This is a genomic window from Ramlibacter sp. MAHUQ-53, assembly GCF_052600055.1.
Genome location: NZ_JBQWTS010000002.1, coordinates 334,224 through 389,387 on the forward strand (window position 1 = coordinate 334,224; position 55,164 = coordinate 389,387).

The 55,164-nt window shown below is 71.9% G+C and carries 52 protein-coding genes and 6 tRNA genes (2 of these 58 running past the window's edge); 43 read left to right on the top strand and 15 right to left on the bottom strand.

Going from position 1 to position 55,164, the window contains the following annotated elements:
* The 13 genes from gltX to ACT80S_RS05040 form a co-directional block, all read left to right on the top strand.
* On the top strand, window positions 1-494 hold the 3' portion of the coding sequence (gene gltX, locus ACT80S_RS04980) for a glutamate--tRNA ligase (protein WP_377413383.1). 952 nt of this gene lie to the left of the window's left edge; the window shows 494 of its 1,446 coding nt (coding positions 953-1,446); the start codon falls outside the window, past its left edge; it ends in the stop codon at window positions 492-494.
* A gap of 22 nt (window positions 495-516) precedes the next feature.
* A tRNA-Ala gene (locus ACT80S_RS04985) sits at window positions 517-592 on the top strand.
* Window positions 593-626: 34 nt separating this feature from the next.
* Window positions 627-702 (top strand) — tRNA-Glu (locus ACT80S_RS04990).
* Between the two features lie 52 nt (window positions 703-754).
* Window positions 755-831: transfer RNA gene (locus ACT80S_RS04995), tRNA-Asp, on the top strand.
* Between the two features lie 54 nt (window positions 832-885).
* Window positions 886-961, top strand: a tRNA-Ala gene (locus ACT80S_RS05000).
* Window positions 962-992: 31 nt separating this feature from the next.
* Window positions 993-1,068: transfer RNA gene (locus ACT80S_RS05005), tRNA-Glu, on the top strand.
* A 52-nt stretch (window positions 1,069-1,120) separates the two neighbouring features.
* A tRNA-Asp gene (locus tag ACT80S_RS05010) sits at window positions 1,121-1,197 on the top strand.
* 191 nt (window positions 1,198-1,388) lie between these two features.
* A complete protein-coding gene (locus ACT80S_RS05015; protein WP_377413385.1) occupies window positions 1,389-1,775 on the top strand; it encodes a hypothetical protein in 387 nt (128 codons plus the stop codon).
* A gap of 164 nt (window positions 1,776-1,939) precedes the next feature.
* Window positions 1,940-2,284 (top strand): hypothetical protein, encoded by a 345-nt coding sequence (locus ACT80S_RS05020; RefSeq protein WP_377413387.1) that lies wholly within the window; start codon window positions 1,940-1,942, stop codon window positions 2,282-2,284.
* An 85-nt stretch (window positions 2,285-2,369) separates the two neighbouring features.
* Window positions 2,370-3,590 carry an acetylornithine deacetylase gene (gene argE / locus ACT80S_RS05025; protein ID WP_377413389.1) on the top strand — a complete coding sequence of 407 codons (1,221 nt, stop codon included), beginning with the start codon at window positions 2,370-2,372 and terminating at the stop codon, window positions 3,588-3,590.
* Between the two features lie 23 nt (window positions 3,591-3,613).
* Complete coding sequence (locus ACT80S_RS05030) at window positions 3,614-4,579, top strand: tripartite tricarboxylate transporter substrate-binding protein (RefSeq protein ID WP_377413391.1); 966 nt, start codon at window positions 3,614-3,616, stop codon at window positions 4,577-4,579.
* A gap of 134 nt (window positions 4,580-4,713) precedes the next feature.
* Complete coding sequence (locus tag ACT80S_RS05035; protein WP_377413393.1) at window positions 4,714-6,441, top strand: thiamine pyrophosphate-requiring protein; 1,728 nt, start codon at window positions 4,714-4,716, stop codon at window positions 6,439-6,441.
* Window positions 6,442-6,466: 25 nt separating this feature from the next.
* Entirely contained in the window at window positions 6,467-7,441 is a 975-nt protein-coding gene (locus ACT80S_RS05040; protein WP_377413395.1) for a Bug family tripartite tricarboxylate transporter substrate binding protein, read from the top strand.
* Window positions 7,442-7,463: 22 nt separating this feature from the next.
* Here ACT80S_RS05040 and ACT80S_RS05045 read toward each other — a convergent pair whose 3' ends face one another.
* A complete protein-coding gene (locus ACT80S_RS05045) occupies window positions 7,464-8,513 on the bottom strand; it encodes an alcohol dehydrogenase (protein WP_377413397.1) in 1,050 nt (349 codons plus the stop codon).
* Window positions 8,514-8,613: 100 nt separating this feature from the next.
* On the opposite strand from ACT80S_RS05045, the gene ACT80S_RS05050 reads away from it, so the two are divergent.
* Complete coding sequence (locus tag ACT80S_RS05050) at window positions 8,614-9,825, top strand: CaiB/BaiF CoA transferase family protein (RefSeq protein WP_377413400.1); 1,212 nt, start codon at window positions 8,614-8,616, stop codon at window positions 9,823-9,825.
* On the opposite strand, the gene ACT80S_RS05055 is transcribed toward ACT80S_RS05050, so the two are convergent.
* Genes ACT80S_RS05055 through ACT80S_RS05065 form a run of 3 tightly spaced genes read right to left on the bottom strand, consistent with a single transcriptional unit; the run spans window position 9,808 to window position 13,586 of the window.
* The gene (locus tag ACT80S_RS05055; RefSeq protein WP_377413402.1) at window positions 9,808-10,974 is read right to left on the bottom strand and encodes an acyl-CoA dehydrogenase family protein; all 1,167 of its coding nucleotides are present in this window, start codon (window positions 10,972-10,974) and stop codon (window positions 9,808-9,810) included. The genes ACT80S_RS05050 and ACT80S_RS05055 overlap by 18 nt on opposite strands.
* 28 nt (window positions 10,975-11,002) lie before the next feature.
* Window positions 11,003-12,625 carry a flavin-containing monooxygenase gene (locus ACT80S_RS05060; protein WP_377413404.1) on the bottom strand — a complete coding sequence of 541 codons (1,623 nt, stop codon included), beginning with the start codon at window positions 12,623-12,625 and terminating at the stop codon, window positions 11,003-11,005.
* A 34-nt stretch (window positions 12,626-12,659) separates the two neighbouring features.
* Entirely contained in the window at window positions 12,660-13,586 is a 927-nt protein-coding gene (locus tag ACT80S_RS05065) for an alpha/beta hydrolase (RefSeq protein WP_377413406.1), read from the bottom strand.
* A gap of 187 nt (window positions 13,587-13,773) precedes the next feature.
* On the opposite strand from ACT80S_RS05065, the gene ACT80S_RS05070 reads away from it, so the two are divergent.
* The 7 genes from ACT80S_RS05070 (at window position 13,774) to ACT80S_RS05100 (ending at window position 20,651) form a co-directional block, all read left to right on the top strand.
* Entirely contained in the window at window positions 13,774-15,222 is a 1,449-nt protein-coding gene (locus tag ACT80S_RS05070; RefSeq protein WP_377413408.1) for an NAD-dependent succinate-semialdehyde dehydrogenase, read from the top strand.
* A gap of 67 nt (window positions 15,223-15,289) precedes the next feature.
* The gene (locus ACT80S_RS05075) at window positions 15,290-16,528 is read left to right on the top strand and encodes an ABC transporter substrate-binding protein (protein WP_377413410.1); all 1,239 of its coding nucleotides are present in this window, start codon (window positions 15,290-15,292) and stop codon (window positions 16,526-16,528) included.
* 7 nt (window positions 16,529-16,535) lie between these two features.
* Window positions 16,536-17,309, top strand: a complete 774-nt coding sequence (locus ACT80S_RS05080; protein ID WP_377413412.1) for an ABC transporter ATP-binding protein — start codon at window positions 16,536-16,538, stop codon at window positions 17,307-17,309.
* Window positions 17,306-18,034, top strand: a complete 729-nt coding sequence (locus ACT80S_RS05085) for an ABC transporter ATP-binding protein (RefSeq protein ID WP_377413415.1) — start codon at window positions 17,306-17,308, stop codon at window positions 18,032-18,034. Before ACT80S_RS05080 ends, ACT80S_RS05085 begins: the two co-directional genes overlap by 4 nt.
* Window positions 18,034-18,915 carry a branched-chain amino acid ABC transporter permease gene (locus ACT80S_RS05090; RefSeq protein WP_377413417.1) on the top strand — a complete coding sequence of 294 codons (882 nt, stop codon included), beginning with the start codon at window positions 18,034-18,036 and terminating at the stop codon, window positions 18,913-18,915. The genes ACT80S_RS05085 and ACT80S_RS05090 overlap by 1 nt, the downstream gene beginning before the upstream one ends.
* Window positions 18,916-18,943: 28 nt before the next feature.
* On the top strand, window positions 18,944-19,882 hold the full coding sequence (locus tag ACT80S_RS05095) for a branched-chain amino acid ABC transporter permease (protein WP_377413419.1): 939 nt from the start codon (window positions 18,944-18,946) through the stop codon (window positions 19,880-19,882).
* Window positions 19,883-19,889: 7 nt separating this feature from the next.
* On the top strand, window positions 19,890-20,651 hold the full coding sequence (locus tag ACT80S_RS05100) for an SDR family NAD(P)-dependent oxidoreductase (protein WP_377413421.1): 762 nt from the start codon (window positions 19,890-19,892) through the stop codon (window positions 20,649-20,651).
* A gap of 3 nt (window positions 20,652-20,654) precedes the next feature.
* Here the strand turns inward: ACT80S_RS05100 and ACT80S_RS05105 are convergent, their stop codons facing one another.
* Window positions 20,655-22,697 (bottom strand): acetoacetate--CoA ligase, encoded by a 2,043-nt coding sequence (locus ACT80S_RS05105; protein ID WP_377413423.1) that lies wholly within the window; start codon window positions 22,695-22,697, stop codon window positions 20,655-20,657.
* Window positions 22,698-22,760: 63 nt separating this feature from the next.
* Between ACT80S_RS05105 and ACT80S_RS05110 the strand changes: the two genes are divergently transcribed.
* The 3 genes from ACT80S_RS05110 to ACT80S_RS05120 all read left to right on the top strand — a co-directional run bounded on the left by ACT80S_RS05110 (window position 22,761) and on the right by ACT80S_RS05120 (window position 25,887).
* On the top strand, window positions 22,761-23,792 hold the full coding sequence (locus ACT80S_RS05110) for an NADP-dependent oxidoreductase (protein WP_377413426.1): 1,032 nt from the start codon (window positions 22,761-22,763) through the stop codon (window positions 23,790-23,792).
* Window positions 23,789-24,808, top strand: coding sequence for an NADPH:quinone oxidoreductase family protein (locus ACT80S_RS05115; protein ID WP_377413429.1), 1,020 nt, complete (start codon window positions 23,789-23,791; stop codon window positions 24,806-24,808). Before ACT80S_RS05110 ends, ACT80S_RS05115 begins: the two co-directional genes overlap by 4 nt.
* A 104-nt stretch (window positions 24,809-24,912) precedes the next feature.
* On the top strand, window positions 24,913-25,887 hold the full coding sequence (locus tag ACT80S_RS05120) for a Bug family tripartite tricarboxylate transporter substrate binding protein (protein ID WP_377413431.1): 975 nt from the start codon (window positions 24,913-24,915) through the stop codon (window positions 25,885-25,887).
* Between the two features lie 39 nt (window positions 25,888-25,926).
* Here the strand turns inward: ACT80S_RS05120 and ACT80S_RS05125 are convergent, their stop codons facing one another.
* Window positions 25,927-26,451 (bottom strand): MarR family winged helix-turn-helix transcriptional regulator, encoded by a 525-nt coding sequence (locus ACT80S_RS05125; RefSeq protein ID WP_377413434.1) that lies wholly within the window; start codon window positions 26,449-26,451, stop codon window positions 25,927-25,929.
* 129 nt (window positions 26,452-26,580) lie between these two features.
* Here ACT80S_RS05125 and ACT80S_RS05130 point away from each other — a divergent pair, with 129 nt between their 5' ends.
* From ACT80S_RS05130 to ACT80S_RS05170, 9 genes are all read left to right on the top strand, one after another.
* Window positions 26,581-27,462, top strand: a complete 882-nt coding sequence (locus ACT80S_RS05130; RefSeq protein ID WP_377413436.1) for an HpcH/HpaI aldolase/citrate lyase family protein — start codon at window positions 26,581-26,583, stop codon at window positions 27,460-27,462.
* Between the two features lies 1 nt (window position 27,463).
* Window positions 27,464-27,919, top strand: a complete 456-nt coding sequence (locus ACT80S_RS05135) for a MaoC family dehydratase (protein ID WP_377413438.1) — start codon at window positions 27,464-27,466, stop codon at window positions 27,917-27,919.
* A 615-nt stretch (window positions 27,920-28,534) separates the two neighbouring features.
* Window positions 28,535-29,704 carry an ABC transporter substrate-binding protein gene (locus tag ACT80S_RS05140; protein ID WP_377413440.1) on the top strand — a complete coding sequence of 390 codons (1,170 nt, stop codon included), beginning with the start codon at window positions 28,535-28,537 and terminating at the stop codon, window positions 29,702-29,704.
* A 21-nt stretch (window positions 29,705-29,725) separates the two neighbouring features.
* Entirely contained in the window at window positions 29,726-30,229 is a 504-nt protein-coding gene (locus ACT80S_RS05145) for a MarR family winged helix-turn-helix transcriptional regulator (protein ID WP_377413442.1), read from the top strand.
* Window positions 30,226-31,290 (top strand): Rieske 2Fe-2S domain-containing protein, encoded by a 1,065-nt coding sequence (locus tag ACT80S_RS05150; RefSeq protein WP_377413445.1) that lies wholly within the window; start codon window positions 30,226-30,228, stop codon window positions 31,288-31,290. The genes ACT80S_RS05145 and ACT80S_RS05150 overlap by 4 nt, the downstream gene beginning before the upstream one ends.
* A gap of 35 nt (window positions 31,291-31,325) precedes the next feature.
* Window positions 31,326-32,294 carry a tripartite tricarboxylate transporter substrate binding protein gene (locus ACT80S_RS05155; RefSeq protein ID WP_377413447.1) on the top strand — a complete coding sequence of 323 codons (969 nt, stop codon included), beginning with the start codon at window positions 31,326-31,328 and terminating at the stop codon, window positions 32,292-32,294.
* Between the two features lies 1 nt (window position 32,295).
* Entirely contained in the window at window positions 32,296-33,303 is a 1,008-nt protein-coding gene (locus ACT80S_RS05160; protein ID WP_377413449.1) for an aromatic ring-hydroxylating dioxygenase subunit alpha, read from the top strand.
* Window positions 33,300-34,289, top strand: coding sequence for an ABC transporter substrate-binding protein (locus ACT80S_RS05165; RefSeq protein ID WP_377413451.1), 990 nt, complete (start codon window positions 33,300-33,302; stop codon window positions 34,287-34,289). The genes ACT80S_RS05160 and ACT80S_RS05165 overlap by 4 nt, the downstream gene beginning before the upstream one ends.
* A 72-nt stretch (window positions 34,290-34,361) precedes the next feature.
* On the top strand, window positions 34,362-36,470 hold the full coding sequence (locus ACT80S_RS05170) for a hypothetical protein (protein ID WP_377413453.1): 2,109 nt from the start codon (window positions 34,362-34,364) through the stop codon (window positions 36,468-36,470).
* A gap of 11 nt (window positions 36,471-36,481) precedes the next feature.
* Here ACT80S_RS05170 and ACT80S_RS05175 read toward each other — a convergent pair whose 3' ends face one another.
* Together ACT80S_RS05175 and ACT80S_RS05180 are read right to left on the bottom strand one after the other, a co-directional pair.
* Entirely contained in the window at window positions 36,482-37,453 is a 972-nt protein-coding gene (locus ACT80S_RS05175) for a Bug family tripartite tricarboxylate transporter substrate binding protein (RefSeq protein WP_377413455.1), read from the bottom strand.
* A gap of 22 nt (window positions 37,454-37,475) precedes the next feature.
* The gene (locus ACT80S_RS05180) at window positions 37,476-38,198 is read right to left on the bottom strand and encodes a class II aldolase/adducin family protein (protein WP_377413457.1); all 723 of its coding nucleotides are present in this window, start codon (window positions 38,196-38,198) and stop codon (window positions 37,476-37,478) included.
* Between the two features lie 199 nt (window positions 38,199-38,397).
* Here ACT80S_RS05180 and ACT80S_RS05185 point away from each other — a divergent pair, with 199 nt between their 5' ends.
* Genes ACT80S_RS05185 through ACT80S_RS05195 form a run of 3 tightly spaced genes read left to right on the top strand, consistent with a single transcriptional unit; the run spans window position 38,398 to window position 39,335 of the window.
* Complete coding sequence (locus ACT80S_RS05185) at window positions 38,398-38,694, top strand: hypothetical protein (protein WP_377413459.1); 297 nt, start codon at window positions 38,398-38,400, stop codon at window positions 38,692-38,694.
* Window positions 38,695-38,715: 21 nt separating this feature from the next.
* Complete coding sequence (locus ACT80S_RS05190; protein WP_377413460.1) at window positions 38,716-38,979, top strand: hypothetical protein; 264 nt, start codon at window positions 38,716-38,718, stop codon at window positions 38,977-38,979.
* Entirely contained in the window at window positions 38,976-39,335 is a 360-nt protein-coding gene (locus ACT80S_RS05195; RefSeq protein ID WP_377413462.1) for a hypothetical protein, read from the top strand. The genes ACT80S_RS05190 and ACT80S_RS05195 overlap by 4 nt, the downstream gene beginning before the upstream one ends.
* On the opposite strand, the gene ACT80S_RS05200 is transcribed toward ACT80S_RS05195, so the two are convergent.
* Entirely contained in the window at window positions 39,299-40,054 is a 756-nt protein-coding gene (locus tag ACT80S_RS05200) for a hypothetical protein (RefSeq protein WP_377413464.1), read from the bottom strand. The two genes, ACT80S_RS05195 and ACT80S_RS05200, sit on opposite strands and share 37 nt — an antisense overlap.
* A gap of 42 nt (window positions 40,055-40,096) precedes the next feature.
* Between ACT80S_RS05200 and epsA the strand changes: the two genes are divergently transcribed.
* The 7 genes from epsA to ACT80S_RS05235 all read left to right on the top strand — a co-directional run bounded on the left by epsA (window position 40,097) and on the right by ACT80S_RS05235 (window position 47,644).
* Window positions 40,097-41,026, top strand: coding sequence for an XrtB/PEP-CTERM-associated transcriptional regulator EpsA (gene epsA, locus ACT80S_RS05205; RefSeq protein WP_377413467.1), 930 nt, complete (start codon window positions 40,097-40,099; stop codon window positions 41,024-41,026).
* Window positions 41,019-42,425, top strand: coding sequence for an undecaprenyl-phosphate glucose phosphotransferase (locus ACT80S_RS05210; protein ID WP_377413470.1), 1,407 nt, complete (start codon window positions 41,019-41,021; stop codon window positions 42,423-42,425). The genes epsA and ACT80S_RS05210 overlap by 8 nt, the downstream gene beginning before the upstream one ends.
* A gap of 122 nt (window positions 42,426-42,547) precedes the next feature.
* Window positions 42,548-43,735, top strand: a complete 1,188-nt coding sequence (locus ACT80S_RS05215) for an outer membrane beta-barrel protein (protein ID WP_377413473.1) — start codon at window positions 42,548-42,550, stop codon at window positions 43,733-43,735.
* 20 nt (window positions 43,736-43,755) lie between these two features.
* Entirely contained in the window at window positions 43,756-44,568 is an 813-nt protein-coding gene (epsE, locus tag ACT80S_RS05220) for a polysaccharide export protein EpsE (protein WP_377413476.1), read from the top strand.
* Between the two features lie 30 nt (window positions 44,569-44,598).
* Window positions 44,599-45,972, top strand: coding sequence for a chain length determinant protein EpsF (locus tag ACT80S_RS05225; RefSeq protein WP_377413478.1), 1,374 nt, complete (start codon window positions 44,599-44,601; stop codon window positions 45,970-45,972).
* Entirely contained in the window at window positions 45,969-46,874 is a 906-nt protein-coding gene (gene epsG, locus ACT80S_RS05230) for a chain length determinant protein tyrosine kinase EpsG (protein WP_377413481.1), read from the top strand. Before ACT80S_RS05225 ends, epsG begins: the two co-directional genes overlap by 4 nt.
* The gene (locus tag ACT80S_RS05235) at window positions 46,871-47,644 is read left to right on the top strand and encodes a WecB/TagA/CpsF family glycosyltransferase (RefSeq protein WP_377413483.1); all 774 of its coding nucleotides are present in this window, start codon (window positions 46,871-46,873) and stop codon (window positions 47,642-47,644) included. The genes epsG and ACT80S_RS05235 overlap by 4 nt, the downstream gene beginning before the upstream one ends.
* A 426-nt stretch (window positions 47,645-48,070) precedes the next feature.
* On the opposite strand, the gene ACT80S_RS05240 is transcribed toward ACT80S_RS05235, so the two are convergent.
* The 6 genes in view from ACT80S_RS05240 to ACT80S_RS05265 are tightly spaced (at most 14 nt apart) and all read right to left on the bottom strand, a layout consistent with a single transcriptional unit that may run on beyond the window.
* A complete protein-coding gene (locus tag ACT80S_RS05240; RefSeq protein ID WP_377413485.1) occupies window positions 48,071-49,069 on the bottom strand; it encodes an NAD-dependent epimerase/dehydratase family protein in 999 nt (332 codons plus the stop codon).
* Window positions 49,066-50,748, bottom strand: a complete 1,683-nt coding sequence (locus ACT80S_RS05245; protein ID WP_377413488.1) for an FAD-dependent oxidoreductase — start codon at window positions 50,746-50,748, stop codon at window positions 49,066-49,068. The genes ACT80S_RS05240 and ACT80S_RS05245 overlap by 4 nt, the downstream gene beginning before the upstream one ends.
* Complete coding sequence (locus ACT80S_RS05250) at window positions 50,745-51,932, bottom strand: glycosyltransferase family 4 protein (protein WP_377413491.1); 1,188 nt, start codon at window positions 51,930-51,932, stop codon at window positions 50,745-50,747. The genes ACT80S_RS05245 and ACT80S_RS05250 overlap by 4 nt, the downstream gene beginning before the upstream one ends.
* Before the next feature lie 14 nt (window positions 51,933-51,946).
* Window positions 51,947-53,053 (bottom strand): glycosyltransferase family 2 protein, encoded by a 1,107-nt coding sequence (locus tag ACT80S_RS05255; RefSeq protein WP_377413493.1) that lies wholly within the window; start codon window positions 53,051-53,053, stop codon window positions 51,947-51,949.
* Window positions 53,050-54,033: a glycosyltransferase family 2 protein gene (locus ACT80S_RS05260; RefSeq protein WP_377413495.1), complete on the bottom strand. Its 984-nt coding sequence runs from the start codon at window positions 54,031-54,033 to the stop codon at window positions 53,050-53,052. Before ACT80S_RS05260 ends, ACT80S_RS05255 begins: the two co-directional genes overlap by 4 nt.
* Window positions 54,030-55,164: the 3' portion of an O-antigen ligase family protein gene (locus tag ACT80S_RS05265; RefSeq protein ID WP_377413497.1), read on the bottom strand. Its footprint extends 209 nt past the window's final position; the window shows 1,135 of its 1,344 coding nt (coding positions 210-1,344); its start codon lies beyond the right edge, outside the window; its stop codon occupies window positions 54,030-54,032. The genes ACT80S_RS05260 and ACT80S_RS05265 overlap by 4 nt, the downstream gene beginning before the upstream one ends.

Genomic DNA, 55,164 nt, shown 5'->3' on the forward strand with positions numbered 1-55,164 from the left:
AGTTCGACGAGGCCAAGCTGCGCTGGGTGAACGCCCAGCACATGAAGGCCGCGAGCGACGGGTCGCTCGCGCAGCTGGTGGAGGCGCAACTCGCCGCGCGCGGCATCGCCGCCGACGCGCGCCTGCCCGCCATCTGCGGCCTGTTCAAGGATCGCTGTGACACCACCGTGATCCTGGCCGACTGGGCCGCGAAGTTCTACCGCGAGGTCCGGCCCGACGCCGATGAACTGGCCAAGCATGTGACCGAGGGCGTGCGTCCCGCGATCTCCATGCTTGCGAAGATGCTCGAGACCTGCGAGTGGGACAAGGCGGCGATCAGCGAGGCCATCAAGGAGACGCTGCGCGCCACCGGCCTGAAGATGCCGCAGCTGGCCATGCCGGTGCGGGTGCTGGTCATGGGCACCGCGCAGACGCCGTCGCTCGATGCGGTGCTCGCACTCGTCCCGCGAAAAGAAGTTTTGGATCGGTTGTCGAGCAGCCAAAAAACGTTGTAGAATCTCGTTCTCGACACCGGACGGGGGTATAGCTCAGCTGGGAGAGCGCTTGCATGGCATGCAAGAGGTCATCGGTTCGATCCCGTTTACCTCCACCATCCACTGTGTCGACGGATGAAAATCCAAGGTTTTGACCCTATCGTCTAGAGGCCTAGGACATTACCCTTTCACGGTAAGTACCGGGGTTCGAATCCCCGTAGGGTCGCCAGAGTTTGGTTGCACTTGATTCCTGCATCTGCAGGGCGAAGCAACCCCGACGCGGAGTGGTAGTTCAGTCGGTTAGAATACCGGCCTGTCACGCCGGGGGTCGCGGGTTCGAGTCCCGTCCACTCCGCCAAGAGTTTGACAAAGGTTTGCTTCAGGGCAGGCCTTCGTTGAAGCAGAACACCCGGGGGGTATAGCTCAGCTGGGAGAGCGCTTGCATGGCATGCAAGAGGTCATCGGTTCGATCCCGTTTACCTCCACCACGTGTTCTGGTTCAACAGTCCGTCCAGGTTTGACCCTATCGTCTAGAGGCCTAGGACATTACCCTTTCACGGTAAGTACCGGGGTTCGAATCCCCGTAGGGTCGCCAGAGTTTGGTTGCACTCGATTCCTGCATCTGCAGGGCGAAGCAACTCCGACGCGGAGTGGTAGTTCAGTCGGTTAGAATACCGGCCTGTCACGCCGGGGGTCGCGGGTTCGAGTCCCGTCCACTCCGCCAACGAATTTCAAAGGCCTCCTTCGGGAGGCCTTGTCGTTTTCCCCTGTTCCCTTCTTTGCTAAGACGGCTAAGATCGCCCATCTTTTTTTGAACGTATGTGCAGGAAGGTGGCAGCGGTGATGGCAGTAACGACCGGGTGCGGGCTTTGCTTGGCCCTTCAGGTAGCGGATCTTTGAGCCGCTGGATGCACCATGTCGAAACGTCTTGCACAGACTTCTCCTTCCGTTGCCTACCTGCGATTCCTGAGCCAGCTCAGCGCGGCGAAAGGTGGTGATCGCCTGCCGGACCTCGTGCCGGACGAGCGGGAAATCATCGAGGTGCTGGCCACCTACTGGCTCAACCAGCAGAACATCACCGTGGTCGGCCTGATGCGCCACCCGGCCCTGTCCCGCTCCGCGAGCACGGTACACCGCCGGGTCAAGGGCTTGATCGAGCGCGAGATGATCGCGCTGCAGACCTCCACCGCCGATTCCCGGGTGAAGTTCGTCATGCCGACCAAGAAGGCCTTGCGCTACCTCGACCAGCTGGGCCGCTGCCTGCTTGCGAGCGTCGGCGCCAGCGAGCTCGAGGCGTCCTGACGGGGCGGAGCGGGCATCCCCGAGGTGCCCGCGTGTCGCGCATGCGACACTTCGGCGATTCCACGGGGCTTGTCGCCCGTCGGTGATCCGAAGACAATGGTCAAATCGCTTAACATTTCCATTAAGCGATAAGCGTCAACGCCGACCTGGACGGACCACCTCCCATGCAGACCCGCTGCAGCCCTGGCTCTCTTGCCCTGGTGATCGCCGAGCATCCTGGATGCGAGGGCAACATCGGCCGGGTCGTCGAGGTTCTCGGGCCGCTGGAGTCCGATGACGGCCGGCCCTGCTGGCACATCCAGCCGTCGCAATCCGCCCCCTGGCTGATCCTCGAACGCGATGGCACCGTTTCCTGCGAGCGGGTGACCTGGGCCTCGGGGGTGATCCATCCGGATGCCTGGCTCACGCCGCTGGGCGAGGCCGATGAAGCCGTCGAGGCGGCGGCCGCCGGCGCGGCGCGCCCGGCCCGCGCGGACGCCCAGGCCTCGGGCGCCACCGCTCCGCGCTGACCCGCTCGCTTCCCCAACGAATTCACTACCCGCCGCGGTGCCCTCGTGACAGCGGGTGGCACGCGGATTGCGATATGGTTGCGCCATGAACGCACCGATCCCTTCCTCCGCCCTGCGAAGCGCGCGCGCCGCCGACCTCGCGGCGCTTCCCCTGATCGAGCAATGGGTGGCCTTCGCCTCCGTCTCGCGTGACAGCAACCTGCCCCTGATCGACTGGACCGAGGCACGCCTGCGCGCCCTCGGCCTCGAGTGCCGCCGCACCTACGATGACAGCGGCAAGAAGTGCAACCTCTGGTGCACCATCCCCGCCGCCGACGGCGAGACGAAGGTGGGCGGCATCGTCCTGTCCGGCCACACCGACGTGGTGCCGGTCGACGGCCAGCCCTGGGACACCGACCCGTTCAAGGCCCAGGTGATTGGCAACAAGCTGGTCGGCCGTGGCGTCACCGACATGAAGGGCTTCGGCGCCACCGCCCTGTGGCTGGTCCCCGAACTGGTGCGCCGCCGGCTCAAGCGCCCGGTGCACCTGGCCTTCAGCTACGACGAGGAGGTGGGCTGCATCGGCGTGCGCCGCCTCATTGCCGACATGGTGGAACAGGGCTACCAGCCCGCCGGCTGCATCGTGGGCGAGCCCACCGGCATGCAGGTCGTGATCGCCCACAAGGGCAAGCACGCCTTCAAGACCACGGTCCAGGGCTTCGAGGCGCACTCCTCGCTCACGCCGCTGGGCGTGAACGCGGTGGAGATCGCCTGCGAGTTCGTCGCCAAGCTCAAGTCGATGCACCGCCGGCTCGCGGCCGACGGCCCGTTCGATCCGGTGTACGACGTGCCCCACACCAGCGTGCACACCGGCGTGATCCAGGGGGGCACTGCGCTGAACATCATCCCGCGCCTGTGCGAGGTGACCTGGGAGATCCGCCACCACCACCTGGACGACCCGCAGGTGTTGTTCGCCGAGGCCCGGGCCTTCGCCGACAGCCTGGTCCCCGCGATGCGGGCCGTCGCGCCCGACACCGGCATCACGCATGAAGTGAAGTCGGTCCTGCCCGGCTTCGCCACCGCCCCCGACAGCGAGATCGCGCAGCTGTGCTTCCACTGCGCCGAGCTCGACCCGGCCAGCGGCGCGGGCAAGGTGTCCTTCGGCACCGAGGCGGCGCTGTTCCACCAGGCCGGCGTGCCCACCATCGTCTGCGGCCCCGGCCACATCGCGCAGGCCCACCAGCCCAATGAATGGGTGGCCCTGGAGCAGCTCGCCTGGTGCGAGCGCTTCATGCGCCGCCTCGCCGACCAGATCTGCATCGACTGACTCCAGGAAGGAAGCAAGCTCCCATGATCCAACGCCGACAGCTCCTGGCCACCGGCCTCGCCGCCGCCGTCCTCCCCGCCGTGGCGCAGGTGCCCTCGGGCAAACCCATTCGCATCATCGTGCCCTTCGCCGCAGGGGGCGTGCAGGACATCCTGGCGCGCTCGCTGTCCACCGAACTCGGGCAGGCCCTGGGCCAGACGGTGATCGTCGAGAACCGCGCCGGCGCGGGCGGCACCATCGGCACCGGCTTCGTGGCCAAGGCCGAGGCCGACGGCACGGTGATGGTCATGGCCGCGGCCAGCCACAACATCGCGGCCCACCTTTACAACAAGCTGCCCTACGACCCGCAGAAGGACTTCACGCCCTACGCCCATGTGGGCCACGCCAGCTATGTGATGATGGTCCACCCCGACGTGCCGGCGAAGACGGCCGCCGAGTTCATCCGCCATGCCAAGGCCAACCCCGGCAAGATGAACTACGCCTCGGCCGGCATCGGCAGCGCCACGCACCTGGCCATGGCCTCGTTCTGCGGCAAGGCCGGCATCGACATGGTGCATGTGCCGCTCAAGGCCACGGGCGAGGCGATCAACGAGGTGATCTCGGGCCGCGCCCAGGCCGTGATCGCCGCCAGCATCGGCGCGCTGGCCTTCGCCAAGGACAGCCGCCTGCGCCTGCTCGGCGTGACCTCGCCCAAGCGCAGCAAGCACATCCCCGAGCTGCCGACGCTGTCGGAGACGGGGCTGCCCGGCTACGAGTTCGATTCCTGGTTCGGCCTGCTCGGCCCGGCCGGCACGCCGGCGGCCGCCGCCAACCGCATCAACGCCGCGATGGCGAAGCTGCTGGTGGATCCGGTGATCCTCGAGCGCCTGGACAAGCAGGGGATCGAGCCGCACGCCGTCAGCAACGGCGACTTCGCCAAGCTGCTGGCCGCCGACTACCAGCGCATGGCCGGCGTGGTGAAGGCCGCGGGCACCAAGCTCGACGCCTGACCCCCAAGGGGGCGGCTGCCCCCGGCGCCGGCCCGCGCCTGTGCCCGACGTGACAGCCTGCGGGTAAGCCCGGTGCCGGCGGCGGCGCCCGGCTTCCTAAGCTCGCGGCAACCCACGTTGCCCGCGAGCCTTCCTTGAACGCCTCCCCCGCCCGCAGCGGCGCCCACCACTTCCTCGAGGGCCTCGCCGACCTCGACATCCAGTACGTCTTCGCCAACCTCGGCACCGACCATGTGTCGCTGATCGAGGAGCTCGCGCGGCGCGACCGTGAGGGCCTGCCGCATCCGCAGCTGGTGCTGTGCCCGCACGAGAACGTGGCCATGCACATGGCCGCCGGCTATGCGGCCGTCACCGGGCGCGGGCAGGCGGTGATGGTGCATGTGGATGCCGGCACCGCGAATGCGGCCATGGGCATGCACAACCTGTTCCGCGGCCGGTTGCCGGTGATGCTGGTGGCGGGCAAGGCACCCTACACCCTGCGTGGCGAGATGCCCGGCTCGCGCGACAACTACGTGCACTTCGTGCAGGACCCGTTCGACATCGGCAGCCTGGTGCGGCCCTATGTGAAGTGGGAGTACACCCTGCCCACCGGCCGCATCGCGCCCGAGGTGCTGCGGCGCGCGCACTCGGTGATGCACAGCGACCCGCCCGGTCCGGTCTACCTCACGCTGCCGCGCGAGGTGCTGGCCGAGGACATCGACGCACCGGTGCAGGCCTTCGGCGCGCCGCGCTACGGCCCGGTGGCCGCCGGCGGCCTGGACGCGCAACGCGTGGACGAACTGGCGCAGCGCCTTCTGCAGGCCGAGTCGCCCGTGGTCGTCACCTCCTACCTGGGCCGCAAGGCCGAGGCGGTGAAGGCGCTGGAGGACCTCGCGCTCCTGTGCGGCCTGCGTGTCGTGGAGTTCATGCCGAGCCACCTCGCGATCTCGCGGGAGCACCCGTGCTTCGCCGGCTTCGACCCGGCCAAGGGCCTCGAGGGCGCCGACCTCGGCCTGCTGCTCGATGTCGACGTGCCCTGGCTGCCCAAGTTCGTGCAGCCGTCGCCCCAGACCTGGTGGGCGCAGGTCGACGTGGACCCGATCAAGCAGGACTTCCCGATGTGGGGCTTTGCCACCGACTGGCGCGCCCAGGCCGACTGCGCCACCGCGCTGCGGCAGGTGGCGGCGCGCGTGCGCGAACTTGCCGACGACGCCTTCCATGCGCGCGTGGTCGCGCGCATCGCCGGCTGGGGCGAGACCCGCACCGCGCGGCGCAAGGCGGTCGCCGCGGCGGCCGCGGAGGCCGGGCGGCGTGGCGCGGTCTCCGCCGCCCATGTGTGCGCTGCGCTGGGCCGCGCCATCGATGCCAAGGACATCGTGATCAACGAGGCGATCCGCAACTCGCCCGCGGTGCTCACGCAGATCCCGCGCAGCGAGCCGCTCACGCTCCTGTGCGGCGCGGGCGGCGGACTGGGCTTCGGCGGCGGCATGGCCCTGGGGGCGCGCCTGGCCTGCCCGGACCGGCGCGTGGTCCATGTGGTGGGCGACGGCAGCTTCCACTTCTCCACCCCGACGTCGGTGTACGCCACGGCGCAGCGCTACGGCCTGCCGGTGTTCACCGTGGTCCTGGACAACGGCGGCTGGCAGGCGGTGAAGGAAGCGGTGCTGCGCGTCTATCCCGACGGCGAGGCGGCCAAGGCCAATGAATTCCAGGCCCGCCTGCAGGGGCAGGAGCGCCGCTTCGAGAAGGTGGCCGAGGCCTTCGGCGCGCATGGCGAGTATGTGGACGACCCCTCGCAGCTCGAGGGCGCGATCGCGCGCTGCCTGCGGGCCGTCGATGCCGGCCGCAGCGCGGTGATGAACGTGCAGGTCGGCCTGCAGTGACGACAACCAGACCAAGGAGACGACGATGAACGCAAGACGACGACTTCACCTCCTGCTGGCCGCCGCGGGCACGCTGGCCGCCGGCGCGATGCCGCTGGCCGCGAGCGCCCAGGCCTGGCCCTCGAAGCCGGTCACGATCGTGGTCGGCTATGCCGCCGGTGGCGGCGTGGATGCGACCGCGCGCATCGTCGCCGAGAAGCTGCCAGCCCTGATCGGCCAGCCCGTGGTCGTGGAGAACCGCCCCAGCGTGGGTGCGGTGGTCGGCTCGGCCTACGTGGCCAAGGCCAGGCCCGATGGCTACACGCTGATGATGGGCGCGCCCGGGCCTGTGATCTTCAACCACGCCCTGGGCGGCAACCTGCCGTACGGCCCGAACGACTTCACCCCGATCTCCTGGGTCAGCAACTCGCCGCTGGTGCTGCTGGTGAACGCCAACAACCCGGCGAAGACCGTGCAGGAGCTCGCGGCCCAGGCCAAGGCCAACCCGGACAAGGCCAACTACGCGGCGAGCTCGGCCTCGTTCCAGCTCATTACCGAGCTGTTCAACCGCAAGGTCGGCGCGAAGTTCGCGCACATCCCCTACAAGGGCGCCAACGAGTCGGTGATGGCCGTCATGACCGGCGACGTCACCATGGCCCTGGCCGATGCCGGCCCGGCCTCGGTGGGCCTGCAAAGCGGCCGGGTGAAGGCGCTGGCCGTCACCACCGCGGAGCGCCTCAAGCAGCTGCCCAACGTGCCCACGCTGGCCGAGCAGGGCATCGACCTCAAGGTCTCGCTGTGGATCGGCCTGCTCGCGCCCGCCGGCACGCCGGCGGACATCGTGAAGAAGCTCGAGGACGCGGTGGCGAAGATCGTCGCCATGCCGGACGTGCGCGCGAAGCTGGAGGGCATGTCCGTCATCCCGCAGGCCACCACCTCGCAGGACTTCGCCCGCCTGATCGCCGCCGAGATCCCGATGTGGCGGCAGGTGGCGCAGGACAACAACATCAAGGCCAACTGACGCTGCGGTCCTGTCCGCAGGGTCAGACCAGCACGATGCGGCCCTTGGCGCGGCCCTCGTTCAGCATGTAGACGGCCTCATTGGCGCGGTCCTTCTCCATGCGGGTGATCGGCAGCGCCTTGAGCTTGCCGCTGCGGGCCAGCTCGGCGACATCGCGCAGGTCCTGCGGGTTGCCGGTCATGCTGCCCATGACCGTGCGGGGCCGGAAGATCATGCCGGCCAGCGACACCATCAGCTCGCCGCCGCCCACGCCCACCAGCACCAGCCGGCCGGACTTGCCGAGGATCTCCAGGCCGACGGTGGCCGTGGAGGAGATGTTCACGAAGTCCATCGCCGCCATCACCGGCCCGCCGGTGACGGCATGGATCGCGGCCACCAGGTCCGGCGCGTTGCCGTCGACGACGGCGGTAGCGCCCATCTCCAGGGCGGCCTCGCGCTTGTCCGCGCCGATGTCCACCGAGACGATGCGACGGTGCCCCAGGGCCTGCAGCATGCAGATCGCCGCCAGGCCCAGGCCGCCGGCGCCGAACAGGACCACCGGCGTGTCGGGGTCCATGGGCATCAGCTTGCGGATCGCGGAGTACACGGTGATGCCGGAGCAGGCGAGGGTGGCGGCGAAGGCCGGGTCGATGTCGCCGAAGTCCACCAGGAAGCGCGGATGCGGCACCTTCACCTCCTTGCCGTAGCCGCCGTCCTGGCGCACGCCAAGGGCGCAGGGCTGGTTGCACAGGTTGTCCTGTCCCGCGCGGCACACCTCGCACTGTCCGCAGCCAAGCCAGGGAAACACAATGCGGTGGTCACCCACCTTCACGCCCTGCGCGTCGGGGCCGACGCGCACCACCCGGCCCACGATCTCGTGGCCCGGCACGCGCGGCAGCGTCACGCCGCGGTCGGCCAGCATCATCCGCTTGCCGCCGCCCATGTTGTAGTAGCCGTGCCAGAGATGGAGGTCGGAATGGCAGACGCCGGCATGCGTGACCTCCAGCACCACCTCGCAGCCCTGCGCCTGCAGCGGCGCCTGTTCGATCGGTTGCAGTGGTTCGTTGTTGGCAACGATGGCCCAGGCGCTCATGGGATGTCTCCTTCTCGGTGGGGGATGGGGAATGGATTTTTTACGTAGCCATTCATATGATATGGTAGCGAACTAACTTGATGCAATCCCTGGAGAAACCATGAGTGCGACCCCCCTGGCCGGCCTGAAGGTGCTGGACATGTCGAAGGTGCTGGCCGGCCCGCTGTGCGCCCAGTACCTCGGCGACATGGGCGCCGAGGTGATCAAGGTGGAACCGATCGAGGGCGGGGACGACACCCGCCAGTGGCCGCCCCTGCGCAAGGTGGACGATGCCGCCCCGACCGGCGCCATCTTCCTGAGCGCCAACCGCAACAAGCGCAGCATCGCGCTGGACCTGCGCAGCCCCCATGGCCGCGAGGTGGTCGACCGCCTGATCAAGCAGGCCGACGTGATCATCGAGAGCTTCGGCCCCGGCGTGGCCGAGCGCCTCGGTGTCGGCGCGCAGCGCCTGGCCGAACTCAACCCGCGCGCGGTGTGCTGCAGCATCAGCGGCTTCGGCAGCGTCGGCCCGATGAAGGAGGGCAAGGGCTACGACGTGATCCTGCAGGCCTACTGCGGCATGCTGTCCATCACCGGCGAGCGCGGCGGCAAGGCGGTGCGCAGCCCCTTCTCGCCGGTGGACCAGGCCACCGGCCTGCATGCCCTGATCGGCATCCAGGCGGCCCTGCTGGAGCGCGAGCGCACCGGCCTGGGCGGCCGCGTGGAGGCCTCGCTGTTCGACACCGCCACCGGCTTCCTCGGCTACTTCCTCCAGAGCTTCTGGGAGCGCGGCACCGAGCCCGAGCGCCCGGGCTCGGGGCACGAGTCGCTGTGCCCCTACGAGGCCTTCGAGACGCAGGACCGGCCCCTGATCCTGGGCGTGGCCAACGAAACCCTGTGGCGCGCCTTCTGCGAGGTCGCCGGCCTGCAGGACATGGTGGATGACCCGCGCTTTCGGACCAACCCCGACCGCGTGGCGCACCGCGCCGAGACCGTGGGCCGCGTGCAGGAGGTGCTGCGCACCCGCCCGCGCGACACCTGGATCGAGCAGCTCTCGGCCAAGGGCATTCCGTGCTCGCCGCTGCACTCGCTGGGGGAGCTGTCCGCCAACCCGCACACCGAGGCCAGCGGCATGGTGTACGGCTACCAGCACCCGCAGCTGGGTGCGCTGCGCTCGGTGGCGCAGCCGGTGCGCCTGGACGGCGAGCGCACGAAGCTGCGCCGCCCGCCGCCGATGCTGGGCCAGCACTCGGCGGAGATCCTGCGCGAGCTGGGCTTCGGCGAGGCCGAAGTCCAGGCGATGGCGCAGGCCGGGTCAGTACGACTTGGGTAGGCCCAGCGCCTTCTCCGCGATGTTGCACAGGATCAACTGCGGGGAAATCGGCGCGATGCGCGGGAGCATGGCCTCGCGCAGGTAGCGCTCCACGTGGTATTCCTTGGCGTAGCCGAAGCCGCCGTGCGTGAGCACCGCGGTCTCGCAGGCGGTGAAGCCGGCCTCGGCGCACAGGTACTTGGCGGCGTTGGACTCGGGGCCGCAGGGCTGGCCCTGGTCGTACAGCCAGGCGGCGCGCTGGTACATCAGGCGGCCCGCTTCCAGCTCCACCCAGCGCTGCGCCAGCGGGTGCTGCACGCCCTGGTTCTTGCCGATGGGGCGGTCGAACACCACGCGCTCGTTGGCGTAGCGGGTGGCGCGGCGCAGCGCCGCCACGCCCAGGCCGATGGCCTCGGCGGCGAGCAGCACGCGCTCCGGGTTCAGGCCGTGCAGGATGTAGTCGAAGCCGCGGCCCTCTTCGCCGATGCGGTCCTCCACCGGGATCTCCAGGCCGTCGATGAACAGCTCGTTGGAGTCCACCGCCTTGCGGCCCATCTTCTCGATCTCGCGCACCTGCACCTTGGTGCGGTCCAGGTCGGTGTAGAACAGGCTCAGGCCATGCCGCGGGTTCTTCACGTCCTCGATCTTCGTGGTGCGCGCCAGCAGCAGGATCTTGTGCGCCACCTGCGCGGTGGAGATCCAGATCTTCTGGCCCTTGACCACATAGCGGTCGCCGCGGCGCTCGGCGAAGGTCTTGAGCTTGAGGGTGTTCAGGCCGGTGTTGGGCTCGGTCACGCCGAAGCAGGCCTGCACCTCGCCGCGGATGATGGGCGGCAGCCAGCGCTTCTTCTGTTCCTCGGTGCCGTACACCACCACCGGGTGCAGCCCGAACACGTTCATGTGGATCGCGGACGCGCCCGACATGCCCGCGCCCGAGCCCGAGACGGCCTCCATCATCATGCAGGCCTCGAGGATGCCCAGGCCCGCGCCGCCGTACTCCTGCGGCATGGCGATGCCGAGCCAGCCGGCGCCGGCCATGGCGCGGTAGAAGTCCATCGGGAAGCCGCCTTCGCGGTCACGCTCCAGCCAGTAGTCGTCGGTAAAGGTCTTGCAGATGTCTTCGACCGCGGTGCGGATCGCGGTCTGGTCTTCGGTCTCAGCGAAATTCATGGGTACGGTGAATGGGGTTGCAGGGAAATCAGTCCGCCTCGGGCACGGTGGACAGGGCGAAGCCGGCATAGCCGTCGCGGGCGATCTCGTCGCACTTGCGGCGGAACACGCCGACGCCGCCCATGTAGGGCATGAACACCCGGGGCTTGCCCGGGATGTTGGCGCCGACATACCAGGAGGCGGTGTCCGGCAGCAGCGACCGGCTGGCCAGCTCGTCGACATGCCGGCCCCAGTCCTCCTGCGCCTGCGCGGTCGCCTCGATCCGGTTGATGCCTCGGGCCTTCAGGTTCTCAAGGCAGTCGGCGATCCAGTCCACATGCTGCTCGATCGAGACCACCACGTTGCTCAGGACGGAGGGGCTGCCCGGGCCGGTCACCATGAACAGGTTCGGCAGGCCGGCGGTCATCAGGCCCAGGTAGGCGCGCGGGCCCTGGGCCCAGGCGCTGCGCAGGTCGCCGCCGCCCTTGACCCGCATGTTCACCGAGAGCAGGGCGCCGGTGATGGCGTCGAAGCCGGTGGCGAAGATGATCGCGTCCAGGTCGTGGTGCGCGTCCTTCGTGCGGAGGCCGGTGGGCGTGATGGCCTCGATCGGGTCGGCCTTGAGGTCGACCAGGGTGACGTTGTCGCGGTTGTAGGTCTCGAAGTAGCCGGTGTCGCCGCACAGGCGCTTGGTGCCGATCGGGTAGGTGGGCGTGAGCTTCGCGCGCAGCGCCGGGTCGCGCACCGGCGCGAGCATGCGCGGGACCACGAACTCGCGGGCGATGCGGTTGGCCTCCTCCTTGAACAGCACGTCGTTGAAGGTGCGGGTGAAGCCGATGCCGCCGAAATCCCAGCGGGCCTGGAAGGCCTTCTCCACCTCCTCGGGCGGCGTCTCCAGCACGCCGCGGGTGGGGACGGTGAAGCCGGCCACGCCCGAGGGGCTGGTGCGGGCCTGCTGCCGCACCTCGGCGTAGCGGCGCTTGACGGCCTGGTCGGCCTCGTCGGTCAGCGGGCCGTTGCGCAGGGGAATGCTGTAGTTCGCCGTGCGCTGGAACACGGTCAGGTGCGCGGCCTGCCTGGCCACGATCGGGATCACCTGGATGCCGGTGGAGCCGGTGCCGACGATGCCCACGCGCTGGCCGGTGAAGTCCACGCCCTCCTTCGGCCAGAAGCCGGTGTGGAACCAGCGGCCCTGGAAGCTGTCCAGGCCGGGGAACTTCGGCACCTGGGCGTTGGACAGGCAGCCGGTGGCCATGACGCAGAAGCGCGCCTGCAGCACCTGGCCGTTGCCGGTGGTGACGGTCCAGCGGTTCGCGGCGGGGTCGAACTCGGCGTCGGTGACGCGGGTCTCCAGGCGGATGTCGCGGCGCAGGTCGAAGCGGTCGGCCACATGGTTGATGTAGCGAAGGATCTCGGGCTGGGCGGCGTAGCGCTCGCTCCAGCGCCACTCCTGCTGCAGCGCCTCGTCGAAGGAGTAGGAGTACTCCAGGCTCTCGACATCGCAGCGCGCGCCGGGGTAGCGGTTCCAGTACCAGGTGCCGCCGACGTTGTCGCCGGCCTCCAGCACGGCCACCTTCAGGCCCTGCTTGCGCAGGCGGTGCAGCAGGTACAGGCCGGCGAAGCCGGCGCCCACGACCACGACGTCGAAGCGCTCGGTCCGGGGTGCATTCATGGGGGTCTCCTCGTGTTGTCGGTCGGTCTGTCGGTCAGGGGGCGGCGCAGCGGCGGCGGATCTCGGCGGCGGCCCGGGTCACCACGGCGTCGGCCTCGGGAATCAGGTTCAGCATGCGGGCGAAGCCGTGCGGCAGGCCGTCCGCGCGCTCCAGGGTGACGGGCACGCCCGCGGCGCGCAGGCGTTCGGCATAGGCCACGGCTTCGTCGTGGAGCACGTCGTACTCGGCGACCGCGATCCAGGCCGGGGGATGGCCCGCGAGGTCGTCGCGGCGCACCGGGGCGATGTCGGGGTGCTGCCAGAGCGACGGCGGCGCGTAGTGGCGGAAGAACCAGTCCATGTCGGCATCCGTCAGGGGCATGCCCTGGCTGTGCGCGCGGTAGCTCGGGCGGGTGAAGTCGCTGTCGGCCACGGGGTAGAAGAGGCACTGCAGGGCCACCTGCGCGCGCCCGGCCAGGCGGGCCACGGCCACGGTGGCCAGGTTGCCGCCCGCGCTGTCGCCGGCCACGGCCAGGCGGCCAGGGCCGCCGATCAGGCTGGCGAGGTGGTCGTGGGCCCAGGCGATCGCGTCCTGCGCATCCTCCAGGCCGGCGGGGAAGGGGTGCTCCGGCGCGAGGCGGTAGTCCACCGACAGCACGGCGCAGCCCGACTTGTCGACCAGCGCGCGGGTCAGGACATCGAAGTCGTCCACCGAGCCGCAGACCCAGCCGCCGCCGTGGAGGTAGACCACCAGCCCGGGCTCGGACCCGCCGGCGGCCCGGTACAGGCGCGCCGGCACCTCGCCGGCGCGGGTGGGAATGCGCAGGTCTCGCACCTCGCCGACCTGGGGCCCGGCGCCCAGCGCGGCGCGGGTGGTGGCGACCAGCTCTCGCGACTGCTGCGGCGTGCCGGCCGACAGCGCCGGGCGGCCGGCGGCGCGCGCCGCCTCCAGCATCTTCTGCACGAAGGGATGTAGTGCCATGGGGGACTCCGCGTGGCGGCGCCGGGGCACGGTCGCCCGGCAAGCCGATGGGGTGGGATGCTATCGACAAACTCGTATGCATGTCAACGATATGCATGTGGTCTAAATCAGGGATAACACCTGATAGGCCGTATTGAAGCAGACGATATGCTTCGCCAAAATTCAACCCGCCCCTCAGGAGACACCCATGAACGCAAGAGACGCCCAGGCCTACCCCGTGGTCCGGCAGTACATCGCCGGCGCCTGGCGCGCGGGCGGGCAGGGCGTCGCCGGCGAGGTCCGCAACCCGGCCACTGGCGAGGTGCTGGCCGAGGTGCCGCGCGCCAGCGCGCAGGACCTGGACGATGCCCTGGCCGCGGCCGCGGCGGGCTTCGAGCTGTGGCGGCTGAAGTCGCCGCAGGAGCGCGCCGCGGTGCTGATGCGGACCGCCGCCCTGGTGCGCGAGCGGGTCGAGGACATGGCCCGCCTGATGACCCTGGAGCAGGGCAAGACCCTGGCCGAGTCGCGCCTGGAGTTCACCCTCAGTGCCGAGACCTTCGAGTGGTACGCGCAGGAGGCGCTGCGCTCCTATGGCCGGGTGATCCCGGCGCGGGTGCGGGGCACCCGGCAGCTGGTGATCCCGCAGCCGCTGGGCCCGGTGGCGGCCTTCACGCCCTGGAACTTCCCCGCCATCCTGCCGGCGCGCAAGATCGCGCCGGCGCTGGCCGCCGGCTGCAGCGTCGTCATCAAGCCCTCGGAGGAGACGCCGCAGTCGACGATGGTGCTGGCGCAGGCCCTGGCCGACGCCGGCCTGCCCGCCGGCGTGCTGAACGTGGTGTTCGGCGTGCCCGCCGAGGTCTCGTCCCACCTGATCACGTCGCCCGTGATCCGCAAGGTCACCTTCACCGGCTCCACCGGCGTGGGCCGCGAGCTGGCCCGCCTGGCGGCGGTGGGGCCCAAGCCCTGCACGCTGGAACTGGGCGGCCATGCGCCGGTGCTGGTCTTCGACGACGCCGACCTCGAGCGCACCGTGGCCACCTGCGTGCAGGGCAAGAGCCGCAATGCCGGCCAGGTCTGCACCTCGCCCACCCGCTTCCTGGTGCAGGAGGGCATCCACGACGCCTTCGTCGCCCGCTACGCGCAGGCGCTGGACGCGCTCAAGGTCGGCCCCGGTCTGGACCCCGCCAACCAGATGGGCGCGCTGGCGAACACGCGCCGGGTCGAGGCGATCGAAGGCCTGCTGGCCGACGCCGTGGCCGGCGGCGGCCGCGTGGTGGCCGGCGGCAGCCGGGTCGGCGACCGCGGCAACTTCTTCCGTCCCACCCTGGTGGCCGACACGCCCGAGTCCGCGCAGGCCCTGCGCATCGAGCCCTTCGGCCCGCTGGCCCTGGTGCGCCGCTTCTCCACGCTGGAGGAGGGCCTGGCCCGCGCCAACGATACGCCCTACGGCCTGGCCGCCTACGCCTTCACCCAGTCCGCCGCCACCGCGGTGGCGGTGGGCGACGAGCTGCAGGCCGGCGGCATCGGCATCAACACCTTCTCGGTCTCCGCCATCGAGGCGCCCTTCGGCGGCCTCAAGGACAGCGGCTATGGCCAGGAAGGCGGCCCCGAGGGCCTGGAGAGTTACCTGCACAGGAAGTACGTGCACCACGCCTGAGGCCCCACCCGCAGCCGACCGCGAACGTTCACCCCCGAGTTCCCACCCGCGTCACGGAGACATGACCATGAAGAAGACCCCGACCACTGCCCTGGGCCGCGCCTCGCGCCGCTTCACCCTCGCGGCCTGCGCCGCCGCCTCGCTGGCCCTGGCCGCCCCCGGCGCCTGGGCCCAGGCCGCCAACCCGCTGAAGATCGGCATCCTGACCGACATGTCGGGCTTCGTGGCCGACCTCTCCGGCCCGGGCTCGGCGGTGGCCGCCAAGATGGCGATCGAGGACTTCGGCGGCCGCGTGCTGAATCGCCCCATCGAGCTGCTGGAGGGCGACCACCTGAACAAGCCCGACACCGGCCTGACCATCGCCCGCCAGTGGTACGACTCCGGCGTGCGTGCCATCTTCGACATCGGCATCACCACCGTGGCCCTGGGCGTGCAGGACCTGGCCAAGGAGAAGAACCGCATCGCCATCTTCAACAGCTCGGCCAGCTCCGACATCACCGGCAAGAACTGCTCGCCCAACGGCATCCACTGGACCTACAACTCCTACTCCCAGAGCCTGGGCGCGGTGAAGGCCACCCTCGATGCGGGCGGCAAGACCTGGTACTTCGTCACGATCGACTACACCTATGGCAAGAACGTGCAGCGTGACACCACCGGCATGATCGAGGCCGGCGGCGGCAAGGTGGTGGGCTCGACCACCCACCCGGTCAACTCCTTCGAGTTCTCCTCGCAGCTGCTGCAGGCCCAGGCCTCCAAGGCCGACGTGATCGCGATGGCCACCACCACCTCCCACGCCGCCGCCATGATCAAGCAGGCCGAGGAGTTCGGCCTGCGCAAGCGCGGCCAGCGCCTGGCCGCCCTGAGCCTGACCCTGCACGACGTCAAGGCCCTGGGCCTGAACAACGCGCAGGACCTGTTCGTGACCGAGCCCTATTACTGGGACCAGAACGACCAGACCCGCGCCTTCGCCAACCGCTACAAGGCCCGCTTCGGCAAGATGCCCAACTTCGTGCAGGCCTCGGTCTATGGCTCGGTGCAGCACTACCTGAAGGCCGTGGCCGCCGCCGGCACCGACGACACCGCCGCGGTGCTGGCCAGGATGAAGTCCACCCCCATCAACGACATGATGACCAAGAACGGCTTCATCCGCGAGGACGGCCGCGTGATCCGCGAGGGCTACGTGTTCCGCGTGAAGAAGCCCGCCGAGTCCAAGAACGAGTGGGACCTGTACACCCTGGCCGCCACCATCCCGGCGGCCCAGGCCTTCGCGCCGGCCGACAAGACGGTCTGCCCGCTGGTGAAGTGAGGACCGGGTGACGGCGAGCGTTTCCAGCGCCGACACCCTGGTGGAAGTGCGCGGGCTGCGAAAGCAGTTCGCGGGCTTCACCGCGGTCAACGGCGTCGACCTGAGCGTCAGGCGCGGGCACATCCACGCGCTGATCGGACCCAACGGCGCAGGCAAGACCACCTGCTTCAACCTGCTGACGAAGATGCTCGAGCCCACCTCGGGCAGCATCACCTTCAAGGGGCGTGACATCACGCGCCTGCCGCCGGCGAGGGTGGCGCAGCTGGGGATGGTGCGCAGCTTCCAGATCTCGGCCATCTTCCCCACGCTCACCGTCCTGGACAACGTGCGCGTGGCGCTGCAACGCAAGCAGGGCGGCTCGATGCAGTTCTGGCGCTCGGACAAGTCGCTGGCCGGGCTGGAGGCGCCGGCGATGGCGCTGCTCGCCGATGTCGGCCTGCAGGACGCGGCGCAGGCCGTGGCCGGCGACCTGTCGTACGGCCGCAAGCGCGCGCTGGAGATCGCCACCACCCTGGCGCTCGATCCCGAGATGCTGCTGCTGGACGAACCCACCTCCGGCATGGGCCTGGAGGACGTGAGCGCCACGGCGGCCCTGATCCGCCGGGTCTCGAAGACCCGCACCATCCTGATGGTGGAACACAACCTCGGCGTGGTCGCCGACCTGGCCGACCGCATCACCGTGCTGGCCGCCGGCGAGGTGCTGACCGAGGGCAGCTACGACGAGGTCTCCCGCGACGAGCGCGTGATGGCGGCCTATATCGGCCGGAAGGCGACTGCATGACCGCGAACCCACCCACCGTCCAGGTCAAGCCCGCCCTCGAGGTGCGCGACCTGCACGGGCACTACGGCCCCTCCCACGTGCTGCATGGCATGGACTTCAGCGTGCCCACCGGCCAGGTGGTGACCCTGCTGGGGCGCAACGGCGCCGGCAAGACCACCACGCTGCGCGCCATCATGGGCCTGCTGCGCCAGCGCACCGGCTCCATCCGCGTCAACGGCACCGAGACCGTGGGCCTGCCGCCCGAGCGCATCGCGCCCCTGGGCATCGCCTACTGCCCCGAGGAGCGCGGCATCTTCCCCTCGCTCAGCGTGCGCGAGAACCTGATGCTGCCGCCGGTGCTGGCGCCCGGGGGCTTCACCACCGAGGAAGTGTTGGCGCTGTTCCCGCGCCTGGCCGAGCGCCATGCCAGCCCGGGCACCAAGCTCTCGGGCGGCGAGCAGCAGATGCTGGCCATCGCCCGCATCCTGCGCACCGGCTGCCGCATCCTGCTGCTGGACGAGCCCACCGAGGGCCTGGCCCCGGTGATCGTGCAGCACATCGGCCAGGTGCTGCAGGAACTGAAGCGGCGCGGCTACACCGTGCTGCTGGTGGAACAGAGCCTGGACTTCGCGATGTCGGTGGCCGACCACCACTACGTGGTCGAACACGGGCGCGTGGTCGACCAGCTCTCCAACGACGACCTGCGCGCCGCGCCGGATCGCCTGCAGAACTACCTGGGCGTGTAATGACCGACATCTTCGGAATCCCGCTGCCCGCCCTGATGGGGCAGCTGACCCTCGGCCTGATCAACGGGGCGTTCTACGCCGTCCTGAGCCTGGGCCTCACGGTGATCTTCGGCATGCTGCGGGTGATCAACTTCACCCATGGCGCGCAGTTCACGCTCGGCGCGTTCGGCTCCTGGATGCTCCTGAACTACCTGAAAGTGCCGTACTGGGCCAGCCTGCTGCTGGTGCCGGCGGCGATGGCGCTCCTGGGCGCGCTGGTGGAGCGCGCGCTCCTCAAGCGCCTGTACGAGATGAACCACCTGTTCCAGCTGCTGCTCACGTTCGGCCTGGCGCAGATGATCGAGGGCACGCTGTCCGTGATCTACGGCTCCTCCGGCAAGCCCTACGACAACCCCATGCCCGGCGGCATGGACCTGGGCTTCATGTTCCTGCCGTACTACCGCGGCTGGGTGGTCGCCGCCTCGCTGGCGGTGTGCCTGGGCACCTGGTGGGCGATCGAGCGTACGCGCCTAGGCGCCTACCTGCGGGCGGCCACCGACAACCCGGACCTGGTGCGCACCTTCGGCATCCCGGTGCCGCGGCTGATGACGCTGACCTATGCCTTCGGCGTGGGGCTGGCGGCGCTGGCCGGCGTGCTGGCCGGGCCGATCGACCAGGTCAAGCCCTCGATGGGCTCGGGCCTGATCATCACCGTGTTCGCGGTGGTGGTGATCGGGGGCATGGGCTCGATCCTGGGCTCCATCGTCACCGGCTTCGCGCTGGGGCTGCTGGAGTCGCTGACCAAGGTCTACTACCCGCCCGCCTCCAGCGTGGTCATCTTCCTGGTGATGGCCGCCGTGATCCTGGTCAAGCCGGCCGGCCTGTTCGGTCGCCAGGCCTGAGCGCCGCATCCTTCCACGAGGCTCTTCCATGCGTCATCGTTCCAAGACGGTCTTCCTGGTGCTGGCAGCGGTGCTCGCCGTCGCGCCGCTCGTGATCTACCCGATCTTCGCGACCAAGCTCCTGTGCTTCGCGCTGTTCGCGGCGGCGTTCAACCTGCTGTTCGGGCAGGCGGGGCTGCTGTCCTTCGGCCATGCGCTGTTCTTCGGCGGCGCCGCCTACCTGACCGGCCATGCGCTCAAGGCCTGGGGCTGGCACACCGAGTGGGCGGTGCTCCTGGGCGTGGTGTTCGCCACGCTGTCGGGGCTGGTGGTGGGCCTGGTCTCCATCCGCCGCCAGGGCATCTACTTCGCCATGATCACGCTGGCGCTGGCGCAGATGTTCTTCTTCTTCTGCGTCAATGCCCCCTTCACCGGCGGCGACGACGGCATCTCGGCGATCCCGCGCCGGCCGGTGTTCGGCGTGATCGACATCACCGACGACCGCACGCTGTACTACGTGGTGGCGGTGGTCTTCTTCCTGGCCTTCGCGCTGATCTTCCGCATCATCCACTCGCCCTTCGGGCAGGTGCTGCGCGCCATCCGCGACAACGAGCCGCGCGCGATCTCGCTGGGCTACGCGGTGGACCGCTACAAGCTCGCCGCCTTCGTGATGTCGGCCAGCCTCGCCGGCCTGGCCGGCGCGCTCAAGGTGCTGGTGTTCCGCCTGGCCTCGCTGGTGGACGTGGGCTGGGGCGCCTCGGGCGAGGTGATCCTGATGACGCTGGTGGGCGGCATCGGCACCGTGTTCGGGCCGCTGGTGGGCGCGGGCTTCATCCTCACCATGCAAAGCTACCTGCAGGGGTATGCGCAGTGGGTGCCGGTGATCCAGGGCCTGGTGTTCGTGGTGATGGTGATGCTGCTGCCGCGGGGCGTGGTGGGCGAGTTCATGGCCCGCGTCTTCAAGGTGCAGCCGGCCGCCGTGAAGTGAGCCCGGCATGAGCGAAGCGCGCGAATTCGACGGTCGCATCGCCTGGATCTCGGGCGCGGCCTCCGGCATCGGCCTGGCGACCGCCCGCCTGCTGGCCCGCGGCGGCGCGCGGCTGGCGCTGGTGGACATCAACGGCGAGGGCGTGGAGCGCGTGGCCGGCGAGCTGCGCGCCGGCGGCGCCGAGGCCCGTGCCTGGCAGGCCGACCTCACCGACGCCGCGTCGGTGGAGCGCACGGTGGATGCGGTGGCGGCGGCCTTCGGCGGGCTGCACCTGGCGGTGAACAACGCCGGCGTGAGCGGCGCCCGGGTGCCGCTGGCGCAACAGCCCATGGACGACTGGCACCGCGTCATCGACACCAACCTGCACGCGGTGTTCTACGCCATGAAGTTCCAGATCCCGCACCTGCTGCAGGCGCAGGGGGGCGGCGCCATGGTCAACCTGGCCTCGGTGCTGTCGCAGGTGGCCTCCGCGCAGTCGCCGGCCTACACGGCGGCCAAGCACGCGGTGGTGGGCATGACCCGCAGCGCCGCCATCGCCTACGCGCCCCAGGGCCTGCGGATCAACGCCGTGGGGCCGGGCTACATCGACACGCCGCTGCTGCAGGTGCTCACGCCGGGCGAGCGCGAGGCGATCACCGCCGCCCACCCGGCGGCCCGCCTCGGGCAGGCCGAGGAGATCGCGCAGGCCATTGCCTTCCTGCTGTCGCCGCGCGCGAGCTTCTCGTTCGGCGCGGTGCTGATGGCGGATGGCGGCTTCACCATCCGCTGAGCCTCAGCCGCCCTGGGCCAGGGCGGCTTCGCGCTTCGCCGCGTAGTCGGCGTACCAGGCGAAGGCGCCCGGGTTGGCGCAGGCGTCCGGGTTCACCACCTCGCGCAGCGCGCGCCCGAGCATCAGCTTCTTCACCGGCAGCTCCTGCTTCTTGCCGGTGAGCGTGCGCGGGATCTCCTGCACCTGCACGATCTCGTCGGGCACGAAGCGCGGCGAGAGGTCGGCCCGCACCCGCTGGCGGATGCGGTCACGCAGGGGCTCGTCCAGCACCAGGCCGGGGCGCAGCACCACGAACAGCGGCATCCAGCTGGCGCGGCCCAGGTATTCCAGGTCCACCACCAGGCTGTCCATGACCTCGGGCAGGTCCTCCACCACGCGATACAGCTCGCTGGTGCCGAGGCGGTGGCCGTGGCGGTTCAGGGTGGCGTCGCTGCGGCCGTAGACCACGGTGCTGCCGGTGGGCGTGATCTTGAGCCAGTCGCCCTGGCGCCAGGTGCCGGGGTAGGTGTCGAAGTAGCTGTCGGTGTAGCGGCGCATGCCCTCGTCGCCCCAGAAGTACAGCGGCATCGAGGGCATGGGCTGCACGCACACCAGCTCGCCCACCTCGCCCAGCAAGGGGCGGCCGGCCTCGTCCCAGGCCTGGATGTCGGCGCCCAGGGCGCGTGACTGCATCTCGCCATGCACCGTGGGCAGCTCCGGCGTGCCGGCGAGGAAGGCGCTGGCCAGGTCGGTGCCGCCGCAGACCACGCACCACCAGAGGCCGTCGCGCACCGCCTCCTCGCCCCAGGCATAGGCCTGCGGCGAGAGCGGCGAGCCGGTGGAGCCCAGCGAGCGCAGGTGGCGCAGGGCCAGGGTGTCGCGCGGGCGCAGGCCGGCCTTCAGGCAGCTGGCGTAGTACGCCGCGCCGGCGCCCACGAAGCTGAGGCCGACCTCGTCGGCGAGCCGCCACAGGGTGTCCGGCTGCGGGTAGGAGGGGTGGCCGTCGTAGACGCACACGGTGGTGCCCAGGAGCAGGGCGCTGGTCGAGAGGTTCCACATCACCCAGCCCGAGCTGGAGTACCAGAGGAAGCGCTCGTCCCCCGTGTCCCGCTCGGCGCTGGGGTGCAGGTCCAGGTGGAAGGCGTGGAGCTTGAGCATCTCCAGCATCACGCCGCCATGGCCATGCACGATGGGCTTGGGCAGGCCGGTGGTGCCGCTGGAGTAGAGGATCCACAGCGGGTGGTCGAAGGGCAGGGGCTCGGGCGCCACCGGCGCGGCATGGGCCACGGCGTCGGCCCAGCGCACGCGGCGGCCGCCCCAGCCGGCGGGGGCGAGGTCGCCGCCGCCTTCGGGCGCGCCGGCCTCGCGCAGGTAGTCCACCTGCACCAGCACCTGCAGCGTGGGCAGGGTCTCCAGCAGCTCGCCCACCAGGGCGCGGCGGTCGGCCACCTTGCCGCCGTAGACCGAGCCGTCGCAGGCGATCAGGGCCTTGGGGTCGATCTGGCGGAAGCGGTCCCGCACCGTGCCCACGCCCATGTCGGGCGCGCACAGGCTCCACACCGCGCCCAGGCTGGCGCAGGCCAGCAGGCCCACCACCGCCTGCGGGATGTTGGGCAGGTAGGCGGCGACGCGGTCGCCGCGGCCCACGCCGTGGTCACGCAGTGTGGCGGCCAGGGCGCCGGCCTGGCGCGCGAGCTCGGCCCAGGTCCAGGCCTCGGTGCGGCCCTCGGCCTGCAGGCGCTCGTTGCGGAACACCAGGGCCGGCGCGCCGGCGGCGTCGCTGGCGGCCAGGTGCTGGAAGACATGGCTGGCGTAATTGACCTGCGCGCCCTCGAACCACCGCGCGCCGGGCATGCGCGCCTCGGACAGCACCCGGGCATGCGGGGTGGGCGACTGCACGCCGAAGCGGTCCCACACGGCCTGCCAGAAGTCCTCGACATGGTCGACGGACCATTGCCGCAGGGCTTCGTAGTCGCCCAGCGACAGGCCGTGGCGGGCGTTGATCCACTCGCGGAAGGCGACGGTATTCGGGGTGGGGCGGGAGCGGGAGTTTGTAGATGGTTGCATATCGTACGCAGGCATACCATAATCCCCATCGCAGCTTCACGTCAAGCCACAAGGGGGTTCCGAATGACTCTACCCGCGACCGGACGGCGCGTGGTCCTCGCCTCGCGCCCGGTGGGCATTCCGCAGGCCGATCATTTCCGCATCGAGACCGTGCCGGTGCCCGAACCCGGGCCGGGCGAGTTCCTGGTGCGCAATGAATACCTCTCGGTCGAGCCCGCCATGCGGGGCTGGGTGAATGCCGCGGCCAACTACTCGGCGGCGGTGGGCATCGGCGAGGTGATGCGCAGCTTCGCCGCCGGCCGCGTGGTGGCCTCGCGCCATCCCGCTTACCGCGAGGGCGACGCCGTCATGGGCATGCTCGGGTGGCAGGAGTACGCGCTGAGCGACGGCCACGGCATCCGCCGCAAGGTGCGCGAGGACGACCTGCCGCTCTCGCTCTCGCTGGGCGTGCTGGGCATCAACGGCGTCACCGCCTACTTCTCGTTCAAGGAGATCGCCCGCGCCATGCCGGGCGACACCGTGGTCGTGTCCACCGCTGCCGGCGGCGTGGGATCGGCCGTGGGCCAGATCGCCAAGCTCGCGGGCTGCCGCACGGTGGGCATCGCCGGCGGGCCCGCCAAGTGCGCGCAGTGCGTGGACGAATTCGGCTTCGATGCCGCCGTCGACTACAAGGCGCCCGACTTCGCGCAGCGCCTGGCGCAGGCCTGCCCCGAGGGCGTGGACGTGTACCACGACAACACCAGCGGCGCGATCACCGACGCGGTGATGCGCCTCCTGAACAAGAACGCCCGCGTGGTGGTGTGCGGCACCGCCTCGGTGGCGAACTGGGACGACTGGCCGCAAGGCCCGCGGGTGGAGCGCCACCTCCTGAACAAGTCCGCCTCGATGCAGGGCTTCCTGGTCTGGGACTACGAGCACCGCTACGAGGAGGCGGTGGCGCGCCTGGCCGCCTGGGTGCGCCAGGGCCGGCTGAAGTACCGCGAGGACATCGTCGAGGGCATCGAACGCGCGCCCGGCTCCATCGCCGACCTCTACGCCGGCAGCAACTCGGGCAAGCGCCTGGTCCGGCTGGCCTCCCCCGGCGGCGCGGCGTGAAGGCGCTGGTCTGCGAGCGCTGGGACGGCTGGCGCGGCCTGCGCCTGGCCGACGTCGAGCGGCCGGCGCTGCGTCCCGGCTGCGTGCGCATCGCGGTGGCCTATTGCACCGTGGGCTTCGCGCTCACGCTGGTCACCGCGGGCCGCTACCAGCGCAAGCCGCCGCTGCCCTTCGTGCCGGGTACGGAGGTGAGCGGCGTGGTGCTCGAAGTCGCCCCCGGCGTCACCCGTTTCAAGCCCGGTGACCGGGTCGCGGCGGCCCTCGACTGGGGCGGGTTCGGCGAGGAGGCGATCGCCACCGCCGAGACGGTGTGGCATGTGCCCGAGGGCGTGCCGCTGGACAGGGCCTCGATCGTCCCCACGACCTATGGCACCGCGCATGCCGCGCTGCACTGGCGCGCCGGCATCCGGCCCGGGCAGACCGTGGTGGTGCTGGGCGCGGCGGGCGGTGTCGGCATCCCCGGGATCGAGATCGCCCGCGAGGCCGGGGCCACCGTGATCGCGGTGGCGCGAACGCCCGAGCGCTGCGCGCTCGCGATGGCCCATGGCGCGCACCACGCCATCGCCTGCGGCAACGACGACGTGGACACGCTGGCCGAGCGTATCAAGGCGCTCACTGGCGGCGAAGGCGTCGACCTGGTGTTCGACCCCGTGGGCGGCGCCCAGTTCGACCAGGCCTTGCGCTTCGTCGCGCCCGAGGGCTGCATCCTGCTGATCGGGTTCGCCAGCGGCCAGGTGCCGCAGATCCCGGCCAACCTGCTGCTGGTGAAGAACATCGAGGTGGTGGGCTTCAACTTCGGCTGGTACCTGGGCTGGAGCCCGGTCGATGCGCGCAGGCGCTACGAGCAGCCGCTGCGCGAGATGATGGACACCCTGTTCGCCCAGGTGCTCGCGGGCACGCTGCGGCCCGAACCGGGCGCCTGCCACACGCTGGACGACTATGCCGCGGCGTTCGAGGCGGTGGAGGAGCGCCGCTCGACGCGGCGGGTGATCGTCCGTGTCGCGGAGGTGGCCTGAGCCTTGCCATTCCCGGTAAGCCAGCATCTAATATCCATGCATACGAGTTCGAGAAGAACCGCATCCCGCCTGAAGGCGGTATCCCCGGACCAAGGAGACAAGCAATGAAGTTCAAGCGGATCGCGGCCACCCTGGCCTGGATGTTGGCGGCCTGTGCCGCCCCGGTGTCGGCGCAGGCGCAGGCCTGGCCGGCCAAGCCGGTGAAGATCGTCACCGCCTTCGGCGCCGGCAGCGCCAGCGACATCGTGGCGCGCATGATCGCGGAGGACCTGCAGGCCGCGTTCAAGCAGCCCTTCGTGGTGGACAACAAGCCCGGCGCTTCGGGCATCCTGGCCGCCGAGATGGTGGCCAAGTCCGCGCCCGACGGCTACACGCTGTTCCTCACCACCAACACCGCGCACTCGGTCAATCCCTTCCTGTTCAAGACCCTGCCCTACGACCCGATCAAGGACTTCACCCCGATCGCGCGCGTGTGCTACTTCCCCTTCGTGCTGGCGGTGAACGGGCAGGGGCCGGTGAAGACCATCCCCGAGCTGCTCGCCTACGCGAGGAACCCGGCGAACAAGACCAGCTATGCCTATGGCAACAGCACGGGCCAGATCGCCGGCGCGGCCTTCACCAACCTCACCCGGATCGGGTCGGTCGCCGTCCCCTACAAGAGCACGCCGCAGGCCCTCACCGATCTCATTGGCGGGCAGGTCACCTTCCTGTTCGTGGACCTGGCCTCCAGCCGCCCGCACCTGCAATCGGGCCGCATCCGCGCGCTGGGCGTGACGGTGGAACAGAAGGGGGCGCTCACGCAGGACCTGCCCTCGGTGGCTTCCGCCGCGCAGCTGCCCGGCTTCGACCTGGCGGCCTGGGTGGGTGTGGTGGGCCCGGCGGGCGTGCCGCCGGCTATCGTGAACCAGGTGAGCGAACGCATCAACCAGATGCTGGCGCGCAAGGAGGTGGTGGAGAAGCTCACTGCCCTCGGCGCCGACGTGGCGCCGGGCAACGCCGCCGAACTGGGCGGCTACATGAAGTCGCAGCTGGAGCTGTGGGGCCGCAAGGTGCGCGAGGCCGGCATCCAGCCTGAGTGAGGCGGGCCGGGCGGGCCTGGCGCCCGCCCGCGGAGCCGGTCACTCCTCGTCGTCGTCAGCCGCCGCGGCGGACTGGCCGCGGATCGCCACCAGGTTGCGCTTCACGAGCATCAGCATGTCCGCCAGGCGATAGCGGTCCTCGGTGGACAGGCCCTCGAGGATGCGCTCGCTCATGTCGTGGTTGTGCCTGACCATTTCCTTGACCAGGTGCGCGCCGCTGTTGGACAGGAAGATGCGCTTGACCCGGCGATCGAGCTCGTCGGAGCGGCGCATGATGAAGCCGCCGGCCTCCAGCCGGTCGATCAGGCCGCCGAGAGCGGCCTTGCCCAGCTCCAGCACGTTGGCCAGGTCGCTCTGGATCATGCCGTCGTGGCGCGAGAGGTAGGCCAGCACCCACCACTGGGAGCGGGTCACGCCCAGGGGCTTCATGAACTCGTCGAACACGCTGCGGCGCAGGCGCGAGACGTCGTGCATCAGGAAGCCCAGGCGGGCATCCCAGTTCTCCTCCTCGGCGGCGCGGGCCTTGGCGGAGCGGGTGTTCTTGCTGGTGGCGGATTGCGTCATCGGATGCGGTTTCCCTCAGGAGGGCGCTCGGGCCTGTCGGCCGAATGCGCTCGGAACATCGATTTTATCTCTCCTGACCGTAGAATACCGTATGGTATGCTACCGTATCAATAAACCTGCCTCATGCCGATGCTCCGATCCCTCCTCTTCGTTCCCGGCGACAGCGACAAGAAACTGGCCAAGGCCGAGACCTCGGCTGCCGATGCCCTGATCCTCGACCTGGAGGACGCGGTCGCCATCGACCGCCTGCCGGTGGCGCGCGGCATGGTGCAGGACTACCTTCGCGCCCGCGGCGACCGCAGTCGCCAGCAGCTGTGGGTGCGCATCAACCCGCTGGCCACGCCGCTGTCGCTGCCGGACCTGGTGGCCATCCTGCCGGGCCGGCCCGACGGGATCCTGCTCCCCAAGTCCACGCCGGCCGATGTGGCGCAACTGGACCACTTCCTCACCGCGCTCGAGGCCCGCGAGGGCCTGTCGGTGGGCAGCACGCGCATCATGTCGGTGTCCACCGAGACCCCGGGCGCGGTGTTCGCGCTGCAAGGCTTCGCCGGCTGCAGCCCGCGCCTGGCGGGCCTGACCTGGGGCGCGGAGGACCTGTCCACCGCGATCGGCGCCTCCACCAACCGCGACGAGTCCGGCGAGTTCGACCTCACCTTCCGCATGGCCCGCTCGCTGTGCTTGCTGGCGGCTGCCAACGCCGGCGTGCAGGCCATCGACACGCTCACCGCCGACTTCCGCGACGACGACGTGCTGGCCCGCGAGGTGCGCCGCGCGCGCCGCGCCGGCTTCACCGGCAAGATCGCCATCCACCCGGCGCAGGTGGACGGCATCAATGCCGGCTTCACGCCCGACGAGGCCGAGCTCGCGCATGCGCAGCGGATCGTCGACGCCTTCGCCGCTGCGGGCGGCGCGGGCGCGGTGCAGGTGGACGGGAAGATGGTGGACAAGCCCCACCTCACGCAAGCAATCAACGTGCTGGCCGCCGCGCGCGCCGGCCGCAAGGGAGACTGAGATGGCCGGACTGTATTTCGAGGAATTCACCGTGGGCCAGGTGTTCCAGCACGCCATCCGCCGCACCGTGACCGAGATGGACAACGTGCTGTTCTCCGCGATGACCCACAACCCCGCGGCGCTGCACATCGACGAGGAGTACTGCCGCGAGCACACCGAGTTCGGCCAGCGCATCGTGAACAGCGCATTCACGCTGGGCCTGGTGGTGGGCATCTCGGTGGGCGACACCACCCTGGGCACCACGGTGGGCAACCTGGGCTGGGACGAGGTGCGCTTTCCCAAGCCGGTCTTCCACGGCGACACGGTCCGGGTGGAGTCCGAGGTGCTGGAGATCCGCGCCAGCAAGTCCCGCCCGGACAACGGCATCGTCATCTTCGCGCACCGCGGCTACAACCAGCGCGGCGAGCTGGTGGCCACCTGCAAGCGCTCGGCGCTGATGATGCGCAAGCCGGGCTGAGGGAGCGGGGTCAGGTCTTGCATTGACGCGGCCGTGCGCGCCTTCTCCGGCAAGGTTCGCGGCGCGGGGCCGGCAGGTGGGCTCCTCCCGGGGGCCTGGTGCACTCCCGTGCACGGGCCCACGGGTCCCTCCGCCCACCCGCCAGCCCCACGCCGCTCACGCTGCAAAGGTGAAGGCTTCGCGCCGGAAAGGTGCGCTCCGTCTTCTCCGGCCCAAGTGACCGAGTCGAGTACGACTTCGAGCGAGTGTCGGCCGCTTCTCTGAGCGAGCGTTCGTGCGAAAAATGACGCGTGATCTTTCCGGCGCGAAGCCTTCACGTGTTCGTGCGCGATGCGCGGGTGGGGGCGGCAGGCGGAGGGACCCGTGGGGCCGTGCGCGGGAGCGCACCAGCCCCCCGGGAGGAGCCTGCTGCCCCCGCCCGTGCAGCGCGCCCGGCCGGACGAAGCCGGGGGAGGCCGAGATAACCAGTCGCGTTGACGTAAGACCTCGCCCCCCGGCCCCCACCTAGGGAAAACGCCGGTTCTTCGCCGCCGTCATGTTCAGTATGCTGATTCACGTTCCGTTCACTGAATGTGGATCGGGCATCGCACACCCAGAAAGACACCGGAGACCTCCATGACCTCTCGCCGCACCGTGCTGGCCGCCGCCGCGCTCGCCGCCGCCCTCAGCCCCGCCGCCTTCGCGCAGGACGCCGCCTTCAAGGTCGGCCTCATCCTGCCCATGACCGGCCCCTTCGCCTCCACCGGCCGCCAGATCGATGCCGCGGTGAAGCTCTGGCAGGCGCAGAACGGCACCACGGTCGCCGGCCGCAAGGTGGAAGTGATCCTCAAGGACGATGGCGGCCAGCCCGAGAACACCCGCCGCATCGCCCAGGAACTCGTGGTCAACGAGAAGGTGGGCGTGCTCGCCGGCTTCGGCCTCACGCCCCTGGCCCTCACCGTGGGGCCGCTGGTGACGCAGGCCAAGGTGCCGGCGGTGATCATGGCCGCCGCCACCTCCAGCATCGTCGCCACCTCGCCGTACTTCGTGCGCACCAGCTACACGCTGCCCCAGACCTCGGCCACCATGGCCGAATGGGCAGCCCGCAACGGCATGAAGAAGGTGGTCACCCTGGTCACCGACTACGGCCCCGGCATCGACGCCGAGAAGAGCTTCAAGGAGGCCTTCACCGCCAAGGGCGGCCAGGTCGCCGCCGAGCTGCGCGTGCCGCTGCGCGACCCGGACTTCGCCCCCTTCCTGCAGCGCGTGCGCGATGCCAGCCCCGAAGCCCTGTTCGTCTTCGTGCCCTCGGGCCCCGGCGCGGCGCTGATGAAGCAGTTCCGCGAGCGCGGCCTGGACAAGGCCGGCATCCGCATCATCGGCGACGGCGGCATCACCGACGACGACATCCTCAACGAGATGGGCGACACCGCCCTGGGCGCGGTCACCGCCTTCCACTACGCCACCGCCCACCCCTCGGCCCTGAACAAGCGCTTCGTCGACGGCTTCAAGGCCGCCAACAAGGGCATGCGCCCCAACTTCATGGCCGTGGGCGGCTACGACGGCATGCGCGTGATCTACAAGGCGCTGGAAACCACCAAGGGCGCCGGCGGCGGCGACGCGCTGCTGGCCGCGATGCGCGGGCAGTCGTTCGAGAGCCCGCGCGGCCCCATCGCCATCGACGCCCAGACCCGCGACATCGTGCAGGACATCTACATCCGCCGCGTCGAACGCCGTGACGGCGAACTGCACAACGTGGAGTTCGACACCTTCAAGGCGGTGAAGGACCCGGGCGCCAAGCCCTGACCCTTGCCGGCTGAACGCGCCATGCCCCGCGCCGCAGCGGCCCGAAGGAAGGCCGACGACGAACTGCTGATGGACCTGTACGACCAGCCGGGACACCTGATCCGGCGGGCGCAGCAGATCGCGGTGTCCATGTTCCACGAGGTCATGGGCACCCAGGTCACGCCCACGCAGTACGCGGTGCTGCGCATGCTGCAGGAGGCGCCGGGCATCGACCAGCTCACGCTGGCCGGCCTGGTGGCCCTGGACACCTCCACCACCGCCGACATGTGCGTGCGGCTGGAGGCCAAGGGCTGGATCCACCGCGAGCTGATGGCGCGCCGCCAGCGCCGGCTCACCCTCACGCCCGAGGGCGAGAAGGTGCTGGCCACGCTGGTGCCCGCGGTCCACGAGCTGCGCCACCGCATGCTGGACCCGCTCACCCCCGCCGAGCGCGCCGAGTTCGCCCGGCTCCTCACGAAATTCGTCCACTTGAACAACGAGCAGAGCCGCGCGCCCCTGCAACCCCGACAAGGAAAAGACGCATGAACACCGTTGCCGCCCCCGCCGCCGTGATGGCGCGCGCCAACCCGTTTCCCCTGGACCGCTGGTACGTGGCCGGCTTCTCCTGGGAGCTGAAGGACCAGCCGGTGGCCCGCACCCTGCTTTCGCGGCCCATGGTGCTGTTTCGCACCGAAGACGGCGTCGCCGCGCTGGAGGACCGCTGCTGCCACCGGGAGCTGCCGCTGTCGTGCGGCACGCTGGAGGGCGGGCGCCTGCGCTGCGGCTACCACGGCCTGCTGTTCGACGGCTGCGGCGTGTGCGTGGAGATCCCGGGGCAGGACCGCATCCCCTCCAAGGCACGCGTCAGGTCCTACCCCCTGCGCGAACGCGACCAGATCCTGTGGGTGTGGGTCGGCAGCACGCCCGACTCGCAGCCCGATCGCGACCCGCCCGCCTACCGCTGGCACCAGGACCCGGCCTACAAGTTCGGCGGCGACGTCTTCCACTACGACGCGCCCTGGCAGTTGATCCACGACAACCTGCTGGACCTGAGCCACCTCGGCTACGTGCACCTCAAGACCATCGGCGGCAACGCGAAGATCCACATGAACGCCAAGTTGACCGTCACCGCCGACGAGGAGACGGTGAAGGTGGTGCGCCTCATGCCCGAGTCCGACCCGCCGCCCACCTACTCGGCGGCCTGGCCCTTCAAGGGCAAGATCGACCGCTGGCAGGAGGTGGTCTGGCACACCTCGCACTGCGAGATCTGGACCGGGGGCATGGACACGGGCACCGGCTCCTACGACGACCCCGACCGCCACGGCTTCCACATGCGCGGCTTCCACGGCGTGACGCCGGAGACCGAGACCACCTGCCATTACTTCTGGACCATCGCGACCAACCCGCAGCCGGGGCAGCAGGACATCACGCCCCTGGTGGTGCAGCAGACCGCCGCCACCTTCATGGAGGACAAGGTGGTGATCGAGGCGCAGTTCAACAACCAGGTGCGCTTCCCGGTGCCGCAGCAGATCGACATCCATGTCGACGTCGGCCCCAACCGTGCACGGCGCATCCTGCAGAAGCTGTGCGAGCGCCAGCCGGCCTGACGCATGCCCCCAAGAAGAACACGAGGAGACACCCCATGAAGATTGCCCGCACCCTGAAGCTCGCAGCGCTGTCCCTGGCGCTGGGCCTCACCGCCCTCGCGCCGGCGCAGGCGCAGGACAAGGTCACCCGCCTGGTCGTTCCGTTCAGCGCTGGCGGCGGCGTCGACGCGCTGGCCCGCCTGCTGGCGCGCAAGCTGCAGGCCGACCTGGGCGAGACCGTGCTGGTGGAGAACAAGCCGGGCGCCGGCGGCAACCTGGGCCTGGACTTCGTGGCCGCAGCCGCGCCCGATGGCCGCACCCTGGCCATCATCACCAACAGCCTGGTGATCAACCCCATCCTCACGCCCGGCACCAAGTACGACCCGCACAAGAGCTTCGCCCCGGTCTCCATGCTGGCCTACTCGCCGGTGGTGCTGGTGGCCAAGAACGACCTGCCGGTGAACACGCTGCCCGAGCTGCTGAAGTACGCGAAGTCGCGCCCGGGCAAGCTGGCCTACGGCTCCTGCGGCAACGGCGGCATCCACCACCTGGCCGCGGAGATGATGAAGGCCATGGCCAATGTGCACATCGTCCACGTGCCCTACAAGGGTTGCAGCGGCGCCTCCACCGACGTGGCCGGCGGCCAGATCGACCTGGCCATGATGTCGGTGAACTCGGTGGCCGGCTTCATCGACAGCAAGCGGGTGAAGGCCCTGGGCGTGACCAGCGAGAAGCCCTCGACCCTGCTGCCCGCCGTGCCCACCATCGCCTCGGCCGGCCTCAAGGGCTACGGCCTGGAGGGCTGGTACGCCGCCTTCGCCCCGGCCGGCACGCCCCCGCCGGTGGTGGAGCGGCTCAACGCCGCCTTCGCCCGAGCCCTGAACGACCCCGAGGTGCGCAAGGCGCTGACCACCGGCTACTTCGAACCCCAGGCCAGCACGCCCGCCGCCCTGGGCGAGTTCATCGCCCGCGAGACCGCCAACTACCGCAAGCTCGTCACCGCCCAGGGCATCAAGGGCGACTGAGGTGGCGTTTCTGCGCAACTGCTGGTACGCGGCCGGCTTCAGCCACGAGGTGGGTGAGGGCCTGCTGGCCCGCACGATCCTCGGCGAGGCCGTGCTGCTGTATCGCACCGGGGCCGGCCAGCCGGTGGCCATGCAGGACCGCTGCCCGCACCGCGGCGTGCCGCTGTCCATGGGCCGGCGCATCGGCGACCTGGTGCGTTGCGCGTACCACGGCCTGCGCATCGACCCGCAGGGCCAGTGCCGCGAGATCCCGTGCCAGGAGCGCATCCCCGCCCAGGCGAAGGTGCGCACCTGGCCGCTGGCCGAGCGCCATGCCATGGTCTGGATCTGGATGGGGGACCCCGCGCTCGCCGACCCGGCGCTGGTGCCCGACGTGCACTGGTTCGACGACCCCGCGTGGGCCGCCTGCACCGGCTACCACCGCATCGAGGCCCACTACCAGCTGCTCACGGACAACCTGCTCGATCTCTCGCACGAGTCCTACCTGCACGAGCACACCATCGGCAACGAGGCGGTGGCCCGCGCGCCGGTGACCACCACGGTGGAGGGCGGCACGGTGCGGGTGCACCGCGACATCCTGAATTGCGACCCGCCGCCGTTCTACGTGAAGGCCACCGGCTTCACCACGAAGATCCACCGCTGGCACACCACCATCTTCCGGCCGCCCGCGTTCAACCTGATCGAGAACGGCTCGTACCCCGTGGACAAGGATCGCTCCGAGGCGCTGGAGCGCCGCGTGATCCACATCGCCACGCCCGAGACCCCGGGCAGCACGCATTACTTCTGGGGCATCGCCCGCCAGTACCAGCGTGACGACGCCGGGCTCACCGAATTCATCCGCGTGCAGTCCGCGCGCACCTTCGACGAGGACAAGGTGATGCTGGAGGCGCAGCAGCGCGCGCTGGGCGAGGAGGGCGGTTCGGCCTTCCCGGTGGCCCTGGTGACCGATGCCGGCCCGATCCAGGCGCGCCGCCTCCTGCAACGACTCATCGACCAAGAACAGAAATGAAACTCCCCCTGACCATTGCCTGCTGGGACTACGACCGCACCGCCCGCCTCATGAACGGCGAGGTGCCCATCGAAGGCTGCGACCCCAACTTCCTCAACCTGCCGGTGGAGGAGACCTTCTTCCGCGCGCTGCGCGGCACCGAGTTCGACGTGGCCGAGCTCTCCATGAGCAGCTACACCATGCTGCTCTCGAAGGGCGCCAGCCCCTACGTGGCGCTGCCGGTCTTCCTCTCGCGCGCCTTCCGCCACTCCGCGATCTACGTGCGCGAAGGCAGCGACATCAAGACCCCGCAGGACCTGGTGGGCCGCCAGGTCGGCGTGCCCGAGTACCAGCTCACCGCGCCGGTGTGGGTGCGCGGCATCCTGGAGGACGAATACGGCGTGCGCCCGCGCGACATCCGCTGGCGCACCGGCGGCGTGGAGGCTCCGGGCCGCCACGAGAAGGTGGACCTGAGCCTGCCCGCCGAGATCGACCTGCAGCCCATTGCCGAGGGCCGCACGCTGAACGAGATGCTGCTGTCCGGGGAGATCGACGCCCTGGTGGCGCCGCGCGCGCCGAGCAGCTTCCACCTGCCGGGGCGGCCGGTGAAGCGGCTGTTCGAGGACTTCCGCTCGGTGGAGAGCGCCTACTTCGCCAAGACCGGCATCTTCCCGATCATGCATGTGGTGGGCGTGCGCCGCAGCCTGGTGGAGGCCAACCCCTGGCTGCCCATGAGCCTGCTCAAGGCCTTCACCCGCGCCAAGGACCTGGCCCTGGCCGAACTCGGCGAGGTGGCCGCCCTCAAGATCAGCCTGCCCTGGGCCCCGGCCGAACACGAGCAGACCGTGGCCGCCATGGGCGAGGACTTCTGGAGCTACGGCGTGGGGCCGAACGAGAAGGTGCTGGACACCTTCCTGCGCTATCACCACGAGCAGGGGCTGTCGAAGCGGCGGGTGACGGTGGACGAGATGTTCGCGGCGGGGACGCGGGAGAAGTTCGTGATCTGACGGTTGCTGAACCGTAAACGTCGGCCTGTTACGAAGCTCCGGGCGGGCCATGTCCGCCGGGGGACGACTTTCATGATCCATGGCGCGACGTTCAAGGTCCAGGAGCTGGTGTCCCAGCATGTCCAGACCGACTTCAAGGACAGCCCCGTCGGGCGGTTCGGCGAGCACTCGATCGCCCAGGCACCGGCCGCGGCCCCGCGTGCCACGGGCTTCAGCCTGTCGGCGCTGGCGTCGGCCATCAAGCGGTTGTTCTCTTCCGCCCCTGCGCCCGTGCCCCGAGCGGAGGCGTCGGCGCGGGCGACGGCGATGGAGGCCAGTCGGCATGCCGGTGACCTGCTCGGAGCGATCTCGCGCACCGATACGGTCGCCGTGCAAGGGATCCCCGCCTCGGTCGGCGCACTGATGGATGCCTGCGCGAAGCTCGGTGGTGGCGGGACATCGCCCTCTGCCGAGCCCTCGCCCGGGCTGGCCTTGGGCATCGCGGCGCAGCGCATTGGCATCCATGTGCGCAACATGTCCAGTGAGCAGCTCGACTCGCTCATGCTGGGGCTCAGTCGCCACTTGGCCGCGCCCGATCCATCGCCCGAAATCGCGGCCGTGATGGCGCAAGTGCGCCAGGAGGCCACCGACCGGGTGGCGAGCAGCGCCTACAAGACCCTGGCTTCATTGCCTGCCTCGCCGGGACCGGAACGCAATACCCAGCTGGCCCGCCTCGGCGCTGACCTGGGCCGCCTGGTCCGGGTCCCGACCGAGGGTGCGTCGGTCCCTCGCTTCAACCTTCCAGCCATGAGTCCCGCGGACCTTGCCCACGTGGCGCGCGGGATGGGCCCGGGCCTGCCTGCGCTGGCTTCACGTGCCGACGTCTTGCCCGCCAACCTGCAATTGGCCTGTAGTGCCCAAGCACTTGTCGAAGCGCTGAGTCCCGTCCAGGGGCATGCTCCCAAAAACGCCGCCGTCAGTGCGGCGGCCAGCCGGCTGGGTGAACTGGCACCGATGTCCACAGGAGAGGGGGGGGCGGCTGATGCGATATCGACAATCAATGCCCGCTTGGGCATTCAAATCGCCGCGTTGACGATGCGGGAGGCGAGGACCTTGCACATGGGCCTGTCCGGGTGGTCGGCCTCTGCCGACACCACACCGACGATACAGAATACCGTTGATCTGGCTCGGATCAGCCTGCGCGAACAGGTTCAGGGGAAAGCGGAGGCTGCCACGCAGGCTTGGCAAGCAGCCAAGGACGCCGGCGGCGCGCGGGCGAAAGATGCCGCGACGCGTGAGCTCGGGCAGTGCCTGGCCTTGCAGGCGATGGTAGATCCTGGGGCGACATTGGATGCAGGCGTGGCCGCTCGCATGGACCTCTCAGACGTCGGAGCGCTTGCTGAAGGAGGCGATAAGGAGCTGTTTGCGCTTGGATCCATAACGCAGGTGATCCTGGAAAAGATCGATACCGAGGCCAGCGAATGCAGCCTATTGACCACAGAACGATTCGCCGAGGCCTTGCAGGCTAACGTGGACAACACCACGTCCGAGGAGCTGGTGCCAAATCAACTCGGCCTTGCGTCTGGGCGCACTGACGGTGCCATCCTGCCGATTACAGTCGCGATGGCCAAGGACTGCCAACGCAGCCAAGTCTTTGGACGCGGGGCAGACGGAGCCCGTTTCAAGCTGGACTTCAAGACCGACATGGAGGCTGCGTGCGAGTCCCTGTTGACCCGTGTCGCTCAAGGCAATCGCGAACTCGCGTTGGCGGCGTCGAAGCTGACCTACCAGGGGGTGTTTGCCTTGCTGGGTGCCGACTTGCCAGACGAGGGGGCGGGGGCGCAGGCCATCCCCCGCGAAGACAGCCCCTTCGCCTATGACGGGGGCTTTGCCCTACTGGGTAGTCCTGTGGCGCCCTGCGATTTTGAAATCGCGAGCGACGGGGCTGGCGGGGTCACTGTCCGTGGGCGCCTCGCCATCCTTGTAGCCAAGAGTGCTACCGTCATGGCAGTCAGGGATGACGGCGGTGGCAGCCGCAAATTCGATCAAGATGCGACCAAAGCCTTGGTCGGGCTCGATCCATTGACCTCCAGGTCTTACCAGTCATTCGAGGCCCGTTTGACGCCCCGCGAAGGCGGCGGCTTCACGGTGGCTGTCACGACGCCCCCGAAAGCCTCGCTACGTGTGGCCTTTCCCGAATAAGGCTTCCCGCCTCACTCCGGCTTGATATTCGCCGACTTCGCCAGCTGCGCGTACCTCGCCAGGTCCGCCCGAATCAGCTTCGTGAGGTCGTCCGCGCCCCCGGACAGCGGCTCCACCCCCGCCGCCGACAGGGCCTCGCGCACGGGGGCCTCGGCCAGCACCTTGCGCACGTCGGCCTGCACCTTGGCCACCACGTCGGCCGGCATCTTCGCCGGGCCCATGAGGGCGTACCAGATCGAGAAATCGAGCGGCTTCAGGCCCTGCTCCTCGAAGGTCGGCACGTCGGGCATCAGCGCGTAGCGGCCGGCGGTGGACACGCCCACCGCCTTGAGCTTGCCGGTCTTCGCGTGCGGCGCGATCAGGTTGGCGCTGACGATGGCCAGCGGGATCTGCCCGCCCAGGACATCGGCCACGCCCGGCGAGCAGCCCTTGTAGCCCACGTGCGTGGCGTCCACGCCGGCGCGCTGCTTGACCAGCTCCATCACGAAGTGCTGCGGCGTGCCGATGCCGCAGGAGCCATAGCTCAGGGGCTTGGCCTTGGCCTGCGCCACCAGCTCCTTCACGTTGGAAATGTTCGCCGACGGGTGCGCCGCCAGGCCGATGGGGGTGAGCCCCAGCAGCATGATGGGCGTGAGGTCCTTCTCGGGGTCGTAGTTCAGTTTCGTGCCCAGCGCCGGCACCACCACCATGGTGCTGTTTTGCAGCAGCAGGGTGTAGCCGTCGGCGGGCGAGCGCACCACCGCCTCGGTGCCGATGTTGCCGGAGGCGCCGGCGCGGTTGTCCACCACCACGCCCTGGCCCCACAGCTGCTGCAGGCGGGCGCCGACCTGGCGCGCCAGGATGTCCGAGCCGCCGCCGGTGGCGTACGGCACGATGATGCGCACCGGCTTGCTCGGGTAGTTGTCGGCCCGGGCCGGGGCCGAGCCGAAGGCGGCGCACGCGAGGGCGGCGGCGAGGAGGGTGAGGCGGCGGGTCATTCGCATGGCAGGTTCTCTCCAGGGGGGGTCACTCGATGGCGCCCACGCGCTGGGCCCACAGGTTCCAGGAGCGCGGGATCTGCGTGTCGTTGGTGTCGGAGCCCAGCTGCGCCTCCTGCGGGGTGAGGAACTGCACCTCGCCCAGCGAGTGGGCCTGCAGCTGCAGGTTGGCATTCACCTCGGCGTAGATGGCGCGGAACACCACCTGTTCGACCGAGACGCCAACCGTGGTGGAGCCGTGCCCCCGCATCAGCACGCAGGTGTGGCGGCCCAGGCACTCGGCCAGCGAGCGGCCCAGCTCCGGGCTGCGAATCAGCATGTCGGTCTCGCCGTGCTTCTCGCGGATGTCGAACAGCGCCGAGCCCTCGCCCAGGAAGCCGGACATGTGGAAGATCGGCCGCAGCTGCCGGCGCGCCGCGCCGAAGGGGATGACGCTGGGCGAGTGGCTGTGGACCACGGCCATCACGTCGGGCCGGGCGCGGTAGATCTCGCCGTGGATGAAGCGCTCCAGGTAGGGGCGCTCGCTCGTGTCGGAGACGGTGTTGCCGTCGAAGTCGTAGCAGGTGATGTCGGCGCGCTTGACCATCGCCGGCGCGCGGTTGCACGAGAGCAGGAACACCCCCGGCTCGGTGGGATGGCGCGCGCTCACATGGCCCAGCCCGTCGACCACGCCCTGGTCGTAGAGGATGCGGTTGGCGAGCACGAGCTTGTCCACCAGGTCGGCGGGCGGGGTGAGAAGGCGCTGGGCCACGGTGGTTCTCCTGGAGACGGTCAATATTCTTTGGTGCATAAGGATACGGCGCTTGCCCGGGACCGGGCGGCGGGGTTTTCCCCCGGGGCGGGGCGCCGCCGAGCCACCTTTGTTTCAGTTCCGGTACACCTGCGCGAGGGACCGTTTCCTAGGATGCGCCTTCGTGGCGTCGCCATGCCCTCATCCTCCCGGAGGCCCGATGGAAACGACGGAGAAACCCCTGCGCTACACCCGGGCCGAGTACGCCCGGATCGTCGCGGCCCAGAAGGAGGTGCAGCGCGCCGAGGCCGACTACCAGCGCTTTCGCGCGGCCTACCTCGAGCTGGCGCGTGACGAGCCGGGCCACGAGGTGGCGCTGGCCATGGTCGGCGCCGACATGGACCGCGCCCACGCGCGGCTGCAGTCCCTGATCGGCCTGCCGCGGCTGCCCTTCACCCACGAACCGAGCACCGTCATGCGGCGCGAGGCCCGGCGCATCGCCGAGGAAAACACCTGACATGCCGGGAGCGGATCCGCCGTGCCCATTCCCTACGCGATCGATCCGAGCCTGCACCACGGGCCGCCGGTATGCAGCGGCGTCGGTGACGGCTTCTCGCCCCCGCCACGGCCAGCGCGCGGGGGATGGCGCGCCGCCACGATCCCCATCGAACCCGAGCCGCCGCAGCCCATGCCCGACGACGCCGAGCCCAACACCTCGCGGCTGCCGGTGGAGCCGGAGTTCGCGCCGGAGTGGCGCCCGGCCGAGCCGGAGGACCCGGGCGCGAAGCCGCGGCTGCCATGACCGCACCACCGTCCGGCGACCTGCCCGTGCCGCCCCGGGGCCAGCCCTGGAGCCCAGGCCTCGAGCACGAGGAACCGGAATTGGCCTACGAGGCCGACCTGCCCGAGTCCGAGCCGTCGCACGACGACCTCGGCGCGCCGCCGGCAGCGGAACCAGCACCAGCACCAGCACCAGCACCAGCACCAGCACCAGCACCAGCACCAGCACCAGCACCACAGCCGCAGCCGCAGCCGCAGCCGAAGCCGCAGCCGCAGCCGCAGCCGAAGCCGCAGCCGCAGCCGCAGCCGCAGCCGCAGCCGCAGCCGCCCGGTCCGGGCGATCAGCCGCCGTCGTCGAGCGGCACCAGCACGCCCTGAGCCTCGGCCTGCCCCGGCAGTTCCAGCGGCGTGGCCTTGGCCAGCGCCATCCACACCGTGAAGGGCAGGCCGCTGCGCGGATGCGGCGTCGCCGGGCGGGCCACCTGGAGGCGGTCGCCGGTGGCCATGATCACGCCGCACTCGGCGGGCACCTCGTCGGGCTCGCCGATGGGGCGACCCTTGGCATCCTGCCCCAGCACGTACCAGCACTCGCCCAGGTGCAGGTAGGCCGCGCGCTTGGCCGGCCGGCGCAGGTCGCCGAGCAGGTCGGCGCGGCGCACCTTGACCTCGTGGACCACCGGCTCGACGTACTCGGCCACCGAGGTGTTGCGGATCGAGAAGACGTCCGGCTTGGCGAGGACCCACTTCAGCGCGTCGGGCGCGTCGCCCGGCACCTGCGCGCGCAGCTTCAGGCCGCGCCAGGCGATGCGGCCGGCCCGTGCCGCCTGCTGCGCCACCCGCTCCACCAGGGCCTCGTGCGCGTCGAAAGCGGCGCGGTTGCTCGCCATCTGCCGGGCCACCAGGGCAATGCCTTCGTCGGTCAGGCGCAGGGTCTCGTGGCCACCGTCGCTGCGCACCCGCTGCAAGAGGCCGGCCGCCAGCAGCTCCAGCTCGACGCCGTCCTGGCAGGGCCAGCCCGCCGAGCGATAGACCTCGCGCAGGCGCTGCGCATGGACCTTGCCGATCACGGGCGGGGCGGGGCGGTCGGAGTCGGTCACGGCGGGGGCGGCAGGCGCGGGGGACGGGGCAGGGGGGCGCCAGTGTACGCCGCGGGCCGCGGCCTGCGCGGCAATGGCTGCGCCAGCCGCCGACACCTGGCCGAAGCGGGCGCCTACAGGGGCGCGCTGTCCGGCTCGCGCAGCATCCGTCCCCAGTCGCCGACCACCGCCCGCCCCGCCATGCACCCGCCCGCCGCCCCCACCGATGCCGATGCCGATGCCGACCCCTCGCAGTTCCTGCACGTGGCCTCGCTCGGCGCGGGCCTGGCCTCGCACGAGGCGCTGTGGCGGTGGCTGGCCGGGCCGGTCCAGGGCCTGCTGCCGCACGAGCTGATGCTGGCCGCCTGGGGCGACTTCCGCTGCGGCGTGCTGCAGGTCGACCTGGTCTCCAGCCTGCCCGGCCTGCGCACGCAGGACGGCCTGGGCCCGCGGCTGCGCCCGCTGGTGCACTACCTGCGCGATTGCTGGGTGGCGGCGCGCCAGGCGCCCTGCTGCGTCGACGTGCAGGGCTGCCTGCGCCTGTGCGGCGAGGGCGGTGCGGCGCCCGCGGCCCTGGGCTGGATGCGCAGCGCCGTCGTCCACGCCACGCCCGACACCGGCCAGGGCGGCGAGCGCCTGTTCGCCCTGCTCTCGGGCCGGCCGCGTCCCGGCGAGGCCGAGCCGGCGCTGCTGCGGCTGCTCGCGCCCTTCATCGACACCGCGCTGCGGCGCCTGCCGCTGCTGCGCCACCCGCTCGCGCCGGCGGGCGACGCGGTGGCCTCGCTGGTGGCGCCGGTGGGCGTCCTCAGCGGCCGTGAGCGGCAGATCATGGCCTGGGTCGCGCTGGGCAAGACCAACCCCGAGATCGGCTGCATCCTGCGAATCAGCGAGTTCACGGTGAAGAACCACATGAAAAGCATCTTCAGCAAGCTCGACGTGACCAACCGCGCCCAGGCCGTGGCCCGGCTGACCCGCCTGGCGGCCCATGCCTGACGCCGCTTCGCCGCGCCAGCCCGCCGCCCTGCTGCCCGCGCCCCCGGGCAGCGACAGCGGCCTGGTGCGACTGCTGGAAGCCTGGCTCGAACCGCTCGCGGCGGTGCTCTCGCTGTGGGCGCTGGCGGCCTGGCGCGAGGGCGCGCTCACGCTGCCCTGGGCCTTCACCGGCGTGCTGGCGTTCGCGCTGGCCTATCCCGCGCCGCCGCGCCTGCGCCAGCCCTGGCGGCAGGCCCTGGGCGGGCTGCTGGGGGGCTGGCTGCTGGCGAGCGGCTTGCTGCTGTTTGCGGCCGCGGCCACCGGCGAGATCCACCGCCTGGCCCCGGGCGTGCTGCTGCCGTGGCTGGCGCTCGCGCCCGTGCTGCAGGTGGCGGCGCACCTGGCGCTGCGCCGCGCCGCGCCGCGCCTGGCGCGCCTGGAGGGGCCGCCGCTGCGCGCGGTGGTGGTGGGCCTGAACCCGCAGGGCCGCGCCCTCGCCGAGCGCCTGGCGCGCACGCGGGACGCCGGCGTCACGCTCGTGGGCTGGTTCGACGACCGCGCCGGCGAGCGCGTGCCCACCCGGCCCGGCTACCTCGGCCGGCTCGACGACGTCGCGGCGGTGGTGACGGCCCGGCGCGTGCACCTGATCTACCTGTCGCTTCCCATGGCGTCGCAGCCGCGCGTGCGGGCCTTGCTCGAGGCGCTGGAGGACACCACGGCCTCGGTGTATTTCGTGCCGGACCTGTTCGTGACCGACCTGATCCAGGGCCGTGCCGACACCATCTGCGGCCTGCCCGTCATCAGCGTCTGCGAGACGCCGTTCCGCGGCGCGGCCGGCGCCCTCAAGCGCGCCAGCGACCTGGTGCTGGCCTCGCTGATCCTGCTGCTGCTCGCGCCGCTGATGCTGGCGGTGGCCGCCGCGATCCGCTGCACCTCGCGCGGGCCGGTGATCTTCCGCCAGCGCCGCTACGGGCTGGGGGGCGAGGAGATCGTGGTGTGGAAGTTCCGCAGCATGACGGTGGCCGAGGACGGCCCGCAGATCGCGCAGGCCCGGCGCGGCGACGCGCGCATCACGCCCCTGGGCGCCTTCCTGCGTCGCACCTCGCTGGACGAACTGCCGCAGTTCTTCAACGTGCTGCAGGGGCGAATGAGCATCGTCGGCCCGCGACCTCACGCGGTGGCGCACAACGAGCTGTACCGCGCCCGCATCCGTGCCTACATGGTGCGGCACAAGGTGCGGCCGGGCATCACGGGCTGGGCGCAGGTCAACGGCTTTCGCGGCGAGACCGACTCGCTGGACAAGATGGAGGGCCGCATCCGGCTGGACCTGGAGTACCTGCGGCGCTGGTCGCTGGGGCTGGACCTGCTGATCATCCTGCGCACCATCCGGCTGGTGTTCTTCGACCGCGCGGCGTATTGAGCACGCGCGCGCCCCGACCCCCCCGAACGAGCCATTGCCTCGGCACGCTCGCCAACCCGACCATCGTTCCCCCTGGTCCCCGAGGAGCCTGCGTGAACCCCTGTTGCCGTCCGCCGACCGCCTTGGCCCCAGCCGTCACTGCGGCCACCCCGGCCACCCCGGCCCTCATTGCCGCCACGGCCCTGGCCGTCCTCGCTACGGCCACTGCCGCGCGCGCGCAGGACGAGCCGGCCGGCCCGGTGCTGCAGTGGCGCGCCTCGGCCGGCCTGGAGCGTGACTCCAACGTGCTGCGCGCCCCGCAGGCCACCGCCGACGAGGCCGCGGTGCTGGCCGCCGGACTGCACCTGGACAAGCGCTGGAGCCTGCAACGGCTCACGCTCGACGCCGAGGCCCGCCGCTGGCACTACCGCGACTTCGCCAACCTCGACTACCGCACCCTGGCCTACGAGGCGGCGTGGAACTTCCGCGTCACGCCGCGGCTGGAGGGCGTGCTCAGCGCGCAGCGCCGCCAGTACCGCGACATCACCGACGCCACCCCCGGCGCCGGCAGCGTGTTCCGCCGCACCGAGCGCGACGAGCTGGCCCAGGCCACCTGGCTGGGCGCCGGCGGCTGGCGCGCGCTGGCCGGCCTGTCGCGCCGCAGCAGCCGCAGCGACGACCCGCGCGCGCTGGAGTCCAGCCCGCGGGTGGACAGCGCCCGGCTCGGCGGGGGCTACGAGTTCGCCTCGGGCGCGCGCGTGCTGGCCTGGCTGCGGCGCGGCGACGGGCACTACGAGGACCGCGTCGCGCCCGATTTCCGCGAGACCGAGCCCACCGTCTCCCTGCACTGGCCCGCGACCGAGGGCACCACGCTGGACCTGCGCGTGGGCCGCCTGCGGCGCGCGCACGACGCCGAGCCGGGGCGCGACTTCGAGGGCACGGTGGGCAGCCTGGAGGCCGGCTGGCGCTACTCGCCCAAGACGCGGGTCGACCTCGGCCTGGCGCGCGACCTGGGCAGCTACGAGTTCGCCGGCGGCGGCCACGTGCGCGGCTGGCGCGCGCATGTCTCGCCCACCTGGCACGCCACCGCCAAGCTCACCCTGCGCCTGCGGCTGGCGCGCGAGAAGCGCGCCTGGCAGGTGGCCGCGGCGGCCTCGCCCGACGCCGGCCGTGACGACCGCCTGCGCCAGGTCTCGCTGGGCCTCGACTGGGACGTGATGCGCGCCCTGCGCGTCTCGGCCTCGGTGCGGCGCGAATGGCGCGACTCGAGCCTGCCGTCCCACGACTTCCGCGCGCGGCTGGTGTCGCTGGCCGCGCGCCTGGCCTTCTGAACGACCCTGCGGAGCCTGCCATGTCCCCTGTGCTGAACCTCGTGCCGATCCTCCTGCGCGCCATCGCCCTCCTGGCCTGCGCGTTGCCCGCGCTCCCGTTCGCCGCGGGCGAGTACCGCCTCGGCCCCGGCGATGCGATCCGCGTGCAGGTGTTCCAGAACCCCGACCTCAGCGTCGAGGCCCGCGTCTCCGAGGCGGGCGCCATCAGCTACCCGCTGGTGGGCAGCGTGCAGGTGGGCGGGCTGTCGCTGGGCGAGGCCGAGCGCCGCATCGCCGACGCGCTGCGGCAGGGGCGCTTCCTCAAGTCGCCGCAGGTGAACATCAACCTCGTGCAGGTGCGCGGCAGCCAGGTCGCGGTGCTCGGGCAGGTGGCGCGGCCCGGCCGCTTCCCGCTGGAGACGGCCAACGTGCGCGCCAGCGAGATGCTGGCCTCGGCCGGCGGCGTCACCCCGCTGGGGGACGACGTGCTGGTGGTCACCGGCACGCGCGGCGGCCAGCCCCTGCGCCGCGTGATCGACATCCCCTCGCTGTTCTCCGGCGCCGCTGCGCAGGACGACCTGGTGCTGGCCGCCGGCGACGCGCTGTACGTGCCGCGCGCGCCGGTCTTCTACATCTACGGCGAGGCGCAGAAGCCCGGGCCCTACCGCGTCGAGCGGCAGATGACCGTGATGCAGGCGCTGGCCGCCGGCGGCGGCCCCACCGCGCGCGGCAGCCAGCGCCGGCTGCGCCTGCACCGCGCGGGACCCGACGGCAAGGTGGCCGAGTCCAGCCCCGAGCTGACCGACCTGGTGCAGCCGGGTGACGTGATCTACGTGCGCGAGAGCCTGTTCTGAGGCCGCCGCGATCGAGCCGGGGAGGGCGCCATGACGCTGATGCAGTTCCTGTCCATCCTGCGGGCCCGCTGGGCCTGCGCGGGCCTGATCGTGCTGGCCACGCTGGCGGCGGCCCTGGCCTGGGTGCTCCTGCGGCCGGCCTGGTGGAGCGCGCGCGCGCCGGTGCTGGTCGACGTGCAGGCCAGCGACGTGGGCGGCGGCTACTCGCCCGCGCTGCTGGCCAGCTACATGGCCACGCAGATCGACGTGGCGCGCAGCGACCGCGTCGCCGAGCGCGCGCTGGACCAGATCGTCGCCGACGAGGTGCGCCGCAACCCCGACGCGCCGCCCCTGGGCGAGGCCCGCCGGCGCGAGCGGCTGCAGGCCCTCAAGGCCGGCCTGGAGGTGAAGCCGGCGCGCGAGAGCAACATCATCCACATCGGCTGGACCGGCCGCAGCCCCGGCGAGGCGGCGCGCGTGGCCAATGCGTTCGCGCGCGGCTTCGTCGAGGTGAGCCTGGACCTGCGCACCGGCCCGGCCAAGCAGGACGCCACCTGGTTCGACGAGCAGGTGCGCCTGTCGCGGCGCAAGCTGGAGGAGGCGCAGCTGCGGCTCTCGGAGTTCCAGCAGCGCGCCGGCCTGGTCAGCGAGGGCCAGGCCGACCACGAGATGGCGCGCCTCAACGCGCTGGCCACCCAGCTCGCCGCGGTGCAGGCGCAGACGACGGACCCGCAAAGCAAGCGCGGCGCGGCGCGCGAGACGGTGGCGGAGGTGATGCTCAGTCCCCTGGTCAACGGCCTGAAGGCCGACATCGCCCGCACCGAGGCGCGGCTGCAGGAGGCCTCGGCCACGCTGGGGCCGCGCCACCCGCAGATGCAGCGGCTGCAGGCCGAGCATGACGCGCTGCAGGCGCGGCTGGCGGGCGAGACGGCCCGCATCGGGCGCAGCCTGGAGGCCAGCTACGAGGCCGGCAAGGCGCGCGAGCGGGACCTGGGCGCGGCGCTGGCGGCGCAGCGCACGCGGGTGCTGGACCTGAACCGGGACCGCGCCCACCTCGCGCTCCTCAAGCAGGACGTGGACGCGGCGCAGCGCGCCTTCGAGGGCGTGAGCACCAATGCTTCCAAGACCCGGCTGCAGAGCCTGACCACGCAGACCAACCTGCTGCTGCTGGCGCCCGCGCTCGAGCCGCAGCAGCCGGCCGGCCCGAGCACGCGGCAGGCGCTGGCGGTCGCGGTGCTGGCGGGCCTGGTCCTGGGGGTGGTCGGCGCGCTGGGCCTGGAGCTGGCGCGCCGGCGCGTGCGCTCGGCGGACGACATCGTGCTGGGGGCGGACCTGCCGCTGCTCGCCAGCGTCCCGCCGGCGCTGCCCGCGCCGTCGCGGCCGGCGCGGCGGATGCTGTCGCTGGCGCCCGGAGGTGCCGCATGACCTCCCGTGTCCTGCCGATGCCGCGTGACGGCGACAACCCGCTGGCGCTGGCCTCGCGCCAGGCCGGCCTGCCGATGGGGGCGCTGCTGGTCGACCTGGGCCGCCTGGCGCCGCCCGACGCGCAGCGGATCCACGAGCACCAGGCCCGCTCGGGCCAGCTCTATGGCGAGGCCGGCATGGCGCTGGGCCTGCTGACGCCGCAGGACGTTCGCGCCGCGCTGAGCCTGCAGTTCGGCCACGTGAGCCCGCCGCGCGACGCCGGCCTCGGCCCCGAGCTGGTGGCGGCGTGGCAGCCGGAGAACGAGGCCGTGGAGCACCTGCGCTCGCTGCGCAGCCAGTTGATGCTGCGGTGGTTCGAGAACGATGCGCGTCATGCCGCGCTGGCTGTGGTCAGCCCCGGTCGGCGGGAGGGCCGCAGCTATGTCACGGCCAACCTGGCGGTGCTGTTCTCGCAACTGGGCAAGCGCACCCTGGTGATCGATGCCGACCTGCGCCACCCGCGCCAGCACCGGTTGTTCGGCGTGGCCGGGCGGCAGGGGCTGTCGGGGGTGCTGGCGGGCCGCCTGGGCACCGACGCGGTGGTCGACATCCCGGCGCTGCCCGGGCTGTCCCTGCTGCCCGCGGGCACCGCGCCGCCGAACCCGCAGGAGCTGCTGGCGCGTGGCGCCTTCACGCGGCTGCTGTCGTCGCTGCGTTCGAGTTACGAGGTGATCCTGGTCGACACGCCGGCCTTCGGCGGCTGCGCGGACGCCGGCACCGTGGCCGTGCGCGCCGGCGCCGCGCTGGTGCTGGCCTGCCGCGACGCCAGCTCGCTGCCGGGGCTGGCGGGCCTGGCCGGCTCGCTGCGGGAGTTCGGCGTGACGGTGGTCGGCGCGGTCCTCAACGCCACGGGCCGCGCGTGAGTGAGCCGCCCTGGCACGGGCGCTGGCTGCGCCTGGTGCGCGCGCTGTCGGTGGTGCATGGCGAGGCGGGGTGCGGGCAGCTGCTGGAGTGGCTGGACCGGCCGGCGGGCCCGCACGTGCTGGCCTTTGCCAACGCCCACGCGCTGAACCTCGCCGCGCGCGACGCCGCGTTCGCGCGCGACCTGCTCGTGGCCGACACGCTGCTGCGCGACGGGGTGGGCGTGGGGCTGTTCATGGCGCTGGCCAATCGCGCGCCGGGCCTGAACCTGAACGGTACCGACCTGATCCCGCGGCTGCTGCGTCGCCACGCGGGGGCTTCCATCGCGTTGCTTGGCACGCGCGAGCCGTGGCTGTCGCGGGCGCGGGCGGTGGTGGAGGGCGAATGGGCGCCGGGCGCGCGCTGCGTGGTGGCGCACGGGTTCCTGCCGGTGAACGACTATGTCCGCCTCGTGCGTGAGCACCGCCCGCGGCTGGTGGTGCTGGCCATGGGCATGCCGCGCCAGGAGGCGGTGGCGCGGGCGCTGCGCGACGCACTGCGGCACCCCTGCCTGGTGGTGTGCGGCGGCGCCATCCTCGACTTCCTCGCGGGCCGGACGGTGCGCGCGCCACGGCCGCTGCGGGCCGCGGGCCTGGAGTGGGCCTGGCGCCTGGCCTGCGAACCACGTCGGCTGTTCGGGCGCTACGTGGTGGGCAATCCGGTCTTCCTGGCACGCGCGCTGGGCTGTGCGTGGCGGGACTGGCGGGGGGCAGGGGGTCAGGTCTTGCATTAACGCGACAGTTTGTTTGTCGATCGGGTTTGCGTGGCGCTGTTGCCTGTCTTTCTCCGGCGAGGTTCGCGTCGCCAAGTTGAAGGCTTCGCGCCGGAGAGATCACCTCCGTCTTGTCCGGCCGAGGTATTTCGGAGGGGCGGCTGCAAGCGAGCGAGGGGCGACTTCGAACGCGCATTGCTCACGCGTGCGAGCGGACCGTGGCGTGAAAAACGACCCGTGTTCCTTCCGGCGCGAAGCCTTCGCGTGTTCGTGCGTGATGCGCGGGCGGGGGCGGCAGGCGGAGGGACCCGTGGGGCCGTGCGCGGGAGCGCACCAGCCCCCCGGGAGGAGCCTGCTGCCCCCGCCCGTGCAGCGCGCTTAGCCGGGGGAAGCCCGGGGAGACCGAGACAACCCGTCGCGTTGCTGCAAGACCTGACCCCAGCCCCCTTACGCCACCCACCCCGCCCGGGTAGGCGCCGCCCGCTGCGCCAGCCACCAGGCCGCGCCCTGGTGCAGCGACGTCGGGTAGGCGGTCCAGGTGAGGCCGAGCTGGCGGGTGGCGGCGGTCGCGTCCAGCCGCAGCTGGCGGGCGAACAGCGCCGGCAGGCCCGGCGACACCGGCCAGGGGCCGCGACCGCGCAGGCGCCGCAGCGCGTGCAGCGGCGCGCCCGCCAGCCAGGCATCCAGCCTCAGCCTCGACGCGGGGACGCGGCGCAGCGGCGTCGCGCCGATGGCCAGCGCCAGGTCGCAGAACCAGGCGTTCCAGCGCGGGCTGTCCGGCGCCGCGAGGTTGTAGACACGGGACCGCGCCGCGCGGCCGCTGCTGCTGGCATCGGCGTCGGCATCGGCATCGGCCCGCAGCGCCGCGAGCGCTGCGCGGGCCACGTCGTCCACATGCACGCCGTTGCTCCAGCCATCGCCACCCGCGCCCAGGTCGCCCAGGCGGCCCGCCACCAGCAGGCCGGCGATGCGCTCCACCCAGAGCCGGCTGCCAGGCCCCCACACACAGCCCGGGCGCAGCACGGTGACGGCGGTGCCTGCCTGCGCCAGCGGCAGCAGCGCCGCCTCGGCCTGGCGCTTGGCCCGCGCGTACCACCCGGTGGCCGGCGCCGACAGCGGCGCGGACTCGTCCACCTCGCCCTCGAGGTCGCCATACACCGCCAGGCTGCTCACATGCACCAGCTGCCGCAGGCCCACCGACCGCGCGGCCCGCGCGAGCGAGGCCGCGCCGGCAGCGATCGCGCCCGGCCCGCCGGCGACGCAGTTGACCACGGCGTCCACCCGCCGCAGCGAGGCGCGCAGCGCCGCCTCGTCGCGGATGTCCAGCCCCAGCGTGCGGCCGCCGGCGCGGCGCCCCGCCGCCACCGGCGCGTGGCCCGCGTCCGCGAGCAGGGCGCACAGGCGTGCGCCGATGAAGCCCGTGCCTCCGAGCACCAGCACTCTCATGTCATGACCTCCAGGTGAGGGGGACGCCGCGGCGCGAGCGCCTGCGCCAGGTGCCGGCCCAGGCGCAGCGACAGCGCCACCAGGGTCAGCGTGGGGTTGGCCTGGCCCGAGGTGGGGAACACCGCGCTGCCGGCCACGTACAGGTTGGCCACGCCGTGCACGCGGCACTGCGCGTCGACCACGCTGGTGCGCGGGTCGCGCCCCATGCGGGTGGTGCCGATGTGGTGGCCGCCGTACGCGCCATAGCGCATCAGGTCCTCGGCCAGGGTCTCGCGCCGGTAGCGGAAGCGACCCGCGCCGCTGCGCGCGAACTCGGCGGCGAAGGCGTCCAGCGTGCGGCCGGCGGACTCGATGTCGGCCTCGCCGTGGCGCCAGTCCACCCGCACGCGGCGCAGGCCCAGCGGGTCCACCGCATCGGCCAGCATCACCCGGCTGTCCGGCCGAGGCTCCTGCTCGCCCTGCACCTCCAGGCTGAAGCGGTTGCCGCGCGGGCGCAGGATCACCGAGGGGAACTTGCGCGCCGCCAGCGTGCGCCGCGCCAGCCAGTGCGCCAGGAAGGCGGTGGCGGCCGGCGCGTCGCGCGCCAGGTTGGCCAGGTGCCGCAGGTGCAGCGCCAGCGTCGGCGGTGTCTCGTCATGCAGGCGCCGGCCGTACTCGTAGGAGACGAGCCGGCGCGCCAGGTACAGCCCCGAGAGCACGCCGCTGCCATGCGCCGGGTCGCTGATGCGCGGGAAGTGCAGCCGAGCCACCGCGTTGAGGACGCCCAGCTCGCGCTGGCGCTGCGCGGGCAGCGAGAGGCGGCGGCGGCAGTAGACGCCGTCGGGCGACACCTCGTAGCCGTGTCGCACCTCGCCGGCCCCCGCCTGCACCTGCAGCTCGCCCACGCTGCCGGCGATGTGGCACATGTAGTAGCGCCCCACCACGCCGTGGCGGTTGCCCACGCCGGCGGGCTGCACGTCGTCCGAGGCGAGCAGCAGGCGCGGCGTCTCCAGCCCGCCGCAGGCCAGCACGTAGGCGCGTGCGCGCACCCGCAGCGGATGCCCCGAGAGCGTGGCCACGTCGAGGCGCTCCACCGCCGCGCCCTGCGGCGCCAGCCGCACCCCGGTGCACACCGCCCCCTGCAGCACGCGCAGGTCGCGCGCCAGCTCGAGGCGGCGGCGGTAGCGGCGGCCGAAGTCGGTGGGGCAGGAGAAGCGCTCCAGCGAGTCGGTGCGCAGAGCCTGCGGGTCCACGCCCGCCACCAGCGGCGCCAGGCCGGGGAACACCTCGCGCGAGGAGTAGGCGAACTCGCCGGCCTCGCACAGCGCATTGGCCTCGCGGTAATGCGGCAGCAGCTCCTCCCACGCGAGCGGCCAGCCGGAGTGCGGCACCCAGGCGCGCGCCTCCAGGTCGATCGGGTCCAGCGGCATGCAGCGCCCGCCCCAGATCGCGCTGGAGCCGCCGAGCCCGCGCAGGCGGTAGCGGTCGGGCGGGCTGTGCCCGCCATTGGCCAGCTCGCCCGCGTAGAGCGCCTGGGCCTGCGGGTCGGCACTGTGGCGGCCGGCCTCCAGCAGCAGCACCTGCAGCCCGCGGCCGGCCAGCGACAGCGCCAGGGCGATACCGGCCGGCCCGCCGCCGACGATGCACAGGTCGGCCCGCAGGACGCTGCCGGCCGGCACGCGATCGGCGTCGCCGATCATGCGGGCTGCTCCCGGCGCACCGCGCCCGAGGTCGGCCGCGCGCCCGACGGCCCCGGCACCGGCCCGGCGCCCGGGACGGCGAGGGCCGCGGCGACGCCGAAGTGGCGGCGGTGCACATCGGCCACCTGGGCGAAGAAGCGCGGCATGGAAAAGGCCCGCAGGTACAGCGCCCGGCCGCGGGCGCGCAGCGCCTCGCGCAGCGCCGCGTCGCCCAGCACCCGGGCCAGCCCGCGGGCCAGGGCCGCCGGGTCGCCCGGCGGCACGAACCAGGCCTCGCGCCCGTCGGCCAGCGCCAGCGGGATCTCGCCCACCGGGGTGCACACCACGGGCACGCCGCGCGCCAGCGCCTCGAGCACCGCCAGCGGCAGGCCCTCGTCGTGCGAGGGCAGGACCAGCGCGTCGGCCCCGGCGAGCAGGCGGGCCACTTCGTCCTGCGCCGCCCAGCCGGCGAAGCGCACCCGCGGGCCCAGGCCCAGCGCCCGCGCCATCGCCTGGTAGCGCGAGGCGTCGCCGCCGCCGGCCAAGGTGAGTTCCACCGCCATCGAGGCCAGCTCGGGCCGCGCCATCGCCTGCAGCAGCTCGGGCACGCCCTTGCGGTCCGACAGGTTGCCCACGAACAGCAGGCGCAGCGGCCCGCTGGCGGCGGGCCGGGGGCGGGCCGGCGCGGGCCCCGGCTCGGGCACGCCATTGGTGACCACCTCCACCCGCGACGCCGGCACGCCGAGCTCGCCGGCCACGAAGGCGGCGGCGTTGTGGCCCAGGACCACGCAGCAGCGCGGCAGGGCGAACACGCGGCGCACCAGCGCCTGCGCCGGCGCCGGCAGCCGGGGCCAGCCGCGATGCAGCTGCGCGGCGTGCAGGTGCAGCACCACCGGCACGCCCAGGCGGTGGCAGGCCACCACCAGCAGGCACTTGCGCACCAGGCTGAGGCGCTCGGCCAGGTTCACGTGCACGCCGGCCAGGCCCTCGTGGCGGGCGCGCGTGACCTGGGCGACGGCGCGCGCCAGCACGCCGAGCGAGGCCGCGGCATGGCCCGCGCCGCGGGTGTCCAGCGGGCGCAGGCGCGCATGGCCCGGCGGCGGCGGGTCGGCCTGCGCCTGGATCAGGTAGTCGGCGACCTTGAACATGCCGCCGCCCACGGGCGACCAGGGGCAGGCGACGAGGATGGTGGGCGGGGTGTCCATGTCGGGGGGCGTCCTCACGAGCGGTGCATCCAGGGCGGGCGGGGGCGGGCGGGCGCGACCGGGGCGATGCCGTCGATGCAGGCGCCGCCCTGCGGCTCGCGCAGCACCCGGCTGGCGATGCGCGCCTGCGGCGGCCGGCGCGGCCTCAGCAGGCCGCGCGCCAGGCCCGCCGCGTTCACGCACCACGAGGCCAGCGCATAGCCGCCGCGCGCCAGCGAGCGCTTGCGCGCCGACACCGCCAGCAGCGGCCCCGCGGCGAGAGCCGCCAGGCCGGCCTGCGCCGGCGCCTGCCAGGCGGCCGGCCAGGGCGCGGCCGCCACCGCCGCCATCGCGCCCCACCAGGCCCACACGCCGGCGTACAGCCGCAGCTCGCCCAGATCGTGCAGCACCAGCCGCAGCCAGGGCCGGCCCAGCGCGGCGCGCAGCACCTCGCCGCTGCCGCAGGCGTAGCCGGTGGTCCAGCGCCGCCACAGCAGGCGCAGGGCGGGCGTGCGGTGGCCCTCGTGGCTCACCGCATCGACCGGCAGCCGCCACAGCTTCCAGCCGCGCACGCGCAGGCGCGCCGCGAGGTCCAGCTCCTCGTAGCTGTGGAGGTTGCGGTCGGAGAGGTAGCCCACCTCGCGGATGGCGCGGCGGCGGTACAGGGCGCCGCCGTCGAGGCGGTCGACCGCGCCGGGCTGGCGGTGCGCCTCCTGCGCCTGCATGCGGCGGGTGCGCTCGCGGTACTCCAGGTTCTGCTGGTTGCGCTCCACCACCCGCCCGCCCACGCCGGCCACCTCGGGATGCTGCGCCAGGAAGGCCAGCGCCTGCTCGAGGAAGCCGGGGGCCAGGCGCATGTCGCCGTCCATGAGGTAGACGTACTCGCCGCGCGCGTGCTGCAGCCCCAGCTGCGGGCCGATGCCGCAGCAGCGCTCGCGCGGGTCCAGCAGCTGCACGATGCGCACCGGGTAGGCGGCGGCGACCGGTACGGTGCGGTCGCGGCTGCACGAGTCGGCCAGCACCACCTCGCCGCCGCCGGCGGCCTCCACCGCGAGCAGCGCGCTGCGGATGGCGCCGGCCACATGGGCCTCCTCGTCCAGCGCCTTGATGATCACGGAGAGCAGGCAGGGGGTGTCCGTCATGGCGCGCACTCCTCGCCGATGTACAGGTCGGCCTCGGCGTTGCGCACCCGCCACCGCTGCCAGCGACCGGCCAGGCCGGGGGGCAGGCACAGCGCCATCGCCAAGGTCAGGAGCCAGCGCCGGTGGGTGCAGCCGTGCCGCGCCTCGAGCAGCCAGCGCAGGGCCAGGCCGCGGCGGCCGGCGGCCAGGGCCTGGCGCGCCAGCGTCACCTGCTGCTGCGCCACGAACCACAGCGCCGAGTCGCGGTGGTGCGCGGGGATGGTGCCGTCCAGCGCCTGCGCGCGCATGCGCACCAGGAACGGCGGGAGGCCGCGCCGCTCGCGCTCGCCGCGCTCGCTGAGGCTGCCCGGTACCCCGCCGCGGATGGTGGCGTACGGCGCGTCCACCACCGCCACCGGCGCCAGGTCGCCGAGGCGGAACCACATGTCCAGGTCCTCGCCGTAGGACTCGCCCTCGGCGAAGCAGGCGTCCAGGGCGTGCAGGCGGGCGGCGCGCACCGCGGCGCTGCTGCTGCACAGGGGGGTGTTGCGCATCCAGCGCTGGCGCAGGTCGTCGATCACCTCCACCTCGCGGAAGCTGGCCGGCACGCGCCAGGCGGGCAGGGGGCCGCCGCCGGCGTCGTTCACCGTGCGAAAGCGGGTGCCCAGGAGGTCGGCGCGCGGGCAGGCGGCATGGGCCCGCGCCAGCGCGGCGAGCATGCCGGGGTGCCAGGCGTCGTCGGCGTCGAGGAAGGCGATCCAGTCGCCGCGCGCCAGCGCGATGCCGCGGTTGCGGGCGGCCGAGACGCCGGCATTGGCCTGGCGCACCAGCCGCAGGCGCGTGTCGCGCAGGGCGCTGACGGCGGCGGCGCTGCCGTCGGTGGAGCCGTCGTCGACGACGATCACCTCCAGCGGCGGCAGCGACTGCGCCAGCGCCGAGGCCACCGTGGCCGGGGCGAAGCGCGCCTTGTTGTACAGGGGGATGACCACCGAGAACTTCATGCCGCAACTCCTGGTCGCAGGGACAGGGGCGCCCGTGCCGCGCGGGCCCGTGCGCCGGGGCCGGCCGCCGCCAGCGTCGCCAGCAGCAGCAGGTGCGTGAACAGCTCGGTGTCGGTGCTTCGCAGCAGCAGCGGCACCTCGCTCACCGAGCGCAGTGCGATCGCCAGGAACAGCGCCAGCGACAGGCCCTGCGTGGCGCGGGCCCGGCGCACCGAGAGCACGGCGAGCACCAGGCCGTAGGCCACGAGGGCGAGCGCGCCCACGCTGCCGGCGCGCGCGGCGTCGTCCATGAACTGGTTGTGGGCGTGGGTGGCGTTGGGCAGGCCGATGCCGGCGCGGTACGCCGGGTCCCACAGCGACAGGCCGTAGCCGAACACCGGGTGCGCGCGCCACTCCTGCGCCGCGGCGGCCCAGATGCGGTCGCGGCCGGTGAGCGAGACCAGCTGCGCGCCCTGCTCGCTCTCCAGGAGGTCCTCCAGGCGCGCGCCGGCCTCGCCGGAGAGCACCCACAGGGCGGTGGCGGCGGCGAGCGTGGCGAGCGCGGCGCACACCGCCACGCCGAAACCCTGGCGGCGCGGGTCGGACAGGCGCCGCCAGAACATGCCGCCGAGGCGCACGCCGGCCATGGCCAGGCTGCACACGAGGAAGGCGACCCAGGCGGTCTTGGACTGCGCGATCACCAGCACCCCCAGCGCCAGCGCCCAGGCCGCCTGGCGCACCCGGCGGCGGGCCGGCGGGCAGGCCCACAGCAGCAGCAGCGCCACCAGCGCCAGCAGGCCCTGCGTGACCGGGTGCGACGCCAGCCCGGCGAAGCGCGGCACGCCGGGCAGCAGGCCGTCGGCGTAGCTCAGGTCCATCACCAGGACGGGGCGCAGCGGCGCCAGCAGCAGGCCGGCGGCCATCAGGGCCAGCAGCGTGTCGCGGGACAGGCGCAGCAGGCGGTCCTTCTCCGCGGGGCTGGCCAGGCAGGTGGCGATGCCGGCCGCCGGTGCGTACAGCAGCTCGTGGCCCACCTGCGGGTGCGCGCCGAACACCGCCGGCGCGGCGATGGTGGCGAGCCAGTAGCCGATGAAGGCCGCCAGCAGCCCGCGCGAGCGCGCCGGCACGCGCAGCGCGAAGTGGTTGGCGACC

What these genes read in the sequence shown, in the direction of transcription:
- ACT80S_RS05045 (WP_377413397.1), bottom strand. Translation starts at nt 8,513, where the DNA reads ATGAGCGCCTGGGCCATCGTTGCCAACAACGAACCACTGCAACCGATC.
- ACT80S_RS05020 (WP_377413387.1), top strand. Translation starts at nt 1,940, where the DNA reads ATGCAGACCCGCTGCAGCCCTGGCTCTCTTGCCCTGGTGATCGCCGAG.
- ACT80S_RS05210 (WP_377413470.1), top strand. Translation starts at nt 41,019, where the DNA reads ATGCCTGACGCCGCTTCGCCGCGCCAGCCCGCCGCCCTGCTGCCCGCG.
- ACT80S_RS05105 (WP_377413423.1), bottom strand. Translation starts at nt 22,697, where the DNA reads ATGCAACCATCTACAAACTCCCGCTCCCGCCCCACCCCGAATACCGTC.
- ACT80S_RS05185 (WP_377413459.1), top strand. Translation starts at nt 38,398, where the DNA reads ATGGAAACGACGGAGAAACCCCTGCGCTACACCCGGGCCGAGTACGCC.
- ACT80S_RS05155 (WP_377413447.1), top strand. Translation starts at nt 31,326, where the DNA reads ATGAAGATTGCCCGCACCCTGAAGCTCGCAGCGCTGTCCCTGGCGCTG.
- ACT80S_RS05135 (WP_377413438.1), top strand. Translation starts at nt 27,464, where the DNA reads ATGGCCGGACTGTATTTCGAGGAATTCACCGTGGGCCAGGTGTTCCAG.
- epsE (WP_377413476.1), top strand. Translation starts at nt 43,756, where the DNA reads ATGTCCCCTGTGCTGAACCTCGTGCCGATCCTCCTGCGCGCCATCGCC.
- ACT80S_RS05150 (WP_377413445.1), top strand. Translation starts at nt 30,226, where the DNA reads ATGAACACCGTTGCCGCCCCCGCCGCCGTGATGGCGCGCGCCAACCCG.
- ACT80S_RS05060 (WP_377413404.1), bottom strand. Translation starts at nt 12,625, where the DNA reads ATGAATGCACCCCGGACCGAGCGCTTCGACGTCGTGGTCGTGGGCGCC.
- ACT80S_RS05085 (WP_377413415.1), top strand. Translation starts at nt 17,306, where the DNA reads ATGACCGCGAACCCACCCACCGTCCAGGTCAAGCCCGCCCTCGAGGTG.
- ACT80S_RS05195 (WP_377413462.1), top strand. Translation starts at nt 38,976, where the DNA reads ATGACCGCACCACCGTCCGGCGACCTGCCCGTGCCGCCCCGGGGCCAG.
- ACT80S_RS05090 (WP_377413417.1), top strand. Translation starts at nt 18,034, where the DNA reads ATGACCGACATCTTCGGAATCCCGCTGCCCGCCCTGATGGGGCAGCTG.
- ACT80S_RS05070 (WP_377413408.1), top strand. Translation starts at nt 13,774, where the DNA reads ATGAACGCAAGAGACGCCCAGGCCTACCCCGTGGTCCGGCAGTACATC.
- ACT80S_RS05065 (WP_377413406.1), bottom strand. Translation starts at nt 13,586, where the DNA reads ATGGCACTACATCCCTTCGTGCAGAAGATGCTGGAGGCGGCGCGCGCC.
- ACT80S_RS05095 (WP_377413419.1), top strand. Translation starts at nt 18,944, where the DNA reads ATGCGTCATCGTTCCAAGACGGTCTTCCTGGTGCTGGCAGCGGTGCTC.
- ACT80S_RS05120 (WP_377413431.1), top strand. Translation starts at nt 24,913, where the DNA reads ATGAAGTTCAAGCGGATCGCGGCCACCCTGGCCTGGATGTTGGCGGCC.
- ACT80S_RS05100 (WP_377413421.1), top strand. Translation starts at nt 19,890, where the DNA reads ATGAGCGAAGCGCGCGAATTCGACGGTCGCATCGCCTGGATCTCGGGC.
- ACT80S_RS05245 (WP_377413488.1), bottom strand. Translation starts at nt 50,748, where the DNA reads ATGATCGGCGACGCCGATCGCGTGCCGGCCGGCAGCGTCCTGCGGGCC.
- argE (WP_377413389.1), top strand. Translation starts at nt 2,370, where the DNA reads ATGAACGCACCGATCCCTTCCTCCGCCCTGCGAAGCGCGCGCGCCGCC.
- ACT80S_RS05225 (WP_377413478.1), top strand. Translation starts at nt 44,599, where the DNA reads ATGACGCTGATGCAGTTCCTGTCCATCCTGCGGGCCCGCTGGGCCTGC.
- ACT80S_RS05240 (WP_377413485.1), bottom strand. Translation starts at nt 49,069, where the DNA reads ATGAGAGTGCTGGTGCTCGGAGGCACGGGCTTCATCGGCGCACGCCTG.
- ACT80S_RS05145 (WP_377413442.1), top strand. Translation starts at nt 29,726, where the DNA reads ATGCCCCGCGCCGCAGCGGCCCGAAGGAAGGCCGACGACGAACTGCTG.
- ACT80S_RS05040 (WP_377413395.1), top strand. Translation starts at nt 6,467, where the DNA reads ATGAACGCAAGACGACGACTTCACCTCCTGCTGGCCGCCGCGGGCACG.
- ACT80S_RS05165 (WP_377413451.1), top strand. Translation starts at nt 33,300, where the DNA reads ATGAAACTCCCCCTGACCATTGCCTGCTGGGACTACGACCGCACCGCC.
- ACT80S_RS05250 (WP_377413491.1), bottom strand. Translation starts at nt 51,932, where the DNA reads ATGGACACCCCGCCCACCATCCTCGTCGCCTGCCCCTGGTCGCCCGTG.
- ACT80S_RS05255 (WP_377413493.1), bottom strand. Translation starts at nt 53,053, where the DNA reads ATGACGGACACCCCCTGCCTGCTCTCCGTGATCATCAAGGCGCTGGAC.
- ACT80S_RS05015 (WP_377413385.1), top strand. Translation starts at nt 1,389, where the DNA reads ATGTCGAAACGTCTTGCACAGACTTCTCCTTCCGTTGCCTACCTGCGA.
- ACT80S_RS05130 (WP_377413436.1), top strand. Translation starts at nt 26,581, where the DNA reads ATGCTCCGATCCCTCCTCTTCGTTCCCGGCGACAGCGACAAGAAACTG.
- ACT80S_RS05260 (WP_377413495.1), bottom strand. Translation starts at nt 54,033, where the DNA reads ATGAAGTTCTCGGTGGTCATCCCCCTGTACAACAAGGCGCGCTTCGCC.
- epsG (WP_377413481.1), top strand. Translation starts at nt 45,969, where the DNA reads ATGACCTCCCGTGTCCTGCCGATGCCGCGTGACGGCGACAACCCGCTG.
- ACT80S_RS05110 (WP_377413426.1), top strand. Translation starts at nt 22,761, where the DNA reads ATGACTCTACCCGCGACCGGACGGCGCGTGGTCCTCGCCTCGCGCCCG.
- ACT80S_RS05050 (WP_377413400.1), top strand. Translation starts at nt 8,614, where the DNA reads ATGAGTGCGACCCCCCTGGCCGGCCTGAAGGTGCTGGACATGTCGAAG.
- ACT80S_RS05125 (WP_377413434.1), bottom strand. Translation starts at nt 26,451, where the DNA reads ATGACGCAATCCGCCACCAGCAAGAACACCCGCTCCGCCAAGGCCCGC.
- ACT80S_RS05075 (WP_377413410.1), top strand. Translation starts at nt 15,290, where the DNA reads ATGAAGAAGACCCCGACCACTGCCCTGGGCCGCGCCTCGCGCCGCTTC.
- ACT80S_RS05170 (WP_377413453.1), top strand. Translation starts at nt 34,362, where the DNA reads ATGATCCATGGCGCGACGTTCAAGGTCCAGGAGCTGGTGTCCCAGCAT.
- ACT80S_RS05030 (WP_377413391.1), top strand. Translation starts at nt 3,614, where the DNA reads ATGATCCAACGCCGACAGCTCCTGGCCACCGGCCTCGCCGCCGCCGTC.
- ACT80S_RS05055 (WP_377413402.1), bottom strand. Translation starts at nt 10,974, where the DNA reads ATGAATTTCGCTGAGACCGAAGACCAGACCGCGATCCGCACCGCGGTC.
- ACT80S_RS05175 (WP_377413455.1), bottom strand. Translation starts at nt 37,453, where the DNA reads ATGCGAATGACCCGCCGCCTCACCCTCCTCGCCGCCGCCCTCGCGTGC.
- ACT80S_RS05140 (WP_377413440.1), top strand. Translation starts at nt 28,535, where the DNA reads ATGACCTCTCGCCGCACCGTGCTGGCCGCCGCCGCGCTCGCCGCCGCC.